Origin of the sequence: Kitasatospora sp. NPDC101155 (genome assembly GCF_044768305.1) — a bacterium.
Taxonomy (GTDB): domain Bacteria; phylum Actinomycetota; class Actinomycetes; order Streptomycetales; family Streptomycetaceae; genus Kitasatospora.
The window spans coordinates 166158-221162 of record NZ_JBIWPN010000005.1; the positions used below are offsets into that span (position 1 = coordinate 166158).

57 protein-coding genes (2 of these 57 running past the window's edge) are annotated in these 55005 nt (G+C 71.0%); 17 read left to right on the forward strand and 40 right to left on the reverse strand.

Annotation, left to right across the window (positions count from 1 at the left end; genetic code table 11):
- From ACIRYZ_RS09645 to ACIRYZ_RS09660, 4 genes are all read left to right on the forward strand, one after another.
- Nucleotides 1–5, forward strand: partial view of a PLD nuclease N-terminal domain-containing protein gene (locus ACIRYZ_RS09645; protein ID WP_402941734.1) — the end only. It extends 469 nt beyond the left edge of the window; the window shows 5 of its 474 coding nt (coding positions 470–474); its start codon lies off the left edge, out of view; it ends in the stop codon at nucleotides 3–5.
- A gap of 451 nt (nucleotides 6–456) precedes the next feature.
- Nucleotides 457–2058 carry an acyl-CoA carboxylase subunit beta gene (locus ACIRYZ_RS09650; protein ID WP_402941735.1) on the forward strand — a complete coding sequence of 534 codons (1602 nt, stop codon included), beginning with the start codon at nucleotides 457–459 and terminating at the stop codon, nucleotides 2056–2058.
- 90 nt (nucleotides 2059–2148) lie between these two features.
- Entirely contained in the window at nucleotides 2149–2358 is a 210-nt protein-coding gene (locus ACIRYZ_RS09655) for an acyl-CoA carboxylase subunit epsilon (protein ID WP_402941736.1), read from the forward strand.
- Between the two features lie 220 nt (nucleotides 2359–2578).
- Entirely contained in the window at nucleotides 2579–3190 is a 612-nt protein-coding gene (locus ACIRYZ_RS09660; RefSeq protein WP_393033052.1) for a ScbR family autoregulator-binding transcription factor, read from the forward strand.
- Between the two features lie 88 nt (nucleotides 3191–3278).
- Here the strand turns inward: ACIRYZ_RS09660 and ACIRYZ_RS09665 are convergent, their stop codons facing one another.
- Complete coding sequence (locus tag ACIRYZ_RS09665) at nucleotides 3279–3890, reverse strand: ScbR family autoregulator-binding transcription factor (protein ID WP_402941739.1); 612 nt, start codon at nucleotides 3888–3890, stop codon at nucleotides 3279–3281.
- Between the two features lie 350 nt (nucleotides 3891–4240).
- Between ACIRYZ_RS09665 and ACIRYZ_RS09670 the strand changes: the two genes are divergently transcribed.
- Entirely contained in the window at nucleotides 4241–5305 is a 1065-nt protein-coding gene (locus ACIRYZ_RS09670) for a ScbA/BarX family gamma-butyrolactone biosynthesis protein (protein WP_402941741.1), read from the forward strand.
- Nucleotides 5306–5368: 63 nt separating this feature from the next.
- Here the strand turns inward: ACIRYZ_RS09670 and ACIRYZ_RS09675 are convergent, their stop codons facing one another.
- From ACIRYZ_RS09675 to hemL, 7 genes are all read right to left on the reverse strand, one after another.
- Nucleotides 5369–5758, reverse strand: coding sequence for a hypothetical protein (locus tag ACIRYZ_RS09675; protein ID WP_400916670.1), 390 nt, complete (start codon nucleotides 5756–5758; stop codon nucleotides 5369–5371).
- A 139-nt stretch (nucleotides 5759–5897) separates the two neighbouring features.
- A complete protein-coding gene (gene ccsB, locus ACIRYZ_RS09680; protein ID WP_402941742.1) occupies nucleotides 5898–7028 on the reverse strand; it encodes a c-type cytochrome biogenesis protein CcsB in 1131 nt (376 codons plus the stop codon).
- 3 nt (nucleotides 7029–7031) lie between these two features.
- Nucleotides 7032–8819, reverse strand: coding sequence for a cytochrome c biogenesis protein ResB (locus tag ACIRYZ_RS09685; RefSeq protein ID WP_402942082.1), 1788 nt, complete (start codon nucleotides 8817–8819; stop codon nucleotides 7032–7034).
- Nucleotides 8816–9550 (reverse strand): cytochrome c biogenesis CcdA family protein, encoded by a 735-nt coding sequence (locus ACIRYZ_RS09690; protein ID WP_387626993.1) that lies wholly within the window; start codon nucleotides 9548–9550, stop codon nucleotides 8816–8818. Before ACIRYZ_RS09690 ends, ACIRYZ_RS09685 begins: the two co-directional genes overlap by 4 nt.
- A 35-nt stretch (nucleotides 9551–9585) precedes the next feature.
- Complete coding sequence (locus tag ACIRYZ_RS09695) at nucleotides 9586–10200, reverse strand: TlpA family protein disulfide reductase (protein WP_402941743.1); 615 nt, start codon at nucleotides 10198–10200, stop codon at nucleotides 9586–9588.
- Between the two features lie 175 nt (nucleotides 10201–10375).
- On the reverse strand, nucleotides 10376–11023 hold the full coding sequence (locus ACIRYZ_RS09700) for a histidine phosphatase family protein (protein ID WP_393033187.1): 648 nt from the start codon (nucleotides 11021–11023) through the stop codon (nucleotides 10376–10378).
- Between the two features lie 77 nt (nucleotides 11024–11100).
- Complete coding sequence (gene hemL, locus ACIRYZ_RS09705) at nucleotides 11101–12429, reverse strand: glutamate-1-semialdehyde 2,1-aminomutase (protein WP_402941745.1); 1329 nt, start codon at nucleotides 12427–12429, stop codon at nucleotides 11101–11103.
- A gap of 484 nt (nucleotides 12430–12913) precedes the next feature.
- On the opposite strand from hemL, the gene ACIRYZ_RS09710 reads away from it, so the two are divergent.
- Both ACIRYZ_RS09710 and sigJ read left to right on the forward strand, forming a co-directional pair.
- Nucleotides 12914–13396 carry a hypothetical protein gene (locus ACIRYZ_RS09710; protein ID WP_402941747.1) on the forward strand — a complete coding sequence of 161 codons (483 nt, stop codon included), beginning with the start codon at nucleotides 12914–12916 and terminating at the stop codon, nucleotides 13394–13396.
- Between the two features lie 137 nt (nucleotides 13397–13533).
- Nucleotides 13534–14451: an RNA polymerase sigma factor SigJ gene (sigJ, locus tag ACIRYZ_RS09715; RefSeq protein ID WP_402941748.1), complete on the forward strand. Its 918-nt coding sequence runs from the start codon at nucleotides 13534–13536 to the stop codon at nucleotides 14449–14451.
- A gap of 78 nt (nucleotides 14452–14529) precedes the next feature.
- On the opposite strand, the gene ACIRYZ_RS09720 is transcribed toward sigJ, so the two are convergent.
- The 20 genes from ACIRYZ_RS09720 to ACIRYZ_RS09815 form a co-directional block, all read right to left on the reverse strand.
- Nucleotides 14530–14898, reverse strand: coding sequence for an antibiotic biosynthesis monooxygenase family protein (locus tag ACIRYZ_RS09720; RefSeq protein ID WP_402941750.1), 369 nt, complete (start codon nucleotides 14896–14898; stop codon nucleotides 14530–14532).
- A 108-nt stretch (nucleotides 14899–15006) separates the two neighbouring features.
- Nucleotides 15007–15855, reverse strand: coding sequence for an NAD(P)H-binding protein (locus ACIRYZ_RS09725; RefSeq protein WP_402941752.1), 849 nt, complete (start codon nucleotides 15853–15855; stop codon nucleotides 15007–15009).
- A gap of 80 nt (nucleotides 15856–15935) precedes the next feature.
- The gene (locus tag ACIRYZ_RS09730) at nucleotides 15936–16514 is read right to left on the reverse strand and encodes a flavin reductase family protein (protein ID WP_402941754.1); all 579 of its coding nucleotides are present in this window, start codon (nucleotides 16512–16514) and stop codon (nucleotides 15936–15938) included.
- A gap of 30 nt (nucleotides 16515–16544) precedes the next feature.
- The gene (locus ACIRYZ_RS09735) at nucleotides 16545–17843 is read right to left on the reverse strand and encodes a cation:proton antiporter (protein WP_402941755.1); all 1299 of its coding nucleotides are present in this window, start codon (nucleotides 17841–17843) and stop codon (nucleotides 16545–16547) included.
- A 28-nt stretch (nucleotides 17844–17871) separates the two neighbouring features.
- A complete protein-coding gene (locus ACIRYZ_RS09740; RefSeq protein WP_402941757.1) occupies nucleotides 17872–18357 on the reverse strand; it encodes a nitroreductase family deazaflavin-dependent oxidoreductase in 486 nt (161 codons plus the stop codon).
- 4 nt (nucleotides 18358–18361) lie between these two features.
- The gene (locus ACIRYZ_RS09745; protein ID WP_402941758.1) at nucleotides 18362–18832 is read right to left on the reverse strand and encodes a cupin domain-containing protein; all 471 of its coding nucleotides are present in this window, start codon (nucleotides 18830–18832) and stop codon (nucleotides 18362–18364) included.
- Between the two features lie 46 nt (nucleotides 18833–18878).
- Nucleotides 18879–20387 (reverse strand): FAD-binding oxidoreductase, encoded by a 1509-nt coding sequence (locus ACIRYZ_RS09750; protein ID WP_402941760.1) that lies wholly within the window; start codon nucleotides 20385–20387, stop codon nucleotides 18879–18881.
- 61 nt (nucleotides 20388–20448) lie between these two features.
- Nucleotides 20449–22137 (reverse strand): NAD(P)/FAD-dependent oxidoreductase, encoded by a 1689-nt coding sequence (locus ACIRYZ_RS09755; protein WP_402941762.1) that lies wholly within the window; start codon nucleotides 22135–22137, stop codon nucleotides 20449–20451.
- A 36-nt stretch (nucleotides 22138–22173) separates the two neighbouring features.
- Nucleotides 22174–23646: an FAD-dependent monooxygenase gene (locus tag ACIRYZ_RS09760; RefSeq protein ID WP_402941763.1), complete on the reverse strand. Its 1473-nt coding sequence runs from the start codon at nucleotides 23644–23646 to the stop codon at nucleotides 22174–22176.
- Nucleotide 23647: 1 nt separating this feature from the next.
- Complete coding sequence (locus ACIRYZ_RS09765; RefSeq protein ID WP_402941765.1) at nucleotides 23648–24592, reverse strand: aromatase/cyclase; 945 nt, start codon at nucleotides 24590–24592, stop codon at nucleotides 23648–23650.
- 32 nt (nucleotides 24593–24624) lie between these two features.
- Nucleotides 24625–25410, reverse strand: a complete 786-nt coding sequence (fabG, locus tag ACIRYZ_RS09770) for a 3-oxoacyl-ACP reductase FabG (protein WP_402941767.1) — start codon at nucleotides 25408–25410, stop codon at nucleotides 24625–24627.
- A 71-nt stretch (nucleotides 25411–25481) separates the two neighbouring features.
- The gene (locus ACIRYZ_RS09775) at nucleotides 25482–25751 is read right to left on the reverse strand and encodes an acyl carrier protein (RefSeq protein ID WP_402941769.1); all 270 of its coding nucleotides are present in this window, start codon (nucleotides 25749–25751) and stop codon (nucleotides 25482–25484) included.
- 36 nt (nucleotides 25752–25787) lie between these two features.
- Nucleotides 25788–27005, reverse strand: a complete 1218-nt coding sequence (locus ACIRYZ_RS09780) for a ketosynthase chain-length factor (RefSeq protein ID WP_402941770.1) — start codon at nucleotides 27003–27005, stop codon at nucleotides 25788–25790.
- Nucleotides 27002–28261, reverse strand: coding sequence for a beta-ketoacyl-[acyl-carrier-protein] synthase family protein (locus ACIRYZ_RS09785; protein WP_402942084.1), 1260 nt, complete (start codon nucleotides 28259–28261; stop codon nucleotides 27002–27004). The genes ACIRYZ_RS09780 and ACIRYZ_RS09785 overlap by 4 nt, the downstream gene beginning before the upstream one ends.
- 26 nt (nucleotides 28262–28287) lie before the next feature.
- A complete protein-coding gene (locus tag ACIRYZ_RS09790; protein WP_402942086.1) occupies nucleotides 28288–28617 on the reverse strand; it encodes a TcmI family type II polyketide cyclase in 330 nt (109 codons plus the stop codon).
- A 40-nt stretch (nucleotides 28618–28657) separates the two neighbouring features.
- Nucleotides 28658–30124: an FAD-dependent monooxygenase gene (locus ACIRYZ_RS09795; protein ID WP_402941772.1), complete on the reverse strand. Its 1467-nt coding sequence runs from the start codon at nucleotides 30122–30124 to the stop codon at nucleotides 28658–28660.
- Nucleotides 30125–30595: 471 nt separating this feature from the next.
- Nucleotides 30596–32230, reverse strand: a complete 1635-nt coding sequence (locus ACIRYZ_RS09800) for an MFS transporter (RefSeq protein WP_402941774.1) — start codon at nucleotides 32228–32230, stop codon at nucleotides 30596–30598.
- A 259-nt stretch (nucleotides 32231–32489) separates the two neighbouring features.
- Complete coding sequence (locus tag ACIRYZ_RS09805) at nucleotides 32490–32708, reverse strand: hypothetical protein (RefSeq protein ID WP_402941775.1); 219 nt, start codon at nucleotides 32706–32708, stop codon at nucleotides 32490–32492.
- Nucleotides 32705–33235 carry a hypothetical protein gene (locus tag ACIRYZ_RS09810; RefSeq protein WP_402941777.1) on the reverse strand — a complete coding sequence of 177 codons (531 nt, stop codon included), beginning with the start codon at nucleotides 33233–33235 and terminating at the stop codon, nucleotides 32705–32707. The genes ACIRYZ_RS09805 and ACIRYZ_RS09810 overlap by 4 nt, the downstream gene beginning before the upstream one ends.
- Before the next feature lie 613 nt (nucleotides 33236–33848).
- Nucleotides 33849–34472: a hemerythrin domain-containing protein gene (locus tag ACIRYZ_RS09815; protein ID WP_402941779.1), complete on the reverse strand. Its 624-nt coding sequence runs from the start codon at nucleotides 34470–34472 to the stop codon at nucleotides 33849–33851.
- A 131-nt stretch (nucleotides 34473–34603) separates the two neighbouring features.
- On the opposite strand from ACIRYZ_RS09815, the gene ACIRYZ_RS09820 reads away from it, so the two are divergent.
- Nucleotides 34604–35032 (forward strand): MarR family transcriptional regulator, encoded by a 429-nt coding sequence (locus ACIRYZ_RS09820; RefSeq protein WP_402941781.1) that lies wholly within the window; start codon nucleotides 34604–34606, stop codon nucleotides 35030–35032.
- Between the two features lie 169 nt (nucleotides 35033–35201).
- Here ACIRYZ_RS09820 and ACIRYZ_RS09825 read toward each other — a convergent pair whose 3' ends face one another.
- The 4 genes from ACIRYZ_RS09825 to ACIRYZ_RS09840 all read right to left on the reverse strand — a co-directional run bounded on the left by ACIRYZ_RS09825 (nucleotide 35202) and on the right by ACIRYZ_RS09840 (nucleotide 39366).
- A complete protein-coding gene (locus ACIRYZ_RS09825; RefSeq protein ID WP_402941782.1) occupies nucleotides 35202–35690 on the reverse strand; it encodes a MarR family winged helix-turn-helix transcriptional regulator in 489 nt (162 codons plus the stop codon).
- A 63-nt stretch (nucleotides 35691–35753) separates the two neighbouring features.
- Nucleotides 35754–37034, reverse strand: coding sequence for a glycosyltransferase family 39 protein (locus ACIRYZ_RS09830; RefSeq protein WP_402941784.1), 1281 nt, complete (start codon nucleotides 37032–37034; stop codon nucleotides 35754–35756).
- Nucleotides 37035–37205: 171 nt separating this feature from the next.
- Nucleotides 37206–38882, reverse strand: a complete 1677-nt coding sequence (locus ACIRYZ_RS09835; RefSeq protein WP_402941786.1) for an RICIN domain-containing protein — start codon at nucleotides 38880–38882, stop codon at nucleotides 37206–37208.
- A 244-nt stretch (nucleotides 38883–39126) separates the two neighbouring features.
- The gene (locus ACIRYZ_RS09840; RefSeq protein ID WP_402941788.1) at nucleotides 39127–39366 is read right to left on the reverse strand and encodes a chaplin; all 240 of its coding nucleotides are present in this window, start codon (nucleotides 39364–39366) and stop codon (nucleotides 39127–39129) included.
- Nucleotides 39367–39934: 568 nt separating this feature from the next.
- Between ACIRYZ_RS09840 and ACIRYZ_RS09845 the strand changes: the two genes are divergently transcribed.
- The 3 genes from ACIRYZ_RS09845 (at nucleotide 39935) to ACIRYZ_RS09855 (ending at nucleotide 41053) form a co-directional block, all read left to right on the forward strand.
- Nucleotides 39935–40177: a chaplin gene (locus ACIRYZ_RS09845; RefSeq protein WP_402941789.1), complete on the forward strand. Its 243-nt coding sequence runs from the start codon at nucleotides 39935–39937 to the stop codon at nucleotides 40175–40177.
- A 109-nt stretch (nucleotides 40178–40286) separates the two neighbouring features.
- Nucleotides 40287–40556, forward strand: a complete 270-nt coding sequence (locus tag ACIRYZ_RS09850; RefSeq protein WP_402941791.1) for a chaplin — start codon at nucleotides 40287–40289, stop codon at nucleotides 40554–40556.
- A gap of 116 nt (nucleotides 40557–40672) precedes the next feature.
- Nucleotides 40673–41053, forward strand: coding sequence for a hypothetical protein (locus ACIRYZ_RS09855; protein WP_402941792.1), 381 nt, complete (start codon nucleotides 40673–40675; stop codon nucleotides 41051–41053).
- 74 nt (nucleotides 41054–41127) lie between these two features.
- Here the strand turns inward: ACIRYZ_RS09855 and ACIRYZ_RS09860 are convergent, their stop codons facing one another.
- On the reverse strand, nucleotides 41128–41835 hold the full coding sequence (locus ACIRYZ_RS09860; RefSeq protein WP_402941794.1) for a hypothetical protein: 708 nt from the start codon (nucleotides 41833–41835) through the stop codon (nucleotides 41128–41130).
- Nucleotides 41836–42148: 313 nt separating this feature from the next.
- Here ACIRYZ_RS09860 and ACIRYZ_RS09865 point away from each other — a divergent pair, with 313 nt between their 5' ends.
- From ACIRYZ_RS09865 to ACIRYZ_RS09875, 3 genes are all read left to right on the forward strand, one after another.
- Nucleotides 42149–42493, forward strand: a complete 345-nt coding sequence (locus ACIRYZ_RS09865) for a rodlet layer protein (RefSeq protein ID WP_402941796.1) — start codon at nucleotides 42149–42151, stop codon at nucleotides 42491–42493.
- Between the two features lie 90 nt (nucleotides 42494–42583).
- On the forward strand, nucleotides 42584–42928 hold the full coding sequence (locus ACIRYZ_RS09870; RefSeq protein ID WP_402941797.1) for a rodlet layer protein: 345 nt from the start codon (nucleotides 42584–42586) through the stop codon (nucleotides 42926–42928).
- A 226-nt stretch (nucleotides 42929–43154) separates the two neighbouring features.
- Entirely contained in the window at nucleotides 43155–43421 is a 267-nt protein-coding gene (locus tag ACIRYZ_RS09875) for a hypothetical protein (protein ID WP_402941799.1), read from the forward strand.
- A gap of 177 nt (nucleotides 43422–43598) precedes the next feature.
- Here ACIRYZ_RS09875 and hemB read toward each other — a convergent pair whose 3' ends face one another.
- The 7 genes from hemB to ACIRYZ_RS09910 form a co-directional block, all read right to left on the reverse strand.
- The gene (gene hemB / locus ACIRYZ_RS09880) at nucleotides 43599–44576 is read right to left on the reverse strand and encodes a porphobilinogen synthase (protein WP_402941801.1); all 978 of its coding nucleotides are present in this window, start codon (nucleotides 44574–44576) and stop codon (nucleotides 43599–43601) included.
- A gap of 73 nt (nucleotides 44577–44649) precedes the next feature.
- Nucleotides 44650–46296 (reverse strand): uroporphyrinogen-III synthase, encoded by a 1647-nt coding sequence (locus ACIRYZ_RS09885; protein WP_402941803.1) that lies wholly within the window; start codon nucleotides 46294–46296, stop codon nucleotides 44650–44652.
- Nucleotides 46293–47315 (reverse strand): hydroxymethylbilane synthase, encoded by a 1023-nt coding sequence (gene hemC / locus ACIRYZ_RS09890; protein WP_402941804.1) that lies wholly within the window; start codon nucleotides 47313–47315, stop codon nucleotides 46293–46295. The genes ACIRYZ_RS09885 and hemC overlap by 4 nt, the downstream gene beginning before the upstream one ends.
- Before the next feature lie 41 nt (nucleotides 47316–47356).
- Nucleotides 47357–48697, reverse strand: a complete 1341-nt coding sequence (locus ACIRYZ_RS09895) for a glutamyl-tRNA reductase (RefSeq protein ID WP_393031092.1) — start codon at nucleotides 48695–48697, stop codon at nucleotides 47357–47359.
- 25 nt (nucleotides 48698–48722) lie between these two features.
- Nucleotides 48723–49625, reverse strand: a complete 903-nt coding sequence (locus tag ACIRYZ_RS09900) for a redox-sensing transcriptional repressor Rex (protein ID WP_387618605.1) — start codon at nucleotides 49623–49625, stop codon at nucleotides 48723–48725.
- A 101-nt stretch (nucleotides 49626–49726) separates the two neighbouring features.
- Complete coding sequence (locus ACIRYZ_RS09905) at nucleotides 49727–50473, reverse strand: exonuclease domain-containing protein (protein ID WP_402941806.1); 747 nt, start codon at nucleotides 50471–50473, stop codon at nucleotides 49727–49729.
- 198 nt (nucleotides 50474–50671) lie between these two features.
- On the reverse strand, nucleotides 50672–50947 hold the full coding sequence (locus tag ACIRYZ_RS09910) for a glutaredoxin family protein (protein ID WP_402941807.1): 276 nt from the start codon (nucleotides 50945–50947) through the stop codon (nucleotides 50672–50674).
- 127 nt (nucleotides 50948–51074) lie between these two features.
- On the opposite strand from ACIRYZ_RS09910, the gene ACIRYZ_RS09915 reads away from it, so the two are divergent.
- The 3 genes from ACIRYZ_RS09915 to ACIRYZ_RS09925 form a co-directional block, all read left to right on the forward strand.
- Nucleotides 51075–52076, forward strand: coding sequence for an HAD family hydrolase (locus ACIRYZ_RS09915; protein ID WP_402941809.1), 1002 nt, complete (start codon nucleotides 51075–51077; stop codon nucleotides 52074–52076).
- Nucleotides 52077–52625: 549 nt separating this feature from the next.
- On the forward strand, nucleotides 52626–53477 hold the full coding sequence (locus tag ACIRYZ_RS09920; protein WP_402942088.1) for an ECF subfamily RNA polymerase sigma factor, BldN family: 852 nt from the start codon (nucleotides 52626–52628) through the stop codon (nucleotides 53475–53477).
- 270 nt (nucleotides 53478–53747) lie between these two features.
- Nucleotides 53748–55005 carry the 5' portion of a DUF5667 domain-containing protein gene (locus ACIRYZ_RS09925; RefSeq protein ID WP_402941811.1) on the forward strand. The gene runs 62 nt beyond the window's last position, so only the first 1258 of its 1320 coding nucleotides appear in the window; its start codon is at nucleotides 53748–53750; the stop codon falls past the right edge of the window.

The window sequence follows — 55005 nt, forward strand, 5'->3', positions numbered from 1 at the left end:
GCTGATCGGAGCGGTTGGACCATTCCCTCGGACAGCCCACCCGGGGCCTCTCGGGTGGGCTTCGACGTTTTTGGCGCTTCCCTACGACTGCGGGCCCTCTAGCACGAGTCGGCCCCACCGGGACGCCGGACTTGAGCGGCGCTTGACCGGTGCACGAGATACCGCCCCTACATTGGTGAGAGACGGCCCTGACCTGCACTTTTCTTCATGCTCAGATCATCGGACCATCATCCGCCCGACAACCCCCAGTATTCGAACGGATACCGAGCGCTGAGGCGTCGACCCGACCGCTTCTGTGCAGCCCTGACAGCTAAACGAACTCGACCTTGTACGGAATCGACGCCGAAACCAGCGCACGGCCCCTCGTACAGTCATAAGTGAAGAAAGTGATTCGCAGCTGGGGGCATAGCAGACGTCGGCTGTCGGACAGTTCCCTCACCCTTGGAGTGGTTCGAGATGACGGTTGTGCATGAGGCTCCGGTCGGTGACGAGGTCCCCGAGGTCCCGGCCGACGCCCGCGGGCGGGTCGCCGAGCTGCACGAGCTCCGCGAGAAGGTGCGGCGCGGCCCCAGCGAGAAGGCCACCGAGGCCCAGCACGCGAAGGGCAAGCTGACCGCCCGCGAGCGCATCGAGCTGCTGTTGGACGAGGGCTCCTTCCACGAGGTCGAGCCGCTGCGCCGGCACCGCGCCCAGGGCTTCGGCCTGGAGGCCAAGAAGCCGCACACCGACGGCGTGATCGTCGGCTGGGGCACCGTGCACGGGCGCACCGTGTTCACCTACGCGCACGACTTCCGGATCTTCGGCGGCGCGCTGGGCGAGGCCCACGCGCAGAAGATCCACAAGATCATGGACATGGCCATCGCGGCCGGTGCCCCGCTGGTGTCGCTGAACGACGGCGCCGGCGCCCGCATCCAGGAGGGCGTCACCGCCCTGGCCGGCTACGGCGGCATCTTCCAGCGCAACACCAGGGCCTCGGGCGTCATCCCGCAGATCTCGGTGATGCTGGGCCCGTGCGCCGGTGGCGCCGCGTACTCCCCGGCGCTGACCGACTTCGTCTTCATGGTCCGCGAGACCTCGCAGATGTTCATCACCGGCCCGGACGTGGTCCAGGCGGTGACCGGCGAGAAGATCAGCCAGAACGGCCTGGGCGGCGCGGACGTGCACGCCGGGGTCTCGGGCGTGTCGCACTTCGTCTACGACGACGAGCAGTCCTGCATCGAGGAGGTCCGCTACCTCCTGTCGCTGCTGCCGCAGAACAACCGCGAGATGCCGCCGTCCGTCGCGACCGAGGACCCGGTCGAGCGGCGCAACGACAGCCTGCTGGACCTGGTGCCCGCCGACGGCAACCGGCCGTACGACATGCGCAAGGTGATCGAGGAGATCGTCGATCACGGCGAGTACCTGGAGATCCACGAGCGCTGGGCGACCAACGTGCTGTGCGTGCTGGCCCGGGTCGACGGCCACGTGACCGGCATCATCGCCAACCAGCCGCAGTCGCTGGCCGGCGTGCTGGACATCAACGCCAGTGAGAAGGCCGCGCGCTTCGTCCAGATGTGCGACGCCTTCAACATCCCGCTGCTCACCCTGCTGGACGTGCCCGGCTTCCTGCCCGGTGTCGACCAGGAGCACGGCGGCATCATCCGGCACGGCGCCAAGCTGCTGTACGCGTACTGCAACGCCACCGTGCCGCGCATCTCGCTGATCCTGCGCAAGGCCTACGGCGGCGCCTACATCGTCATGGACTCCCGCTCCATCGGTGCGGACCTGTCCTACGCCTGGCCGACCAACGAGATCGCGGTGATGGGTGCCGAAGGCGCCGCCAACGTCATCTTCCGCCGCGAGATCAACGGCGCCGAGGACCCGGACGCCATGCGCGCCCAGAAGATCAAGGAATACAAGAACGAACTGATGCACCCGTACTACGCGGCCGAGCGCGGCCTCGTGGACGACGTCATCGACCCGGCCGAGACCCGCCAGGTGATCGCCGCCGCCCTCGCGATGCTCCGCACCAAGCACGCCGACCTGCCCAGCCGCAAGCACGGCAACCCGCCGATGTAGCACCTGCACGACGTACCACCCGTACGACGCAGCACGCAGCAGGCCTTCCGAGCGACACCACACCACTTTCACCGGGGGAGAAACCAGAACATGACCGCTTCCGCCGAACCCCTCGTCCGCATCGTCCGCGGCAGCCTCTCCGACGAGGAACTCGCCGCCCTCACCGCAGTGCTGATGGCCCGCGCGGCCGCCGCGCAGCAGGTCGCCGCCATCGCGCCGATCGAGCCGATCGCCAGCTGGCAGCGGCTGGAGCGCCGCCCGGCCTACTACTCGCCGGTCAGCTGGCAGCAGGCCGCCTGACGGTCCGGAGCCCTTCCGACGGCCGGTCACCCCACCCGGGTGACCGGCCGTCGGGGCATACCCGAGCCGTGCGCGAGGCCGTGCGCAAGCGGTGCCCGCCCGTCCGGTCGGGTGCGAAGCGGCTCGGTAGGATACCTACTGGACGGTATGCGCCCGTCGCCCCGTCGGCCCCCATAGGATCAGCCGCTGCCGAGGTAGAGAACTTTCCAGGGAGGCTGCGATGGCCAGGCAGGCCCGCGCGCTGGCGACCCGCCAGGCGGTACTCCTCGCGGCCGCCGAGGTGTTCGACGAACGGGGCTACGCCGCCGCCACGATGTCCGAGATCCTGGACCGGGCCGGCGTCACCAAGGGCGCGCTGTACTTCCACTTCCACTCCAAGGAGGAGCTGGCGCTCGCCGTGATCGAGGGCCAGGGCGCCTGGATCGCCTCCTGGGAGCCCTCCTCGGACAACCCGGTGCAGACCCTGATCGACCTCGGGTACGCCTTCGCGCACGCGCTCCAGGAGGATCCGCTGGTGCGCGGGAGCATCCGGCTGACGATCGAGCACGGCAGCTTCACCCAGCCGCAGATCGCCGCCTACCAGGGCTGGATGGACCTGGTCCGCGAGCTGCTGGAGCGCGCCCGGGACGCCGGGGACCTCCACCCGGGGGTCGACCTGGCGGCCGCCTCCGGGGTGATCACCGGGGCGGTCACCGGGATCCAGCTGAGCTCCCAGGTGCTGGCCGACCGACGGGACCTGATCCAGCGGATGGCCGACCTGTGGACGCTGCTGCTGCCGGGGCTGGTGCAGCCGCACGCGCTCGCCCGGCTGAGCGTGGCCGAGCGCGCCTGAGCGTCGCCGGGACCGGCCGAGTGGCCGAGCGCGCCCGGGCGTCGCCGGGACCGGCCCGGCAGGGCCGAGCGAGCCCGAGTCCGGCGGATCAGACCCGGTAGCCCGGGCAGCGCTCCGCCGCCACCAGGGCGGGCAGCGCGGCCGCCCAGAGCCGGCGGACGGCCTCCGGGGTGGGCCGGCCGAGCTCCTCGGCGGCCAGCAGCACCTGGCCCGCCACCACCGAGCTGAGCAGTTCGGCACAGGCCCGCCGGTCCACTCCCGGGCGCAGTTCGCCGGCCTCGGCGGCGCGGTCCAGCAGTCGGTGGACGACGGCGGTGAGGCTGCGCCAGGTGGCGCCGGCGGGCTGGGCGTCCGGGGCGCCGGCCGGGCGGCCGAGTCGGACGCCCGCCCGGACCACGACGTCCTCGCGCAGCAGTCGGGCCAGCTCGTGCGAGAGGTCGATCAGCCCCTGGACGGCCGGGCCCTCCGCGCGCAGGGCGCGCAGCGCGGCCGAGCCGATCTCCCGCCCGGCGGCGGCCCGTACGCCGTCGGCCAGGGCCTGCTTGGAGACGAAGTGGAAGTAGAGGGCGCCCTTGCTCACCCCGGCCCGGTGGCTGATGTCGACGAGGCTGGCGGCCTCGAAGCCGACTCGGGCGAAGGCGTCCGCCGCGGCGAGCAGGACGGCCTGCCTGGTCCGCCCCGCGCGTTCCTGCTTGACCACTGGCCCCTCCGGACTCGGCCGGACGCGCTCCCCCGCCCCGTCCGGCTGCTGTCGGCGCGCCCTCGGTGGGGGCGGCGCATCGCATGCGGACGACCTCGGCCGAAACCGCATGGTTGGTATCTAATCTAGCGCGCCTGTCGACCCCGCCGTCCAGCGGGGACCACACCCCGCCCAAGGTCTGCCCTCCCCGTTTCGGGCATTCCCGCAGCCCAGAGGCCGGGTAGCGTGATCGGGCCGGGCGTTGCGGCCGGGGCGACCCCGGCCGCAGAACACAAACCGGGTGGTATGTATGTTTTGCTGTGGGGCGTCCGTAGCGGCCGCTCGACCGACACCCTGGAGCGGGGCCAGTCATGCCATTGATCGTAGAGCCGGACGCCGACGGCCCGTACGCCCACCCCGGCTCCGCCGCCCTCCCCAACCCGGGTTACGACTTCCACGACCGGACCGTCTCCCGGCACCTGGTGCACCGCGCCTCGGTGTCCGAGGTCTTCCTCACCGGCTGGCAGGCCACCGGCCCGTACGACTTCCTCCTCGGCGCCCAGTGGCCCCGGCTGCACGGCTTCTACCGGCTACCCGGGGACCGCTACCACGACCCGGTGCTGGTGGCCGAGACCGTCCGGCAGGCCGGACTGCTGATCGGCCACGCCGGCTTCGGGGTGCCGCGCGGACACCACTTCGTCATGGAGGAGCTGGGCTACGCGCTCGACGAGGCGGGCCTGCCCGGCCTCGCGGTCACCGCCGGGCCGGCCTCGCTGATGCTGACCGTCGGCTGCGAGGACGTCCGGATGCGGCACGGCCGGCTGGCCTCGCTGCGGGTGCACGCCGAGATCACCCGGGACGGCCTGCGGATCGGCCACGGCTCCGGTCAGCTGCGGGTGATGACCCCTGCCTCGTACGAGCGGCTGCGCGGGCCCGGGCGGCAGGCCGTCATCCCGCCGCGGCCGCCGGAGCCCGCCGCGCCCGAACTCGTCGGCCGGGCCCACCCTGCGGACGTGGTGCTCAGCCCGACCCTGCGGCCGGACACCTGGCTGCTGCGGGCCGACGCCGGGCACCCGGTGCTGTTCGACCACGAGCTGGACCACGTCCCCGGGATGCTGGTGCTGGAGGCCGCCCGGCAGGCCGCCCAACGGCTGCACCATCCCGAGCCGGTGGTACCGGTCGAGCTGGTGACCTCCTTCGACCACTACATCGAGCTGGATCGGCCCTGCTTCGTCCGAGCGGTGCGCGAGCAGTCGCCGGACGGCCGGCGCACGCCCGTACTGGTCCGGCTGGTCCAGGACGGGCGGACGGCGGCCGAGTGCCGGCTGCTCACCGAACCGGTCGACGGCCCGCGGGTGCCGGTCCGGCGGGACGCCTTCGACGGCCGCCCCGCCGCCCCGGGCCTCGGCAGCACCCGGCTGCCGCTGGCGAGTTGACCAGGGCCTGCCCCTCGGGTCCTCGCCGGGCCCGCCGGAGCCCGACGGGCGGGCACTCCCCCGTTACGCCGCCACCAGCGCGGCCGGCCGCCGCCCGGCGTGCATCACGCTGAGGTTGGCCGCCAGCCGGACCGGGTCCTGGGCCAGCCAGAGCCGCAGCGCCGCGCCCAGTGCCGCGCTGGCCGACTCGATCCGGACGTCGGTGATCTGGGCGATCCGGGCCGCGCCGGGTACCAGCAGGTCGGCCAGGGCGGTCGGCAGCCAGACCGTCAGGGCGCACGGCGCGGGCGTGGCGATGGCGCTCAGCAGTCGGTAGGCGTCCCCCGGAGCGCTGAGCGTGGGGATGATGTCCAGCAGAGCATCGGCCACCACTTCGGAAACGTCGCTTCGGTGTCCCTGGGCGAGCCGGCGGAGCAGCAGTTGCTCGGCGGCGGTGATTCGGACGGTCAGCATGACCTCGTCGCACTCCATTGCGCGATTTCCTCCTCGTTCCTCCCCGTACCGGCACGGACGGCCGGCACGAACTACCCCTGTTGCACCTCGGCCCGGCTACCTCCTGCGGAAAGCCGGGCCGGTGGGTGGGTGCCCCCGGTCAGATCCCCGCGTAGGAGTGCTTGCCGGTGACGAAGATGTTCACGCCGTAGTAGTTGAAGAGCCAGCAGGCGAAGGCCGCCAGGGCCAGGTACGCGGCCTTGCGGCCCTTCCAGCCGGCCGTCGCACGGGCGTGCAGGTAGCAGGCGTAGGCGACCCAGGTGATGAACGACCAGGTCTCCTTCGGGTCCCACTCCCAGTACTTGCCCCAGGCCGCCTCGGCCCAGATCGCGCCCGCGATGATGGTGAACGTCCAGAGCGGGAAGACCAGGGCGTTGATCCGGTAGGACAGCTTGTCGAAGGTGGAGGCGGCGGGCAGCCGGCGCCAGATCGAGGCCGAGGTGCCCAGCGGGCCGGTGGTCAGGCCGGCTGCCATGCGCCGGTCGAAGGAGTCCTTGCCGAGGTACAGCAGCGTGGCGATGAAGGCCGCGTAGAAGGCGCCGCCGCAGATGATCGCGGTGGAGACGTGGATCGCCAGCCAGTACGAGTGCAGCGCCGGGACGAGCTGCTCGGAGTCGGTGTACAGCACCTGCGTCGCGATGCCGAGCGTCAGCAGCACCGCGACGGTGACCGGCAGGCCGAGCCAGCGGACGTTCTTCCTCGCGGCCAGCAGGACCAGGTACGCGGCCGTCATCGCGAAGGCGAAGGCGCAGGAGAACTCGTACATGTTGCCCCACGGCCAGCGGGACACCGACAGGCCGCGGGCGACGATGCCGCCGCCGTGCAGCAGCAGCGCCAGGACGGTCAGCGAGACCGCGATGCGGCCGGCCAGGTCGGCCTTCTCGCTGGTGCCGGCCGCGCCCGGACCGTCCACGTCCTCGTCGCCGCGACCGCCGGTGACGACGGTCGCGCCCTCGCCCGCCAGGACGGTGCGGGTGAGCGTGGTGGTGCCGCCCTTCGCCCCGGCCACGGTGACGGTCACCTGCTTGGCGGCCTTGGGCTCCGCGGCGGCGACGGTCTCGGCCAGGTTGCCCGACTGTTCCTTGGAGCGGACGGCGACCGCGCCCTTGCTACCGAACGTCCACTCGAACATGTGGGCGAACATGGCGATCGTGTAGACCGCCATCGCCGAATAGATCAGCTTGTTGGAGAGGTCGGCCAGCTGTGGGTCGACCCCCGAGGCGAGATGCACCGTCTACTCCTTGGAGTTCTGGTCGGCAGGGGCTGTGGGGTCTTCTGCTGCGTGATCTTCTGGTGCCCGGTCGTCTTCCCCGGGGGCGGATCCGTTCTCGTCCTCGGCCGCCGGGGTCTCCCCCTCGGCCACCGGGGCGTCGTCCTCGGATGCCGGGGCGTCGTCCTGGAGGTCGACCGCCAGTTCGGCCAGCTCCTCGGCGATCTTCGCCGACTCGCTGCGGCCCAGCCCGGCCAGCTCCACCTGGGTGCCGCCGCCCGGCAGGGCCACCGCCCGCACCCAGATCCGGCAGCGCTGGATGAACAGCGAGCCGATCAGGCCGAGGATCGCCAGGACGGCGCCGGTCAGCGCGATCGCGTTGCCCGGGCGGTGCGAGACGTTGAAGCTCGCCCACTGCTTGTAGCCCTCGAAGGTGACGCTGCCGTAGCCGTCCGGCAGGGTCCAGCCCTGACCGGGCTTGAGCCGGGCCTTGGCCGGCTGGTCGTCCACCTTCATCTGGGTGAGCTTGCGGGTGTTCAGCTGGTAGATGTTCTGCGGCAGGCCGGAGTCGGTGCCGAGGTCGCCGGAGAAGGCGTTCAGCACCAGCTCGGGCTCGGCGTCGCCGGGGAACAGCGAGACCGGGCCGGTCCCCGCGAAGCTCACCGGCGCCGTCGGCAGGAAGAAGCCGGAGAAGCCCAGCTGGGACTTGTTGCCGTCCGGGCCGATGCCGTAGTCGGAGACCTTCACGACACCGGTCGAGGTCAGGTTGGCGTCCTGCGGCAGGAACGGCACGACGTCGTGGTAGACCACGTCACCCTTGCCGTTGCGGACGGTGATGACCGGGGCGTAGCCGTGGCCGATCAGGTAGACCTTGCTGCCGCCGATCTCCAGCGGGTGGTTGACCTCGATCGTGCCCTTCTTGAGCTTCGACTCGTCGTTGCCCTGGTAGTACTCCACGTTCGCGGTGAACTGCCGGGCGGCGCCGATCTGGTCACCCTGGTTCTGGAACTTCGAGGTGAAGTCGTCGAGCTTCAGGTAGAAGGGGTCGAGGTCCTGGTTGTTGTAGAACCGCGTGCCGGTGAAGTCGTCGAGCTGGGTGATGGTGTTGGAGTAGCCCTGGCCCTCGACCATCAGCTTGCCGCCGGTACCGGAGGCCAGGCTCGCCCAGGCGAAGCCGCCGAGCAGCGCGAACAGCGACAGGTGGAACAGCAGGTTGCCGACCTCGCGCAGGTAGCCCTTCTCGGCCGCCACCGCGCCGCCGGACAGGTTGGCCCGGAAGCCACGCTTGCGCAGCAGCCGGTGGGCGGCGGCGTTCACCTTCTCGGCGTCCGCCTCGGTGCGCCAGGCCGCGTGGACCGGCATCCGGGTCAGGTTGCGCGGCGCGGCCGGCGGCTGGGACCGCAGCACGCCGACGAACTGCCAGGTGCGCGGGACGATGCAGCCGGCCAGCGAGATGAACAGCAGGATGTAGATCGCGGAGAACCAGACCGAGCTGTAGACGTCGAACAGCTGGAGCTTCTCGTAGATCGGCGCGACCGTGGTGTGCTGCGCCTTCCAGGTCTGCACCTTGAACTGGTTCTGGCCGTTCTGCGGGATCAGCGAGCCCGGGATCGCGGCCAGTGACAGCAGGAACAGCAGGATCAGGGCGACCCGCATCGAGGTCAGCTGGCGCCACATCCAGCGCGCCCAGCCGAACACCCCTATGCCGGTGGGCCCTTCGGACTCGACCGGCGCGGTGCTGAGCCGCTCGGCGGCGGTGTCGTCCGGCGCCGGGGGCAGCTCGGTCTCGGTCGTGGTCTTGCTCACGGTCAGATTCCGATCCGGAAGTCGGAGGTCCAGGACTGCAGTTCGCTCATCATCGAGTCCCAGATCCCGGTGACGAGCAGCACACCGACCGCGACGAGCATGCCGCCGCCGATCCGCATGACGAGCGGGTAGTGCCGCTTGACCCACCCGAAGGCACCCAGTGCCCGGCGGAACGCGATCGCGGCCAGGATGAACGGTACGCCGAGGCCCAGGCAGTAGAAGGTCGTCAGCAGCGCGCCGCGCTGGGCGTCGGCCTGGTTGAGGGCCAGGTTCTGCACCGCGGTCAGGGTCGGGCCCATGCAGGGGGTCCAGCCGACGCCGAAGACCACGCCCAGCATCGGGGCGCCGAGCAGGCCGACGGCGGGGCGGCGGTGCGAGCGCACCTCCAGCATGTTCAGGCCGGGGATCAGGCCCATGAAGGCCAGGCCCATCACGACGGTGAGCGAGCCCAGCACGATGCTGATCGGCCGCTTGTAGTCCTGCAGCTCCTGGCCGAAGAAGCCGAACAGCGCGCCGGTGGAGACGAAGACCGCGGTGAAGCCGAGGATGAACAGCACCACGCCGAGCAGCATCCGGCCGCGCTTCGAGCCGCGGGCGTCCGCGAGGTCGGCGGCGGAGAAGCCGGTCACGTACGACAGGTAGCCGGGCACCAGCGGCAGCACGCAGGGCGAGAAGAACGACAGCAGCCCGGCCGCGAGCGCGATCGGCGCCGCGACCAGCAGCGCCCCGCTCTGCATGGTCGTGGTGGTGTCGGCGAGCCGCAGTGCCCCAGTCACTGCTTCTGCTCCGCGACCACCGGCTGGAGGATCGACTCCAGCGCCTCCTCGGTCGTACCGCCGACGGCGCGGGCGGCCAGCTTGCCGTCGCGGTCGACGATCAGGGTGGTCGGGATGGACTGCGGGTTGAGGCTGCCCTTGGGGAACTTGAGCAGCTGGGTCCCGGCCGGGTCGAAGATGCTCGGGAAGGTGACGCCCTGCTCCTGCTCGAAGCGGACGGCGTTGGTCCTGTCGGTGTCCCGGGTGTTGATGCCGAGGAACTGGACGCCCTGGTCCTTGTACTTCTCCGAGACGGTCTGCAGGTCCTTCGCCTCGCCGCGACACGGCCCGCACCAGGAGCCCCAGACGTTCAGCACCACGACCTTGCCGCGGTAGTCGGAGAGCTTGGCCTGGCTGCCGTCCAGGGTCTCCCCGGTGATGTCCGGCGCGTCCCCGCGCTTGCCGGCGTCCGCCTTCGACAGGTTGGTGCCCTTGACGGTGACGAAGCCCACCTGGCCTTCGCCGCTGCTCGACGAGCCCGAGGAGGAACAGCCGGTGAGGACGAGCGCAGCGGCGGCCACGGTGGCAGCGGCTGCGGCGACACGGGGACGGGGGCGCGCCATGGCAGACATGTGAAAAGTTTCGCATGGAGTTCCGGGCAGGTTCGCCGGGGTCCTGCCTTGCGCGCCGCACCCCATCTGACCTGCAACGGAACCGGGCCACCCGGCGGTTGCCGGGTGGCCCGAAGTCATACTTACCCAGGGCTTACGCGCGCCGGCGGATGCTCGTACGCGCGGTGCCGCGGGCTCAGGCTCCGAAGCTCTTGCCCACCGGCTTGCCCTTGCCGCCCTTGCCGACCAGATGCGCCGGCAGCAGGTCACGGGCCGGCTCGCGGTAGCCGACCGAGACGATCCGGTCGCCCTCGAAGGTGAAGCTGGTCAGCGAGGCCAGCGAGCACTGCCGACGGCGCGGGTCGTGCCAGAGTCGGCGGCGCTCCACGAAGGAGCGGACGATCCAGACCGGCAGCTGGTGGCTGACGCAGACCGCCTCGTGCCCGCGGGCGGCGTCCCGGGCCGCGCCGAGCGCGCCCATCATCCGCACCACCTGGTCGAGGTAGGGCTCGCCCCAGGAGGGCTTGAACGGGTTGGTGAGGTACTTCCAGTAACCGGGGTTGCGCAGCGAGCCGTCGCCGACGCCGAAGGTCTTGCCCTCGAAGACGTTCTCCGCCTCGATCAGCCGCTCGTCCACCGCGACGTCCAGACCGTGCGACTTGGCGATCGGCGCGGCGGTCTCCTGGGCGCGCTCCAGCGGGGAGGCCACCACGTGGGTGATGTCCCGGCCGGCCAGGTCCTCGGCGACCCGCTCGGCCATCTCCCGGCCCAGCTCGGACAGGTGGTAGCCGGGCAGCCGCCCGTACAGGACGCCCTCCGGGTTGTGCACCTCGCCGTGGCGCATCAGGTGGACGACGGTGATCTCTTTGGCGCTCACTTCTCAACTGCTCCTGGGGCTCGGGGTGGGCTGGGCCGTGGCGGCTAGACCGCGGCGGCGGCAGCGGCGCGCGCGGCGGCCGGCAGGGCGGCGGCGATCCGCTCGATCGCCCGCGCGTCGTGGGTCGCCGAGACGAACCAGGACTCGAAGGCGGACGGCGGCAGGTAGACGCCCTCGGCCAGCATCGCGTGGAAGAAGGCGGTGAAACGGTACGCCTCCTGGGTCCGGGCCTCGTCGTAGTTGGTGACCGGGGCCTCGGTGAAGAACACCGAGAACATGTTCCCGGCGGTCTGCAGACGGTGCGCCACGCCCTCCTTGGTGAGCGCCTCGGAGACCAGGCCGGAGACCTCGGCGGCGACCTTGTCCACCGTCGCGTACACCTCGTCGGTGCAGCCGCGCAGCTGGGCCAGGCCCGCCGCGGTGGCGACCGGGTTCCCGGACAGGGTGCCCGCCTGGTAGACCGGGCCGGCCGGGGCCAGGTGCGCCATCACGTCGGCGCGACCGCCGAAGGCCGCGGCCGGGAAGCCGCCGCCCATGACCTTGCCGAAGGTCAGCAGGTCCGGCGCCCAGCCCTCGTTCGCCGCCTCCAGGCCGTACCAGCCGGCCTTGGAGACGCGGAAGCCGGTCATCACCTCGTCGGAGACGAACAGCGCGCCGTTGTCCCGGCAGAGCCGGGCCAGGCCCGCGTTGAAGCCGGGCAGCGGCGGGACGACGCCCATGTTGCCGGGCGAGGCCTCGGTGATCACACAGGCGATCTCGCCCGGGTGGGCGGCGAAGGCCTGCTCGACGGCGGCCAGGTCGTTGTACGGCAGCACGATGGTGTCGCCGGCCTGGGCACCGGTGACACCCGGGGTGTCCGGCAGGCCGAAGGTGGCCACACCGGAACCGGCGGCGGCCAGCAGCGCGTCCACGTGACCGTGGTAGCAGCCGGCGAACTTGACCACCTTCGCCCGGCCGGTGAAGCCGCGGGCGAGCCGGATCGCGGACATGGTGGCCTCGGTGCCGGAGGAGACCAGCCGGACCTGCTCGACCGGGGAGACGCGGGAGACGATCTCCTCGGCCAGCTCCACCTCGCCCTGGCCGGGCGTGCCGAAGGAGGTGCCGTTGGCGACCGCCCGCTGGACGGCGTCGATCACGGCGGGGTTCGCGTGGCCGAGGATCATCGGCCCCCACGAGCACACCAGGTCGACGTACTCACGGCCGTCGGCGTCGGTGAGGTAGGGGCCGGTGCCGGACACCATGAAGCGCGGCGTGCCGCCGACCGCGCGGAAGGCGCGCACCGGGGAGTTGACGCCGCCGGGCGTGACCACGGAGGCGCGATCGAAGAGCGACTGGGACTGGGGGGCTTCGTAGGGGTAGCTCACGGGAGACATGGTCTCAAATCGTGTCCTTGAGCTCTGCATGTCCGGCCCGATCATCTGGAACGATGATCCGGGCACTGTTGTCTGTACGGTTGTCCGTGACGGGTTGTCCGTGACGGATTGTCCGTACGGACGGGGTCGCTGGCTGCCCCGGAGCACGGACCAGTCAGACTGTGCACACAGAGTGCGCGAGCGCTCCGGTTGTGTGCAGGGGTGTGGAGAGGACTGCTGTCTGCCGCGAGTGGGTAGGGCCCGCGAGTGGGTACGGCGGCGCATGACGGGTAAGGAGCACGTCCGGAGGGACGCCGGGCGTGCGGGGGTCTGTCGATTCCGGCGAATTCCGGTGAGGATGGTCCGAGTGTCCGAGGCGCAGGACGGCTACGACGAGGCCGCGGGGGGCTCCCGCAGGCCCGCCGAAGCCGCACGCGGGGGTACGGGAGCGGGTACGGGTCGTGGTCGCCGCGGCGGCGAGAGGCGGGGTGAGGGACGCGTGGGGGTGACGTACAAGTACTTCGGCGCACCGGACCGCGCCACCGCCGCCAGAGTCCCCACCGCCCTCGGCCCGGGCGGCCTCGGCCTGGACGCCGGCGAGCTCGGCGCGCTGGGGCGGCTCGGCGACCTGATGGAGACCAGCGGCTCCCCCACCGGCCACCTCTCCACCAAGATCAAGCCGGAGACCATGAGCGCCATGGTCCTCACCGGCATCCAGGGCGTCCCGCTGCATCAGGTCCCGCCGCTGGAACTCGTCGTGCTCCACCCCGACTACGCCGTCGTCCAGCTCCCGCACAGCGTGGTCGAACCGCTCCGCAAGGCCGACGTCACCGAGCTCGGCGCGGCCGCCTTCATCTGGTCCACCGTCCCGGACCGGCGCGGGCCGCGCGACGCCTTCGTGATCTACAGCATGCTGCACGAGTGGCAGGACTTCGCCAACCGGCTGCACGACGCCGGGCACCAGCTGTACTGCCTGGTCTGGCCGTAGACCGCCGGGGCCGAGGCGGCTTCATCAGCACGCGTCAGCCCAGGCCGGCCGGTGAACAGCGAACGCCTTCCAGTCCGATGTCACACTCGCCGCCGGCCGGGACTCTTAGGAGGGACAACCCCGCAGGAGGACCCAGCATGCCGATCCAGCCGTCGAGCGATTCGCCGACCGCCGCCTTCGCCGAGCACCGCGAACTGCTCTTCTCGGTCGTCTACAACCTGCTCGGCAGCGTTGCGGACACCGAGGACGTCCTGCAGGAGACCTGGATGTCCTGGACGAAGCGGCACGAGCAGGCGGAGACCGCAGAGATCGAGAATCCACGCGCCTACCTGGTCCGCATCGCCGTCAACCGGGCGCTCGCCCGGCAGGCGACCATGACCCGGCGCCGCGAGGTGTACGTCGGCCCCTGGCTGCCCGAGCCGGTCGTCAGCAGGTCCGTCGACACCCCGCCGGTGACGGACGCAGCCGCCCCGGCCCTGCAGGCCGAGACCATCTCGATGGCGATGCTGGTGGTGCTGGAGACCCTGACCCCGCTGGAGCGGGCGGTGTTCGTCCTGCACGAGGTCTTCGACTACGCCCACACCGAGATCGCGGTCATCCTCGGCCGCAGCCCCGCGGCGGTCCGTCAACTGTCCCACCGGGCCCGCGAGCACGTGCACGCCCGGCGTCCCCGCTTCCAGGCGGACCCCCGGGTGCGCCGGCAGGTGACCGAGCAGTTCCTCGCGGCCGCGCTCGGCGGCGACCTCACGGCCCTGCTGCAGTTGCTCGCGCCTGACGTGACGCTGTGGACCGACGGCGGCGGCAAGGCGCGGGCGGCCGGGCTTCGCCCGATCCTGGGACGCGACAAGGTCGCCCGACTGCTCACCTCGGTGGCCACCCGCCCCCCGAAGGGGCTGGACATCCACTATCGGCACGTCAACGGCGACCCGTCCGCGCTGCTCTTCTCGGAGGGCTCCCCGTACGCCGTGCTCGTCGTCGATCTGAACCCGGCCGGGGACCAGGTTCTCGGGATTTATGCCGTAACCAATCCGGACAAGCTCAGCCATGTGAGCTGAGCGTCCCCAGAAATACAGAAATGGCCGGGAGGAACAGGGGCCACCTGTTCCTCCCGGCCATTTTCGACGTACTGCTCGTCAGGCGACGCAGACCCCGTCGATGGAAATCTTCTCCAGCACGTGCGGGTACGCGACCATGCCGTCAGGATAAGCCGACGCCGCCTTCTTGAAATCGGGGTTGTTGAACGCCTGGAGAAGCGCCTCGGTGGACTGCCAGGTCGCGATGTTCACCAGCGTGTTGCTCGCGCCCGTACCACGGTGCAACTGCGTCGAGATGAATCCCGGGCAGCTCTTCATGAACTTGGCGTCGCCTTCCCAGATGGCCAGCACCTCATCCATCTTGCCCTCGGGCACGATGAACGTGTTGATCAGCACGATGGGGCCGGTCTTCTCCTGGAGCTGCGACATGAAGTCCGTCGACTTGTCCAGCTGATCGATCCTGATCATCGGTTATCCGCCTTCCAGTGGGAGAACAGCAGTGTGTGGAACCGTGCAGAAAACACCTCGCCCGTGGCCCCTGACAGAGGCTGCGGGCGAGGCGGATGGATCAGAGGATCAGGCGAAGGCGCCGGCGTGGTCGGCGACCCACTCGGCGAACGGGCGAGCCGGCTGTCCGGTGATCGCCTCGACTCCGGTGCCCACGTGCGCGGGGCGGCCCACCGACTCGGCCTGCAGGGCCAGGATCGAGTCGGCGATGGGCTTCGGGGTGCCCTGCGCGAGGATGGCCTGGAGCGCCTGCTCGGGAACGAGCTCCTCGAAGCGCACCGGGCGGTCCAGCACCTGGGCGATGATCTCCACCATCTCGATCCTGGTCAGCGACTTCGGGCCGGTCAGCGAGTAGGTCTCGCCCAGGTGATCGTCGGTCAGCAGGGCGCGCACGGCCGTGGCCGCGATGTCCCGCTCGTGGATCGGCGCCGTGGTGCCCTGCCCGTACGGGGCCCGGACCACACCGGTCGCCCGGATCTGCGGAGCCCACAGCCCGAGCAGGTTGGTGGCGAACTCGCCGGCGCGCAGGATCGTCCACTCCAGCCCGGAGGCCGCGACAGTCTCCTCGATCTGCTTGTGCCAGGCGGCGATCGAGTCGCTCTGCTCGGCGGCGTCGTCGACGACGGTGTCGGAGGAGAGCATCACCACGCGCTTGACCCCGCGCTCACGCGCGAGCTCCAGCAGCTTGGCGGTCGAACCGCCCACCGCAGCCGGGTTGAGGAAAAGTGCGGAGACCGCGGAGAGCGCCTCGGAAAGGGATTCCGGGGAGCTCGGGTCGCCGCTGACGACCTCGGCATTCGCCGGGAGCTTCGACGACTCCGGATTACGCGTGACCGCACGGACCGGAACACCCGCCTCAAGCAGATGGTCGACCAGCACCCGGCCGACGTTTCCGGTTGCACCGGTGATCAGGAACATGGCAGTTCTCCTTGACTGTGAATCAAACTCGCACTGCTTGACGGGAGTTCACTCATACAGATGCTACAGCCCGGATCGACTCAACCGTCCATGATTGGATGGAAAGCCTTGGGCTCATCCTCCAGCGCCCCCATCGAACCCCGGAAAAAAATCAGGGGATCATGGTTCCGACGGGGCTCCCCGAGGTCCACCACTTCGCCCAGGAAGATGGTGTGGTCACCGCCGTCGAATTCATTGACTAGCCGACATGAGAGATAGGCGAGCGCCTCACTGAGAACCGGCATGCCGCGTTCCGAATGATGATGTGCCACACCTTCGAAGGATGCCGTCCGACGGCCCGCGAACGCCCAGGCCAGACTCTCCTGGCGGCCGGTGAGGAAGTTCACGACGAACCCGTTCGACTCCCGCACCACCTCGCGGATGCGCGAGTCCCGGTGCAGGCAGAACAGCACCATCGGCGGGTCGAGCGAGACCGACGTGAAGGAGTTGACGGTGGCGCCGACCACCCCCTCCCCGTCACCACTGGTGATCACCGTCACGCCGGTGACGAAGAGCCCGCAGACGTCGCGCAACGCCCTGGGCTCGATCGCCCGGTCCTGAGCCTCCTGCTGTTGCGATGGAACCACGAGAAGCCCCTTTTCCTGGCGTAGACCTGTCATCAGGTCACCGTGCCGAGAGGAGAGTTGATGCTAGACATGGGTTTCGGTGAGATCGCGCGACCGGCTTCCGACCGGGCTGCGCTCGGGGGCGGACCGGCCGACCGGCAACAGCGGGCCGGCCAGGGCGGTCGTGACCAGCGCCATGATCACCATCATGGTGAACATCTGACCGTCCAGCACGCCCAGGCTCTTCGCGGCGTTGAGGATGATCAGTTCGGTCAGCCCCCTGGTGTTCATGAGCAGGCCGAGCGTTCGCGACTCCGCCCAGGAGAGGCCGAAGAACTTGGCCGGCACCACCGCGCCCAGGAGCTTCCCCGCGCAGGCCACCGAGACGATCAGGGCCAGTTCGAGGTACTGGGCCGCGCCCAGACCACCGACATCGACCCCGAGACCGGTGACGACGAAGAAGACCGGCATCAGCAGCATGCTGATGTGCTCCAGCGGAGGGTGGAGCCGCTCCTTCAGCGCACGTGCGGGCTCCCTCGGCATCACGAAACCGAAGAGGAAGGCGCCGAAGATCGCGTGGATCCCGATCCAGGTGGTGAGCCAGGACGAGAGGAACACCCCCGCACAGAGCACCAGCAGGAGCGCCTGCCACTGGCCCCGGTCCACCAGCAGCCCCACCAGAGCGGCCAGCAGTGGCCGGACCACCAGGAACATCGCCGCCACGTACGCCGCGCTGAGCGCCGCGACCTGGAACAGCCGGCCGCCGCCGCCCGCAGTCGCCAGCGCCGACACGTACGCGAGCAGGCACCAGGCGAGCAGGTCGTCGACGGCGGCACTGGCCAGGGCCAGCACACCCACCCTCGTGTCGGTCAGCCGGTTGTCCCGCAGGATCCTGGCCAGGACCGGGAACGCCGTCACCGACATCGCCGCGCCCATGAACATGGCGAAGGCGGTGAACGAGATGTGGTGCCCGGCCACCTCGTGGTGGTTGCGGTAGAGCACGGAGGCAATCCCCGCCCCGCAGGCGAAGGCGAATCCGACGGAGGTCAGCGACACCATCGTCGCCGTCCCCTTGTGCGGGCTGAGCAGGCGTTTGTCGAACTCCCAGCCCACCATGAACATGAAGAGCATCAGGCCCACTTGCGACACCGCGTTGAGCAGCGGCCGGACCTCCGCGGGAAACAGCCGGTGCGGCAGGTCGCCCGGCAGGTGGCCCAGCAGACTGGGCCCGAGGGCGATGCCGGCGACGATCTCGCCGATCACCGCCGGCTGCCGGAACCGGGTGGCCAGTCTGCCGAGCACCAGGCCGGTCAGCAGGACCGCCGCGATTCCGGCCAGCATGGTTGCCATGTGCAGGTCGTCCGCTGTCGCTGGACTCTTCATCGTTGTCCCCCCTCCGTCACCGGCCCGATCAATCGACGGGGGTCAGCACAACGATCGGGAAGAGGCGACCGGTCTTGGTCTCGAACTTGCCGTAGAGCGGGAAGATGTCGACCATCCGCTGCCACAGCCGGTCGCGCTCGGCGCCCGCCGGCAACTCCCTCGCCGTCACCTTGAAGCGTTGCCGCCCCACCTCCACCACCGCGCCGGGAATGGCCCGGAGGTTCAGCGCCCAGGCCGGGTGCACCGGTTCCCCGCCGTAGGCACCGCAGATCACGTAGCGGTCGCCGTCGGGGATGTAGCCCAGGGCACTGGTGCGGGCGATGCCGGTCTTGCGGCCCCGCGTGGTGAGCAGCAGAACGGGCAGCTCCCCGAAGCGGCCGGCGATCTTTCCGCCACTGGCCCGGTAGACGGCCACGTTGGCGCGGACGATGGCCCGGTTGACCAGCCGCTGCGCCTTGGACGGCGGCTTCTTCCGGTCGTTGGGCCCGGTCAGCTTCTTCTCCGTGTCCTGCACGACCTCAGTTCCTCTCCTGACCGGGGAAGGCCACGATGTGGTGACTGGCCGCGAGTTCCTGCAGTTGCGACCAGTGCGGCGGCGGGTCCTGCTTCATCAGCCCGCTGAGTTCCTCGAAGAACCGCTCGATCCCGCCCGGGGTGGTGACGCAGAGCATCCTGCTGGGCGTGTCGAGGGTGTTGCGGAAGGCATGGACCACCCCGCGCGGGCCGTAGACCACGGTGCCGACGGGCGCCCGGTGGACCACGTCGCCCAGGTGGATCTCGAACTCGCCCTCGACGGTGTAGAACGCCTCGTCCATGTGCTCGTGGACGTGGAAGTGCGAGCCCTCGCCCGCGGGAACGGTCACCTCGTAGAACGAGTACTGCCCGCCGGTGTCCTCACTGCGGAGCAGGAAACGGCCGGCCTCCTCGCCGGACCAGGTGATCGGCTCGACCTCGTCCAGGTGGACGACCCGGCCGGGGGTCGTGGTCATCGCTTGTTCCTCTCCATGGTTGTCCGGATCTCGCTGCCGGGCACCGTCAGCCGATGCTCTGGGCGAAGGAGAAGGCGCCGTACGGGTCGTACTTGGCCTTGATCACGGCGAGCCTCGGGTAGTTCTCGGCGTAGTAGGCGTACTGCCAGTTGGTGAGCGCCGCGTCGATGAAGTTCTGGTACGACTCGCCGTTCGAGTACGGGCTGATGACGTTGAACCCGGTGGTCGCCCACTGCCGGGCGGCGGCCGCCACCGAGTCGGGGACCGGCGCAGTGGCCGCCGATCCGACGTAGTTGACCAGGTACTGGCTGTCGCGGTGCACGAAGGCGGTCTGGGTGCGGCTCGGGTCGTTGGCCGCCCCGCCCAGGGCGATGACCTGGAGCCGGTAGGTCGGTCCGGCTTGCCGTCCGGTGTTGAAGACGTTGACGGCCTGCTGCCAGAAGCAGCGGCTCACCGGCCCGGAGAACAGGCGGTTGCGCTCGACGCCGAACGGGTGCCGTTGGAGAACCCCCTGGGAGTTCGGCCCGATCCGGTGGCACTGGGCCACGGTGTCCGTGGCGCAGCCGTAGAAGCCCATCATCAGGGCCTGGTACGGCACCACGGCGGTCTGCTGCCCGGTCGGCGCGGCGGTCATCGAAATCAGCCGGGCGACCTCGGAGTTGAGCTCGGTCGTGGAGCCTGTCGACACCAGCAGGACCGCGACGGTCGGGGTGTTCCCCGGGGCGGCGTCGTCCAGGGTGATGCTGACCGCCCCGCTGATGGTCCGTGGCGCGCTCACCAGCCAGCGGGTGAAGCCGTCCAGCGCGTCCACCGCGTGGTCATAGGTCCAGGTCAGGTTGGCTATGGCCAGTTGGGTCAGGGGAGTCGGCGTCACGGTGTACGAGGTGACGATGCCGAAGTTGCCGCCGCCACCGCCCTTCAGCGCCCACAGGAGGTCGCTGTTCTGGGTGGCGGAGGCGGTGACCTGACTGCCGTCCGCCAGCACGACCTGGGCCGAGGTGATGCTGTCGCAGGCGATGCCCAGCGAGCGGGTCAGCATCCCGATGCCACCGCCCTGGAGGAAACCTCCGGCCGCGACCGTGGGGCACATCCCGCCTGCGATCGCCAGCCCGGCCGGGGCCAGTCCGTTGGTGATGTCCACCATTTGCGCGCCCGGGCCGATCACCGCGCTCCCCCCGGTCACGGAGACCGAGTTGAGCCCGGAGACGTCGATGACCAGCCCGGGAGTGGTCGAGTAGCCGCCCAGGCTGTGCCCACCGCTGCGGACGGCGAACGGCACCACGTTGTCCTGGGCGAACTTGAGGCAGGTCGCCGCGTCGGCGGGGCTCGCGCAGTAGGCGATGGCCTGCGGGTTGACGGTGTCGAACTGCATCAGGTCCAGCTGCTTGGCCGTCGCGTAGTCCGTACTGGACGGCATCACCAGACGCCCCTGGAGGCTCTGCCCGAGTTGGCTCCACCCGGAGGCGGTGGTGTCGGCGAACACCCCCTTCGGGTCCAGGGCCGTCAGGGCGATGGCGGCGGCCGTGACTTCCAGGATGCTTCTCCGTCTGATCATGTCGGTCCCCCGTGCATAGTCGATTGGGAAAGTTCAACCAGCGCTTGGTGGCGCTTCCGGGTCAGAGCAGCTTCTTGCCCCGGGCAGCGGCCCTGAGCATGCCTCGCAGGTTGTCGTCGCCCAGTTCGCGCATCTCCGGCGGGCCCTGGCGGGTCGCCCAATGCATGAACTTGATCATGTCCACGGTGCTCGGGGCGATGAACCGCTTGCGCGGGTCCTTCCAGCCGAAGGTCGGGTTGACGATGTCCGAGTCCTGCAAGAGGCGGAAGATGACGTTCGCCGCCTCGTCGCCGTCCAGCTCGCCGACCTCGTACTTCTCACAGGTCTCCGCAGTGGCCTCCAGCAACGCCTTGAGCTTGTCGCTCTCGGGCCACCAGAGCCCGGTGTGCGGGGCCTTCTCCAGGTCGATGAAGTGCTGCGGGTTCCGGTTGTCGAGCTGGAACCGAATCCGCGCCCGGGTCAGCCGCATCACGCCGGGGGTGATCAGCGCGCCCCAGACCCGGAACACCGCGTTCCACAGCTTGAAGTGCGAGAACGAGATGAACGAGCTGTTGACCAGCAGGTCGTTGAAGTGCAGGAGGCCGCGCTCCAGCTCGTCGACGTACTCGAACCGCTCGACCGCGAAGTCGTCGTCCTTGAGCGCGTCCAGGATGCGGTAGCTGAGCGCGTTGACGACCTCGAAGGTGTTGGACAGCCCGCGCGAGTAGAGCGGGTCGATAAAGCCGGCCGCGTGCGACATCAGGCACCAGCGGTGGCCTATCGAGTGCTTCGAGGAGTACTGGAGACGATCGGTGGAGACCCACTCACGCACCCGGTGGGCTCCCGCGAACTGGCGCTTCACGGCCGGGAACATGTCCAGGTAGCGGTTGAACTCCTGCTCCGGCGTGAGGTCGGCCGCCTTCGGGTAGAGGCGCTCGTCGAAGGTGAGGCCCACGCTGCAGAGCGGGTTGCGGGAGTCCTTGTAGTTGTCGAACGGGATGATCCAGAACCAGCCCCGGTCGATCAGGTGGTGCATGGTGCCGTTGTGCCACGGCACCGGCGGACGCAGCTCGGCCGGGTGCCGGCTCACGTCGTCGAACGGCTTGATGCCGACATAGTGCGTGAACAGCGACCGCGAGTGGTGGTTGAACCTGGCCGGCGTCTCGCGCAGCTGGAACTTCTCGGCGAGCAGCGACCGAAACCCGCTCGCGTCGATCAGGAACTTCGCCCGGAACGCCTCGCCGTTCTGCCCGGTGACGGTCACCCCGTCGTCGTCGAAGGCCAGGTCGGCGGCGCGCCAGTTCTGCCGGGTGATGCTGCCGTACCGGGCGGCAACGTGGAACATGAAGGAGTCGCTGTCCTGGCGGAACAGGTGCGCGGCCTGGGTCAGCAGCTTCGGGATGACCAGCTGGGTGGCCTCGGTGGGGTCGGGCTCCTCGTCCGGACGGTGCAGCATGAAGCCGAAGTGCTGCTTGGTGCCGAAGTGCGGTCCGATGTCCCGGGTGGCGGCCTGCACACTGAGCAGGCTCTTGATCTCCGGGACGTCGTAGCGGTCGGCCAGGATGTGCAGCCATTCGACGAGCTGGGGGGTCATCGACTCGCCGACCGCGAAGCGCGGATGCGCGGCGGCGTCTGCCAGGACGACCTTGGCGCCGTGGCGGGCCAGGATCGCCGCGCTGACGGAGCCCGCGAGACCCGAGCCCAGGACGAAAACATCGCAGTGCTGGACCTTGCCGGAGTCCCGAGGTGCTGCCGGAACCTTGCTGGGCATGATCGGATCTCTCCTTCGGATGGCTTGTTCGTTGTCTCAGTGCGCGGGTTGGCTGCCCGGGGTGCCGAACCAGCGGTGCAGCGCCGGTACCGGGTCGGCGGTCGTGTCACCGGCCCAGGCCACGTAGCCGTCCGGGCGCAGCAGCAGCGTCGCCGCCGGAACGGGCGAGCCCGGGGCGGCCGTGGCTGATATCAGGCGAATGCGGTCCTGCAGGCCGGCGGCCTTCTGCTCCAGTCGGGTCCGCCGCCGCGGATCGGCCGACAGGTCCACCAGCACGCCCCGGGCCGGGCGCAACAGCTCGGTCGTGCTGGTCGGACCGTCCGGGGTGACCAGGTCGAGGTGCGGCATGCGCGCGCCCTCGAGGGGCTGCTCGCTGCCGCCGTAACGAATGTCGAGACCGCTGATCACACTGCCCAGGCGTGCCCGGACCCGGTCGTGGGCGAGCAGCTCGGCGGTCACCGAGCGGACCGCGTCAACCTCCGGGCCACCGAGCAGGAGCTGCGCCTGGGCCTCGATGGCGGTCAGCACCCTGCGCCCGACCGGGTGCCGTTCGCCGTGGTAGGTGTCGAGCAGTCCTTCGGGTGCCGTGCCGCCGACCTCGGCCGCGAGCTTCCACCCGAGGTTCATCGCGTCCTGCAGACCCACGTTGAGGGCCTGCCCGCCCACCGGCATCTGGCGGTGCGCCGCGTCTCCGGCCAGCAGGACCCGGCCACGGCGGTACTCGGTCGCCAGGCGCGCGGCGTTGCCGAAGGCGTTCAGCCACAACGGCTCGCCGCCGCTGAGGTCCTCCCCGGTCACCGTGGCCCAGCTCTCGGCCAGTTCCTGGAACGAGGGTTCCACCGTGCGCCGGACGGCCGGACGCCCGAACTCGTGGACCATGATCCGGGTGACGCCGTCCGGGCGGCGGGCCGCGATGGCGAGCCCCTTGGACGTCCGCTCGAAGCGCCGGTTCGGCACCTCGATGCCGGCCACGTCCGCCCGCAGCAGCTCCCGCGTGGAGTCCGTGCCGGGGAACTCGAACCCAGCCAGGGCCCGCACCGTGCTGTGTTCCCCGTCGCAACCGACCAGGAAGTCGCCGGTGAGCGTCCCCGGCCCCGCCGCGGTGGTGTACTCGACCACCACCCCGGCGTCCGTCTCCCGGACGGCACGCACCTCATGACCACGCCTGAGGTCCACGCCGAGCCCCAGCGCCCAGGACGCCAGCAGTTCCTCCAGCCGGGTCTGCGGGACCTTCCACTGACCCCGGTAGCGGGTCGGCGGGCCGCTCAGCTCCATCGGCAGGCCACCGAAGTGACTCAGCACGTCGCACGCCGGATCGTCGAGCGGCTCCACCAGCCCACGCTGGTCCAGGAGTTCCATGGTGCGGGCGTGCAGGGTGGAGGCCCGGGACTCCGTGGTCGGCGCGGTCAGCCGCTCCAGCACGACGACGTCGGCACCGCCGAGCCGGAGCTCTCCAGCCAGCAGGAGGCCGACCGGCCCGGCACCGACCACGATGACCTGGGTGTCCACGTCAGCGCAGACCTTCGGCGTGGTCCTTGGCGAGGCCGAGGGTGGCCCTGCTGTTGGCACCGAGGGCGTTGCGGACGAACTCCCGGGCACGGGCCAGATCCGCCTCGGCGCCGAGGACTTCGGTGATCCTGTCCGGGTTGATCACCACGGTGTGCTGGGAGGTGACGGTCACACCGTCGCCGTCCTCCACCAGCTCCCAGCGGCCGGTGTGCAGGGTCATCAGCGCCGGCAGGGTGATCTGCTTGTAGACGATCCGCTCGTCGGGGAAGCAGACCCGCACGGACTTGGTGGTGTGGGTCGAACCGTCCTTCGTCCGGGTGTCCATCTCCAGGAGCTGCAGACCGGGCGAGGTCTCCTGGAAGTCGACCCGTGCCACGTGCGGCAGGCGCTCCTGCCAGTGCTGGGCCTCGTTGAGGAAGTCGTAGACGTCCTTGGCCGAACCCTCGACCCGCACCGAGTCCTCGAAGGAGAGGAGCAGATCCGCCCCGGCGGCCGCGAGCTCGACGTTCATCTTGAGCGCGGCGAGCTCGGAGCGGGAGTTGCGGTCCACCGCCTCATCGATCCAGGCCAGGCCGGCCTGGTCGTCGTCCACCGCACGGTAGTCGTGCAGCAGACGAATCCGGCATTCGCCGGCCGAGAGCGGCTCGATGATCCAGGTGCCGCCCATCGCGGCGACCGGAGGCGTGGAGACCTCCTGCCGGAACTCGATCCGCAGGGCCTCGCGGTCCAGGGTGCGGCGCGAGACCCAGTTCTTGGCCTCACCGTTGGCGGTGGCCCAGATCCGGATGCGTTCCTCGGTCGCGCTCTGTTCCAGGTGTTCGACGTGGACGGTCGGCGGGAAGATCCGCGGCCAGTTCGCCACGCCCGCGATGAACTCGTAGACGTCGGCAGCGCAGGCGCGCACGGTGATCTCGTGCGCCACTTCTCGGGTGCCGGACTGCGGCATGGTGTTCTCCTCGTTCCGATGGTTGCCGCTGGTCAGAAGTTGCCGAGCCCGCCACAGACGTTGATCGCCTGGGCGGTGATCGAGGCGGCGGTGTCGGTCGCGAGGTACCCCACGAGTCCGGCCACCTCGTCCGGCGTGGAGTACCGGCCGAGCGGGATCTTCGCCTGGAACCGCTCCAAGATCGCTTCCTGCGTGGTCTCGTAGGCCGCCGCGTACCCCTCGCGGACGCGCTGGGCCATCGGGGTCTCCACGTAGCCGGGGCAGACCGCGTTCACGGTGACACCGGTCGGGGCCAGCTCGTTGCCGACCGACTTGGTGAACCCCACGACACCGTGTTTGGAGGCCGAGTAGGGGGCGCCCAGCACCACGCCTTGCTTGCCGGCGGTGGAGGCGATGTTGATGATCCGCCCGTGGCCCCGCTCCAGCATGCCTCCGGCGTTCAGCACCTCCCGCGTCATCAGGAAGACACTGGTCAGGTTGGTCTGCAGGACGTCGAACCAGAGGTCGTCGTCGAGCTTCGCCGTGGGACCGCCCCCGCTGCGCCCGGCGTTGTTGACGAGCACGTCGACCCGGCCGAAACGGTCGACGACATCACCGACGAGGGCCTTGACCTGCGCGGCATCGCGGACGTCGCACACCGCTCCGTCGACTTCGAGGCCTTCCCGCGACAGCTCCTTGAGCGTGTCCCGGACGGCATCGGCCGAGCGCGCGCAGATGTACACGCGGTGTCCCTGCCGGCCCAGTTGCCTGGCTGACGCGAGGCCGATTCCGCTGGTCCCACCGGTGACCAGGGCCACCCGCCGTTCCTCCAACGCCATGTCCTCTCCTCGAACTTCCTGTTCCTGAGCGCGGATCCGAACAGATCCGCCAAGGGCGAGCCGGGCGTCGTTCACGCCGTACGAGCCGCGGCCAGCTGCTCATTGACAGCCGCGATGAGAGCCCGGGGCCCCGGCGAGTCACTCAGCGTGTCGTCGTCGAGGCGGATGCCGTACGCCTGCTCGATGCGGCTCGCGGTCTCCAGCAGGGCGAGCGAGTCGTAGCCGAGCTCCCCGAAGTCCCGGTCGAGGATGTCGCCGTCGAGGTCGACGCCCTCCTGCTGGCCGGCCGCCTCTCGCAGAATGCCGCGGAGGTGTTCAAGGGTGAATTCCTGCACTGCCATCTCTCCGTTCCTTCGTGATGTAGGGCGGTGAAACTGTCAGTCGGCGACGCGGCGGACCACCATGGCGGAGTTGAAACCCCCCTGGCCGCGGGCCACCACGAGCGCGGCGTTCACCGGCATGGCCCGAGGCGCGTCCAGGACCAGGTCCAGTGCGTAGTCGGCGGCCGGGGAGACGTTCGTGGTGGGAGGGACCAGACCGTCCCGGATGGACAACAGCGCGGCGGCCAGGTCCAGCGACGCCGCGCCGGAGTGCAGCCGGCCGGTCATCGTCTTCGGCGCCGTGACCGGAACCCCCCGCCGGCCGAAGACCGTGCTCAGGGCCTCGGCCTCGATCCGGTCGAGCTCCGGCACGGCCGCCGCGTCCGCGAACACCACGTCGATGTCGGCGGGTGTCGTCCCGGCTTCGGCCAGCGCGCGCTCGATGGCCCGCTGCAACCCGGGCGGACGGCCGCTGTTCGGCTTCGGGTCGAAGGTCGACCCGAAGCCGGCGATCGCCCCGTAGATCTGCGCGCCCCGTGCACGGGCGCTCTCCGCGTCTTCCAGGACGAGCATCGCCCCGCCCTCACCGGCGACGTGACCGGCGGCTTCGGCGTCGAACGGACGGTAGGCCCGCTCCGGGTCCTCGCTGAGGCTCAGCCGGCCGCCGGCCAGTTGGGCGACCCAGCCCCACGGGCAGAGCGAGCCGTCCACTCCGCCGGTCAGGATCAGCCGGGTACCACCGCGGATCAGGCGGCAGGCCTGGGCCACCGCGTCCAGGCCGCCGGCCTGGTCGGACACCAGGACACTGCTGGGCCCACGCATCCCGTTGCGGATCGAGATCTGGCCGGTGTTCACCGCGTAGAACCAGGCGAAGGACTGGTACGCGCTGACGTACTGGCCGCCCTTGCTCCACAGGTTCTTCAGCTCGCCCTGGCCGAACTCGAACCCGCCGGCGGAGCTGGCGGTCACCACGCCCATGTCGAAGTGGTCCCACTCCGCGGGCCGCACCTCGGCGTCCGCCAGGGCCCAGTCCGCCGCGACCAGCGCGAGCTGGGTCATTCGGTCGGTCTGCGGAATCAGCCGGCTCGGCAGGTAGTCCTCCGGGACGAACCCGGACACCTCACCGGCCAGCCGGGCCGGGTAGCCCGCCGCGTCGAACCTCGTGATGGCTCCGACGCCACTGATCCCCTGCCGTGTCGCGGCCCAGTACTCCTCGGCACCCAGGCCGTTGGGTGCGGTGATGCCCAGTCCCGTCACCACGGCCGTCGCGTTCACTCCGCACTCCTCAGCACCATCGCGCTCTGGAACCCGCCGAAGCCGCTGCCGACCGTCAGCACATCGTCGGTGCGCTGCTCCCGGGCGTGCAGCGGGACGTAGTCCAGGTCGCACTCGGGGTCGGCGGTGTGCAGGTTCGCCGTGGGCGGCACGACGTTGTTCTCGATGGCGAGCGCACAGGCGGCGATCTCGATGGCTCCGATGGCTCCGAGCGAGTGTCCGATCATCGACTTGATCGAGCTCACCGGGACCCGGTAGGCGTGGTCACCCAGGCTGTGCTTGAACGCGGCCGTCTCGTGCCGGTCGTTCTGCTTGGTCCCGGAACCGTGCGCGTTGACGTAGTCGATCTGCTCCGGGTTCACACGGGCCTGGTCCATGGCCACCCGGATCGCCTCGGCCATCTCCCGGCCGTCCGGTCGCAGGCCGGTCATGTGGAAGGCGTTGCATCGGGTGGCGAAGCCCGAAACCTCGGCGTAGATGTGCGCCCCGCGCCGCCGCGCGTGCTCGTACTCCTCCAGGACGAACATGGCCGAACCCTCGCCGAGCACGAAGCCGTTGCGGCTCCGGTCGAACGGGCGGGAGGCGTGCTCCGGATCGTCGTTGCGCGGCGTGGTCGCCTTGATCGCGTCGAAGCAGGCCACGGTGATCGGGGAGATCGGGGCGTCCGAGGCGCCGGCGATCATGATGTCGGTGGTGCCCTCGCGGATCAGTTCCGTCGCGTAGCCGACCGTGTCCAGACCCGAGGTGCAGCCGGTGGAGACCACCGTCGCCGGGCCCTCCGCGCCCACCGCCCAGGCCACCTCCCGGGCGAAGGAGCTCGGTACCAGGTAGTCGTAGAGGTGCGGAACCGCGTAGGTGTGATCGACCAGGTCCAGTCGGCCGCTGTCGCTGACCACCCGGTACTCCTGGTCCAGCCCGGTGGTCGCGCCGACGGCGCTCCCCACGCTGACCCCCATCCGGTAGGGGTCCAGCTCCGGCGGTTCGAGCCCGCTGTCGGCCAGCGCCTCGTTGGCGGTGACCACCGCGAACTGCGCGGCGCGGTCCATCCGGCGGATGTCCTGCGCTCCGAGATCATGCGCCTCGGGGTCGAAGTCGATCTCGCCCGCCACCCGGGAGCGGAACGGCGACGGGTCGAAGAGCGTGATGCCCCGCGTGGCGGTCCGGCCCTCGCTCAGCAGACTCCAGAAATTCTTGGCTCCGACGCCACCCGGCGCCAGAACTCCGATCCCGGTTATCACTACTCGCCGCCTCATCAGGGCAGCCCCCCTCGGAATAGCGTCCGTCAGGAATTCTTGGACCAGTGGTAGAAGCGAGTCGCCATGGCGTCGGCCGGCGAGCGCCAGGTCTCCGGGTCGTAGGCCCCGATGTGCGGCTTGAGATCCTCGCTGACCTTCACGAAGAGCGGGTCGTTCTTGGCCGCCTCGATCGCCGATCCACCATTCTCCGAATCGAAGTCCTGCAGGTGGAAGTAAAGGCCGCGGTAGAAGAAGAGCTGGCGTCGCCGGGTACCCATCAGATCCGGCATCTCGGTCCGGTCGAACTCCCGGAAGATCTCCGCCACGTCGCCACTCGCGGACGGATTCATCCGGGCCACGATCAGTGTGCTGTGCATGACCAGCCTCCCTCGTCAATGTGGTTTCGGTTCGCCCTGCTCAGGCGGCAGCGCCGAACCAGCGGTTCAGCGCGTCGTGCAGTTCGCCGCCGTCCGGCGCCGCCCAGACGACGTATCCGTCGGGACGGACGAGCAGGGCCGTCGTGCCGCAGAGCGGGTCGTCGGCGGACAGCTCGGTCTGTGCGCAGTCGACGATGTCGATGCGGTCGGCCCAGAGCCTCGCGGCCGCCTGCAGGCCGGCGCTGCCGCCGAGGCGGATGAGGACCCCGCGCCCTGCGTGCAGCAGGTCCATCGTGCTGGTGCCGCCCTGCGGGCCCGTCAGCTTCTGGGGCGGAACCCGTCGGCCCAGCAACGGGTGGGCGCCGTCGCCCACCGGGTACCCGAGGTCCAGCCCGCTGACCATGCCGGCCAGGTGACGGCCGACCTCCGGGAACTCCATCAACTCGGTGAAGACTTCCCGCAGTGGATCGACCTCGGCGCCGCTCAGGTAGAGCAGCCCCTGTGCCCGGGTGTTCATCAGTAGTCTGGCGCCGGCCGGATGGCGCTCGGAGTGGTAGGTGTCCAGCAGCCCTTCCGGTGCCCAGCCGCGCACGTCGGCGGCGAGCTTCCAGCCGAGGTTCATGGCATCCTGCACGCTGACGCTGAGCCCCTGGCCCCCGGCGGGCAGATGGGTGTGCGCGGCATCGCCGACCAGCAGCACCGCGCCCTTGCGGTACTGGGTGACCTGCCGGGTTGCGTCGCCGAACGAGCTGACCCACAGCGCGTCGCCGTCGTGGATGGAGTCGCCGGTCAGCCGCTGCCAGGCGTCCGCCACCTCGTCGAAGGTGGGCGGTTCGGTCCGCCGCCTCGGCGGTGTTCCCCGCTCGCAGACGATGATGCGGTCGACGCCCTCCCGCAGCGGCGCCGACATCACCATGCCGCCGGCCACCCGCTCGCCGATCTGCCGCGCCTTGAGATCGCAGCCGGCCACGTCGGCGAGGAACATCTCGATGGTCGCGTCCGTCCCCGGGAAGTCGAAACCCGCGAGCTGACGCACGGTGCTGCGCCCACCGTCGCAGCCGACCAGGTAGCGACCGCGCAGGGTCCGGACGCCGTCGGGCGTCTCGGCGGTGACGGTCACCCCGTCGCCGTCATCGGTCAGCCCGACCAGCGTCCAGCCCCGGCGGACCTCTACTCCGACCCGTGCCGCCCACGCGCCCAGGACCTCCTCGGTCCGGGTCTGCGGGATTCCGCGGGCGCCGAAGTGGGCGCCCGGCAGGATGCTGTAATCCAGCGGAATGCCGCCGAAATGCCCCGCCGCACTGGTCGTGATGTCGCCGAACTCCGGCAGCAGACCGCGCTGGTCGAACAGTTCCATTGTACGGGCGGTGAAACCCAGCCCGCGGGATTCACCGGAAGGCTTCTCCAATCGTTCCAGGACCACGACGTCGATTCCGCCGAGCCTCAGCTCGGCGGCCAGCGTCAGACCGGACGGACCAGCGCCCACGATAATGACAGAGGAATCCACGCTCGCCCCCTTGAGGTGACAGGGAAGGTGGCACAAAAAGAGCCCGGGAGCCGATCCGAAAGGAGTGTTCGGGAATCTCTCCGGGCTAATACGGTCGCATTTCTGGATTCGGGCACAGTTCGACCGCCGGAAAAGCGTGACACTTCTCCGGGGGGCCTGTCAACAGCAGGCCTTCGCCGAACGGCCGCACGGCTGGAATGCAAAACGGCAGCGCGCCTGTTGCGCACTGCCGTGATCCGCACCGGGGCCTCAGGACCCGTGCCGCCGGGACCTACCGGCCCCGACCCGCCACCGCCAACTTCCCTGATTTCGGGCACAGTTGTAGCGGCCGAACTAGCGTGACACCCCGCCGGTCAGGTGTCAACAACAAAGCCGCAGCGGTGGACCCCGCCCGCCGGGAAGACCGGACAGCCCGAGGCCGCACCGGAGATGACCGATGCGGCCTCGGGCAAGGAACGTCGCGAGGACGCGTCAGTGTTCGGCTGCGCTCGCAGACTTCGCCGCCGTTCGAGAGTCGGCCGACGGCAGCGGCCGTGAGGCCGGCAGGCCCTTGACGACGAGGCAGACCGCGGCCCCCGCCAGCACGATGGCCAGCGGCAACGCCATGGTCGGCTTCATCGCGTCCACGAAGCCGTACCGGAACACCTCCGAGGCCAGCTCCTGCACTCGGTGGGCCAGGTCAGGCGGGAGGTTCCCGACGTCCGGAGCACCACCGGCCTGGCCGGCACCGACGTCCAGACCGCTCTTGCCCGCCTCGGTGAAGCTCTGCACGAACCCGGCCCGGACCTGCTCAGGAAGCTCGGCGGCCCGCTGCTTCGCCTGGTCGCCCAACGCGGAGACCAGCCGGCTCTGCAGCACCTCGCCCACCGCTGCCGTCGCCAGCACCGAACCGACCTGCCGGAGCGTGTTGTTCACCCCGGACGCGGCACCCGAGAGCTGTGGCGGCACGTTGCGCATCGCCTCCGTCGCCATCGGGGTGAACGTCGCGCCGAATCCCATCCCGGCCACGATGAAACCTGGCAGGAAGGTCGTCCAGCTGCTCCCGACCTCCGCCACCAGCAACAGCCACAGAGTCCCGGCGGAGAACAGGACCAGCCCGCCCAGCAGGATGTACTTCCCGCCGAACCTGTCCGACAGCTTCCCCGCCGGGCCGGCCACGAGCATGGCCATCACCGAGGTGGGTGCCATCACCAGCCCTGCTTTGAGGGCGCTGAAGCCCAGTGCCGACTGCAAGTAGATGGTCATCGGCAGGAAGAGCGCGATCACGCCGAATGAGACCGTGATCGCCACCACGTTCATCGCCGTGAAGTTGCGGTCCCGGAAAAGTACGAACGGCACCAGCGGCTCGCTGTCCTGACGGGCACGCTGGTGGACGAGGAACACCACCAGGAGCACGGCCGCGAGTCCGATCAGTGCCCAGATCCAGGCGTTCCACTCGTACCGCTGCCCCTCGGTCAGCGCGAAGGCCAGGCAGAACAGAGCCGCCGACGCGATCAGCACCGCCACGGCGTCAAGCCGCTGCCGGCCCCGTTCCACGCGCTGGTGGGTCGGCAGGATCGGCACGGCGAGCAGCAGGACGAGGATACCGATCGGCAGGTTCACGAAGAAGATCCACCGCCAGTCGAACTTGGTGACCAGCAGTCCTCCCAGGGTGGGCCCGGCCACGGTAGAGACGCCCGCCACCGAACCCCAAATCCCCAGGGCCACCCCGCGTCGCTCGGCCGGGAAGGTCTCGACGATGATCGACATCGTCTGCGGCAGGAGGAAGGCCGCGCCCAACCCCTGAACCGCCCGGGCGGCGATCAGCTCCGCCGCTCCCTGGGACACTCCGCACAGCAGGCTCGCGAGCGTGAACAGGGCCACGCCGGCGATGAAGAGCTGCTTCTTGCCACGCAGATCACCCAGCCGACCGGCAGTGATCAGTGCCACCGCCAGCACCAGGACATAGGCGTTGCTGATCCAGAGGACCTGGTCCAGCGACGCCGACAGCTTGGTGACCATGTCCGGAATCGCGATGTTCACGATGGTCAGGTCCAGCAGGGTCATGAAAAACCCGAGCGCCAATACCAGCAGAACCGCCCACGGGTTACCGCGCCATCTACTCATTCGACCTCCCTGGTCCGACAGCGCCCGTTCGGACGCTTCCGCCGAAATCCGGATGCCCACCCGGTCGCGGCCTCGACGACTCCAAGAGTCCCCACACCCGGCCGAACGTGACATCGTGCCCGGCCCGGGTGACGCAGACCATAAATTTCCCCGAAGGTGTCACACTCGCAGGCCGCCGCAGCTCTTATTGGTGAGGTGTCGGAAGTCCGTTCACGGCGAGCCCCCGCAGCCGGCCGTGGCAATCGGACGAGTCCACGAATCATCCACCGTTCTCCGTGGAGTTCCGACGATACGGTTGATCGAATTGCTTGTTGACGATCTCGTCGAGGTCGTACTGCGCACGCGCCGGACTGCCGTAACGGGTGAGTCTCCCCCGACTCGCCCACTTTCTGACGGTGGCCTCGGAGACTCCGGCGGCCAGTGCCGCCAGCTCGGTCGGAACCAGTCGACGCCCCGCGTGACCGTGACGGCTGTTCATGCGGCCCCCTCCCTCTGGAACATCTCGTCGGCCGTGCAGGTCTGCCGCTTGCGCTGGATCTGCCGGGCCAACTGGAGCCACTGGTGGGCCTGCCAGACGTGGCCGGCAGCGCAGCGCACCTCGCGCCCCCGCCGCTCCGCCCCGCCCGCGGGAGCGGTCGTCATGTCCTCCTGGCAATCGGGGTGCACACATCGCCCCAGGTCGATGCGCAGAGCCGGCTGGACGTGGGCCGACCGGCGCGCGCGAGCCGCCACGGCGGACACCTCGGCCGAGAAGTCCGCGCAGGCGGAATGGCGGACCAGCCAGTCCAGGTGATCCACCAGGAAGGCCGCCAGGTCAGCCGGCTGCCGTCTGGCCGGCCGTGCCACCCCGAGCTCGTCGGTTACCAGCTCCGTCCAGGAGGCGAGACAGCCGAGGATGGCGGACCGGCTCTCCACCACCTCGTCGTCCACCCGCAGTCCGCCGGACCCCCGGGATCCGCTGACCCTCGGCCGACCGGCGGCGCGAGCGGGCAGGAGGGAGTTCACGCAGTCGTCGTACATCTCGGGCAGTTCGAGCAGTTCCGCCTTGAGTTCGTGGAAGCAGGTGCCACAAACCCGCGGACCACCGGCTGCGCGGGCCGCGGGTCCGGGGGGCGTGGTCGGGTTACTGCAATGAGGCCTCACACACATTGAGATGTTCATTTCACTCCATGGCCGTGACGGAAACGAAACAGGCATGACTGGGTGCGAAATTCACACATTCAGATGGAGGTCCCTATACAGGGAAATCGCGACACAATGGGACATCGATGCCGACCGCAAAGAAATAGCCCTGGGCGGCCCCGCCACACGGGCCGAAATCCCCGACTATCTGGAACCCCCCGTTCCAAATGCTGCGGCCCTGCCGAACACGGGCAGGTCCGGATCGAACGATAACCCGCCCAACTCGACCATGTCCAACAGCAAAAGCTTCACCAAGAAATGCCGTGGAAAACCTCGTGACGTGCAAGGATCCTGAAGATCGGGAGACAGAACGGACCAAAAGCCCGACCACCCCACAATGTCGCCACAGCGCCGTAGAACGCCCACGGAGGCCCGGCGCGGCCAGGGCTCCAGGGGTGCCGACCACCCGCCCCGGCCGCGCCGCCGCCGCGCCGGATCACCCCCAGAGCTGCCGCTTCCGATAGCCCCCCTCCCAGAAGAGCCGGTTGAGCACCCGGACCGGGGCGGGCATCGCCGACAGGAAGGTGGCTCGATCGGTGTCCGGTCGGCCATCGAGAACCCACGGAACGTACACAGAAGCCCCCTTGACGCCCTGTCGGCGCCGCATCCCGTCCGTGAAGCCCCGCCAGTCGGCCACGGTCAGCATGGACTGGATGAGCGGAAGAGCTGTGTCCTCTTCGTGCGTGAGGTGGTCGTCGAGCGTGGCGACGAGCTTCTCCACCTGGTCCGCCAGCGTCCCCGCCCGGCCGGCCAGCGCCGCGTCGACCGAGGCGAGCAGCGGGTCCAGATCGGCGTGCTCGGCCTCCATCGCATCGGTGAGCGCCAGCTCGCGCGGCTTGCCCTCCACCGCGCGGCGCAGCCGCGGCCAGAGCTCGGCGTCCTCGACGCTGTGGTGGATGAGTAGTTGGGTCTTGAAGTTCTCCCAGCCGGCCTTGACCGAGGGCTCACCGGCCCGGCCGGACGCCGCAGCGGAGCGGAGCCGTTCGAGATCCCGACGGAAGGCGTTGTGGGTCGCGTACATGACCGTGAAGTCGATGGTGCCCTGCTCGGAGGCGCTCATGATGTACCTTATCTTCCGAAACCCATACGATACTGGGAAGATACCATATGAGTTCCGTAGTAAACGAAGACCCGGATGAGCTCCGGCACCGTCGACGGCTGACCACGACGATCAAGAGTTCCCTGCGGCGGATGAGCAACCAGCTCTCGCTGCTGAACAACCACGTCGTCGCCCAGCTCGACCTCAAGAACGTCGACCTGGACTGCCTCGACCTGATCAACAGCCAGGGGCCGATCAGCCCCGGCAACCTGGCCCGGCGAGCCGGCCTGCACCCCGCCACGGTGACCGGCATCCTCGACCGGCTCCAGCGCGGGGGATGGGTGACGCGCGAGCGGGATCCCGTCGACCGCCGCGCGGTCGTCGTCCGCGCCCTGCGGGACCGCAACCCGGAGCTGCTGCACCTCTACTCCGGGATGAATGCATCCCTGGACGAGATCTGCGCCAGCTATGAGCCCGCGCAGCTGGAGGTCGTCGCCGACTTCCTCAGCCGCACCGCGGAGGCGGGCATGACCGCCTCCGCGGAGATGGACCGAAAGGAGACGGACCGCAAGGAGAGCTGAGTGGCACGTCCTACCGACGCCACACCAGCCGCAGCAACGGGCAGCAGCTGCGGCGCGCCCGGCAGCTCCGAACGCGCCGCCGACCTACCGGGCGATCGACGGAAAGGAGGCGGTGCCGGCGCCCGCCGGTTCGAACCGTCCGCCTCCGGAGCGGAGTCGGAGGTCCGGCTCAGCCCCGGGGGCGGCGGGCGCGGCGGACGGTGCGGTCGCTCTCGACCGGCTCCGCGAGGTGCCCGTCCACCAGGCGGGTGAGGGCGGAGACGAAGGCGTCCTGTTCGGGCTGCGGCAGCGACTCCAGGAGTTCGCGGTGCTCCCGGTCGGCGATCGCGGTGCCCTTCACCACGGCGCGGGCACCCTCCTCGGTGACCGAGATGATCCGGGCCCGGCGGTCGGTGGCGGACGGGCGGCGCTCGGCCAGGCCCGCCTTCTCCAGCTCGTCGACGGTGACCACCATGGTGGTCTTGTCCAGGTCCGCCAGCTCGGCCAGCTGGATCTGGGTGCGCTCGGCCTCCTGCGCGTGGAACAGCACGCAGTACGCGCGGGGCGTGATGCCGAGCTCGGTGAAGGCGGCCGCCATCCGGGTCGCCAGCACGTGGCTCGCGTGGTCCATCAAGCCGGAGATGTCGCGAATCTGGCGCACGGGCGGGGTCGTCGTCATACGTCCGAGATTAGCAACGGCCCGTCCGCTGCCGGATGATCCCGTTGCCAACCAACACCGGGTTTACGGGATACCCAACTCGAACAGCGCATACCCCGCGTACCAGCCCGCCGCGATGGCCGGCATCGCGAACAGGCCGATCAACGAGGGGGTCCGCACCCGGCGCAGCGCCACCGCCAGGCCGATGAACAGCGGGAAGGCGGGCAGCAGGTAGCGGGAGATGTTGCCGAAGATCTGGTTGCTGCTCAGCGCGGTGAAGATGGTCATCGCGGTGTACACCCACAGGACCAGCGGCGGGCGGACCCGCCAGAGCAGCACCAGCAGACCGGGCAGGGCGATCAGCAGGGCGATCGCGATCAGGTCCGGGACGGGGTTGGACTGCCAGAAGTCCCAGTGCCCGGTGATCACGTCCATGATCGTGCGGAGGGTGGAGGCGCCGAAGTCGAAGTAGCGGTTCCAGGCGCCGCGCTGGAGCTTGAAGTAGCCGCCCCAGTCGCCCATCCGCCAGCCGACCCAGGCCACGTAGCCGATCAGGCCCCACGGGGTGATCAGCATCGCGGTCAGTGGGCGGGCCACCCCGTCGGTACGGCGGATCAGCGCGACCAGCGCGGCGATCGACACGGCCGCTATCAGCGCCGCGGCGGTCGGCCGGTTCAGGCCCGCCACCAGTGCGAGCAGGCCGGCGGCCAGCCAGCGGCGGGTCATCACGCAGTAGCAGGCCCAGGCGGACAGCGCCACGAACAGCGAGTCCGAGTAGATCGCCCACTCCACGCCCGAGCCCGGGAACAGGCCCCAGATCACCGCGGCGATGACACCCGCCCGGAAACCGCCGAGCCGCTCGGCGATCGCGAAGATCCCGGCCGCGGCGACCAGCGAGGCGACCACCGAGACCACGATCCCGGAGCCGTACGGGCCGAGCCCGGTGACCGCGCCCACCAGCCGCATCAGCCAGGGGTAGAGCGGGAAGAAGGCGGCCGAGTTCTCGTAGTAGGTGGCCAGTGGCCAGCCGTGCAGCGGGATCAGCTGCGGGTCGTAGCCGTTCTCGGCGATCCGCTGGTACCAGACGCCGTCCCAGGTGCCCAGCACGTCCCACGCGTGGGCGCCGCCGCCGCGGCCGACCTGCTTCTTCAGGTAGTCCCCGGTGTGCTCCAGCAGCACCAGGAAGACGGTCAGGCCGATCGCCTTGACCACCGCGTACGCGCCCAGCGCGGGTGCGAAGCGGTCCACCAGCGCCCCGAACCGACCGGGCACCCGGCCCGCCCGCTCCTCGGTCCGCTCCTCGGCCGGCGCCACCGGCGACTCCGGCTCGGTACTGGACGACTCGGTGCTCGATGCCGTGCTCATCTGCTCTGGGTACTCCCCGCCCCGCTCAAGGTGCGCGCGGCTCCGGCGCAACGATTTTCCCGTGAGCCTACGGCACGCCCCGCCGGGCCCGGCGCACCCGTAGCTCCCTTACCGGAGACCTGATCCGCCGCCGCCCTGGCGGGGCGGCGGCGGATCAGGTCCATGTCCTCGTCAGCTGTGGACGTAGACGATGCCGAGCTTGGTGAGTTGCCAGAGCTGGGCCGGGGCGCCGGTCTCCTGGGCGAGTTCGACGTAGGGGTTGCCCTTGGCGTCGAGGTTGGCGCCGGCGGCGAGGACCTTGGTGGGGTCGGCGGAGTCGGCGATCTCGTAGGTGCCGTTGCCGGCCGGCTTGAAGATCCAGTGCTGGTTGGCGCCGCCGTTGCAGCCCCACTGCTGGATCCGGGTGCCGACGGCGGTGGAGGCTGCGTTGGCGTCCAGGCACATGTCGCGGTTGCCGCTGAAGTCCAGTTCGTAGCTGCCGCCGGCCTTGGCCTCCAGGACGAAGGACTGGTTCAGCCCGCCGCCGGCCGGGTAGCTGATGGCGGCCCGGCCGTTGGTGGAGTCGCCGTAGGTGCCGCCGCCGGTGAGGTCGAGGGCGTTGCCGGTGGCCGCGTTGGTGAGCTGGTACCAGGAGCCGTCCTCGGGGACGTCGCCGAAGGGCTTGCCGGGGGTGAGCGGCTGGATCGAGGTGGTGTTCTGCTGGTTGAGGGTGCAGTACGCCTCCGCCTGGTCGGGCTTGGCGAAGAACTGGCCGAGGCAGACGCCCTCACCGCGGTAGCCGGCCACCCGCAGGTGGTACGACTGGCGGACCATGTTCATGCACAGCCCGGGGATGCCGATCTGCGAGTCGCAGCCGTTGCGCGCCCACTCGGAGAGGTTGATGACGTCCCCGTTGCTGTACTCGTACGGCGAGCTGGTCCACTCCGCGCACACCTCGTGTCCGAAGGCGACCCGTCGCTGGTCCAAGTACCGTACGCCGGGCACCTGTTCGGCCGCCCCGCGGAGCGCGTCGCTGAACGTCGGCACCACCCAGTTGTGGCCCCAGGCGAGGTCCTCCGGGAAGGCCGGGCAGCCGTCGGCGATCTTGCCCAGGTAGTCGTTGCGCCGGATGTCCGGGGTGATCGGGTTGAAGTACGACTGGTAGACCAGTTGGTACGAGGAGTCGGCGTACCCGGCCCTGCGCATGGTCTGCCGGATGTTCTGCAGCGCGGCCACGACCTTGGGCTGCACCCGCTCGGCGCGCTGGCGGATCTCGTCGCTGCCGATGGTGTCCCGGCAGCCCTGGTTCTTGGGGATCGGGAAGTACTGCGCGAGGCAGTGCATCATGATGCCGCTGAAGTCGAAGTCGTCGTTGGCGCCGATCGTGACGACGACCAGCTTGACGTCGTACTTGCCCGCCACGTCGGCGAGTTTGACGTCCTGCTTGGGCTCGCCGTAGTCACCGCTGCCCGATCCGGTGATCTTGGCCAGCTCCGGGTCGCTCACCAGGTCGCCGGTCTGGGCGCCGGAGCAGGCGAGGTCGATCGGGGTGACCCCGGGGATGTCGGTGGTGAAGATCTCCGACTTGGGATGGCGGTGGCAGTAGTTGGTGGGGCTGTCGGTCTCCGGGAAGTAGCCGTCGTTGGTGTCGGTACCGGCGCCCTCCCCGGAGATGGCGCTGTCGCCGAGGGCGACGATCGCGGCCGGGCGGACGGCGTCGGGCGCCGGGGTCGGGGTGGTGTCGGCAAGGGCGGCGGGGGCGCCGGCCAGGCCGAGGGCGGCGACGAGAACGCCCGTGGCGAGCAGCGCCGCGGACCGGGATGCGCCCGTTCGCGTTCGCCGCGCCGCTGGGATGCGGAACCTGATCACACGCGACTCCTTGCGGGGGTGGGGGGACCGCCCGGCCGGGGCGCCGAGCGGCGCGGAGCAAGAGAGGAGCAGGAAAGGTGAGCAGGTCTCACATTCTAGGTACTGACAAGTAGTGCAACAAGGCTTGTGACACCACCGCTCATTGACGCGACGACAGCGGTGGGGGCACGAAAAGAGCCGCCGTTCCGCGCCCCAGGAGGGAAGCGCGGAACGGCGGCTCTCACCGGCCGAACCGGGGGTGGAATCAGCCCACGTTGGCGCAGTGGTTGCCGAACGCCGGGTTCAGCGCACCGACGACGCCGACGGTGTTGCCGCACAGGTTGACCGGAATGTGGATCGGGACCTGGATCTGGTTGCCCGAGATGACACCGGGGGAGCCGGCGGCGACACCCTCGGCGCCGGAGCTGGCCATGGCGGTGCCGGCGCCGGCGGCCACGATGCCCACCACGGCCGCGCCGACGGCGGCGGTCTTCTTGATGCTCATGCGAGCCTCCTGACTGTTCAACAGAGATGCACGGGGAGTGCGACATCTAGAACGAGACCTGTCCGGGGCGGTTGCGACGGTGCGCGCACTGTCACCCGTCCGGAGCAATGGATCCACTGAGCGGCATTCGGGTGATCGACGGGCCGGACCGTTTCCCCCCGCGCACCGCCTCGTTCTCCCTCACGGAAGACGATCCACCCGGCCCTACTCAACGAATCGAGTAACGCCCATGCGCAGCTCGCCCGCGGCCTCGTCGGCACCGAGGCCACCGGCAAGTCGGTCGACGTGGCGGGCCCCCGAGAGCCCGGCGTTCGGCGACACCGCCTGAACGCCTGACCGGGAATTCCTGGTCGCGCCCTTGCCCGAACAGTTCCCGGCCGTGCGGGAACTGTTCGTGGGCGCCGGAACAACGCGGCGGCTGCGTCGACGCCCAAGCCATGGGCGGAACACGCCGGTGTGCGCCGCCGGAGTGACAATCACGGCAATCCCTGAAGCCATCGGGCCGGCATTCCTGCTCGCCCGGCTCCCGACATTTCCGTTCCGTCGGGCAGAAACTCGGAGGAAAATCATGCGCAACCTCAAGAAGGGCGCCGCCCTCTCGCTGGTCGCCACCGGCCTGGTGCTCGGTGTCGCCGGTAGCGCGTTCGCCAGCTCGGGCGCCCAGGGCGTGGCCGCCGGCTCCCCCGGCGTGCTCTCCGGCAACCAGATCCAGATCCCGGTGCACATCCCGATCAACCTGTGCGGCAACACCATCGACGCCGGCGGCCTGCTGAACCCGGCCTTCGGCAACCACTGCGCCAACATCGGCTGAGGCGGTGGTCGCCGCACCGGCGACAGCTGATTCACCGAACCCATGCCGCGCCCCACAGTGCCGGGGCCCGGCACGCTCCACCCGTGTGTGATCGAGGAGATCAACCCCCATGCAGAACGTGAAGAAGGTCGCCGTCCTCTCCGCCGCCGCTGCCGGCCTGGTGCTGGGCGCGGCGGGCTCCGCCGCCGCCAGTTCGGGCGCCGAGGGCGTGGCCGCCGGCTCCCCCGGTGTCGTCTCCGGCAACCAGATCCAGATCCCGGTGCACATCCCGATCAACCTGTGCGGCAACAGCATCGCTGCCGCCGGCCTGCTGAACCCGGCCTTCGGCAACAGCTGCGCCAACGTGGAGGTACACCCGAAGCCCAAGGACGACTGCTGATCCCCGATCGGCACGTGTTCCGGCCGAACTGCCCCCCGACCAGCCGGCCGGGGGGCAGTTCGGCATCCCCGGGCGGGCCGTTCCGGGGAACCCCGATCCACCGAAGGGTGAACCGCATGGTTTCGATGAAGAGCGGGGCGGGCCTGGCCGCCGCCGTGGGTGCCGCGGTGCTGCTCGGCGCCGGTTCGGCGCAGGCCGCCACCACCGCGGGCCAGGCGCCCGCGGCGGGCCCGGCCACGCTGGCCAAGACCGACGTCGGGCAGGCGCTGGGCGGGACGACGACCGGCCTCGGCTACGGCGTCGCGCCGATCAAGGGCCTGCGCCTGGACCCGTGGGCCAACTCCTCGGCCGACGTGCTCAACAACGGCGCGACCGTCCAGCCGGACCAGGGCCTGGCCCCGGTGGGTACCGGCACGCTGACCGGTCCGCTGAGCGGGGGCGGCGGCGTCAAGGACCTCCCGCTGCTCGGCGGGCTGACCGGCGTCCTGCCGGGCTGAGCCCGGACGCGGCGGAGCCCGGCACCCCCTCGGGTCAGGGGCGCCGGGCTCCGCCGTGTCCGGGGCGGCTCGGCTCAGAGCTTGGTCAGGCCGGCCAGCCCGCTCTGCTGCGCGAGGCCGGTGGCGGTCCCGGTGGCGGTGTCCGTCGCGTCGGTCTGCCGCAGGACGCCGGTGGCCGTCGCGGTGGTGGTGTCGGCCAGGTCGTTGACCTCATCGGTGACGGAGAGCCGGCTCTTGTCGCCGCCGAGGCTGGCGGTCGCCCCGGGCACGGTCTGCACGGCGCCGGGCACCAGGCGCGGGTCCACCTCGTCGACCTTGAGCCGGCCGTCGGCGAGCTGACCGGTGCCGTCGTGGACCAGCGCCAGCGGCTTGCCGACGTCCAGGCCGGGGGTCCTGGCGTTCAGCGGCGTGGCCGGGGCCTCCAGCAGCACCTCGCCGAGGTCGGCCCCCTGGTCGACCAGCGGCAGCGGCAGCTGGGCCTTGGCGCTCGGGCCGACCTTGCCGGTGGCCAGCTGGGGCACCAGGTGGTCCGGGAGCAGCCCGTTGTCGGTGGCCCGGCCGGGCACCGGCGGCATGAGCAGCGAGTTCGGGACGTCGGAGTGGAGGTGGCTGCCCAGCGGGGCGAGCGGCACGTCCGCCGGGACCTGCTGGGTGGCCAGCTTGTCCTCCAGGGCTCCGACCTGGTCGGGGCCTACCGGGGCGGCGCAGGCCCCTCCCTGGGAGGCGAGCACGCCCGCACCGACCGCCAGCAGCATCGCGCCGGCCCGCTTGGAGAACTTCATGCTTTTCACCGTTCTGCCTGTCCGTACTGGAGGCGTACGGGAGATCTATGGGGGAGGGCTGCGGGGCCGCAGCCGGAAAGCAATCTGCCTCAACGAATGACCGCGAGTTCGGATTGCGGGCATTAACCGGTTCGGCCTAATAATCCGACCGTAAACCGCCCCCGGACGCGCCTCTCGGATTCTTTTCAAAAAACCCCGTAACCTTCCGTGCCGTCATTCTTTGATCTGGACGTCAGTGACTGCAGACCGGGTCTGAGCGTTCTACGCGTTGCTACGCACGGAAACCGAAAGCATTTCAGAGAGGGATCTCCCCATGATCCAGAAGTCCTTCGCCGCCGCCGGCCTGGCCGTCGCCGCGCTGGCCGGTGCCGCCGCGCCCGCCTCGGCCATCGGTGACGCGGACGGCGCTGCCGCCTCGATCGAAGGCAACGGCGGCACCAACTTCACCGGGACGGTCGGGAACAACAGCCCGAACTTCCACTTCCTGGACAACGCGAACGTCTGCCTCCCCGAGATCCACAACATCGCCGTGAGCGGGCTCGGTCTGGCGATCCCGGTCGAGGTCCCGATCGCCAACAGCGGTGGCAGGCAGTACTGCACCCAGGGCCAGGGCACCCAGAGCCACGGCGACGCGGGCGTGTCCCACCTGGTCGGCTGACGCCCCCCAGAGCCGCACTTCCCCGCAGGCTCCTCCTGAACCACCCTTCGAATCGTTCCCCGATTCACCCCTCGAGAGGAAAAACCGGAAATGATCAAGAAGTCCCTCGCCGCCGCCGGCCTGGCCGCCGCTGCCATCGCGATGTCCGCCGGCTCGGCTTCCGCCATCGCCGACTCGGACGGCGCCGCCACCACGGTCCAGGGCAACGGCGGCACCAACCAGACCGGCACCCACGGCAACGGCAGCCCGAACTTCCACACCCTGGACAACCCGAACATCTGCCTGCCGGAGATCCACAACATCGCCGTCGCCGCCGCCGGCGCCGCGGTTCCGATCGAGGTGCCCATCCTGAACAGCACCCCGAAGCAGATCTGCAACGTCGGCCAGAACACCCAGTCCTCGGGCGACGCGGGTGTCTCGCACCTGATCGGCTGATCAAGGGGCACGGCACGGACGGAGGGCCCGGGGAGGAAGGTCTCCCCGGGCCCTCCGGGCTTCTGCGGGACGAGGAATCCGACCGGGCCGACGGCTCGGCCGGATGAGCGTCCGTCCGGCCCGGTGCGTGGGGCGCCGGGCCGGACGGGCGGGATGTGATCACGAGTCAGAGCACGAGTCAGACGCAGAGCGCCCGCGGGGGCGCTCCCACAGAGAGGGCAGATCCATGAAGAGCAAGCTGGCCAAGGCCGCCCTGACCGCCACCGCCGCACTGGCGCTCGCCGGTGCCGCCACCCCGGCGTTCGCGCACGTCGGCCTTGAGGGCGGCGGCGGCATCATCGCCACGGCCGACGAGCCGTTCGTGGCGGGCAAGGCCTTCGGCGTCGCCCACACCTCCGACGTGATCGCCGGCGGCATGGGCGGCGGCGCGGCCACCGCCACCGACCTGATCGGCGGCGCCGAGGGCTTCGCGCACATCAACGGCTGGAAGTAGTAAGCCGGAAGGCCGGGCTGCTCCCCTGGGGGGCGGCCCGGCCTTCCGTCTGCTGTGCCCCGCCCCGAGCCGAAGGGGCGCGCCGGTGCCGAAAGGGAGAAGCGACAAGCGAGGCACGAGCGCCGGAGCGCCGACCGTCGGCACCGGGTCAGAGCGCCCCGGAGGCGAGCGGGCGAGTCACAGCATCTGTGCGGCCTCGACTGCCCAGTACGTGAGGATCTGCTCGGCGCCGGCCCGGCGGATCGAGGTGAGCGTCTCCAGGATGGTGCGCTCCCGCTCGATCCAGCCGTTGGCGGCGGCGGCCTCGACCATCGAGTACTCGCCGGAGATCTGGTACGCGGCCACCGGCACCGGCGAGACGTCGGCGACCTGCCGCAGGACGTCCAGGTACAGCATGGCCGGCTTGACCATCACCAGGTCCGCACCCTCGGCGAGGTCCAGCTCCAGCTCGCGCAGGGCCTCGCGGGCGTTGGCCGGGTCCTGCTGGTAGGTCTTGCGGTCGCCCTTGAGCGAGGAGTTGACGGCCTCGCGGAACGGGCCGTACAGCGCGGAGGCGTACTTGGCGGTGTAGGCGAGGACGCTGACGTCCTGGTGACCGGCCTCGTCCAACGCCCGCCGAATGACGGCGATCTGACCGTCCATCATGCCGGACGGGCCGACCATGTGGACACCGGCCTCGGCCTGGACCACGGCCATCTCGGCGTAGCGCGCCAGGGTCGCGTCGTTGTCCACGCTGCCGTCCTCGGCCAGCACGCCGCAGTGGCCGTGGTCGGTGAACTCGTCCAGGCAGAGGTCCGACATGACCACCAGCTGGTCGCCGACCTCCGCGACCACGTCGCGGATGGCCTGCTGCAGGATCCCGTCCGGATTGGTCCCCTCGGAACCGACGGCGTCCTTCACCTCGGGCAGGCCGAACAGCATGATGCCGCCCACGCCGGCCTCGGCGGCCTCCACCGCGGCCTTCCGCAGGGAGTCCCGGGTGTGCTGGACCACGCCGGGCATCGAGGTGATCGGCTTCGGCTCGGTGATGCCCTCGCTGACGAAGGCGGGCAGGATCAGCTCCGCCGGGTGCAGCCGGGTCTCGGCGACCAGGCGGCGCATCGCCGGGCTCTGGCGCAGCCGGCGGGGGCGAACGTACGGGAATTCAGCGGACACGGCTTCTCTCTCCGAACGGTTGTGCCGCGCCGGGGGCGGTGAACCGCCGCCCCCGACACACTGATGGGGACCCTCAGCGGGCCTTGCGGCGCGAGCCCGGACGGCGCTCGCTGGGCCGGTAGACCGGCTCGCCCGCGGCCGTCGCGGTGTCGCGGCGCTTGGCCCCGAAGTCTGCCAGCGCCTGGGCCAGCGCCCCCGCCGACGGCGCCGGAGCCATCACGTCGACCCGCAGGCCGTGCTCCTCGGCGGTCTTGGCGGTGGCCGGGCCGATGCAGGCGATGACCGTGACGTTGTGCGGCTTGCCGGCGATGCCGACCAGGTTCCGGACGGTCGAGGACGAGGTGAACAGCACCGCGTCGAAGCCGCCGCCCTTGATCGCCTCACGGGTCTCGGCCGGCGGCGGCGAGGCGCGCACCGTCCGGTACGCCGTCACGTCGTCGACCTCCCAGCCGAGCTCGACCAGGCCGGCCACCAGGGTCTCGGTGGCGATGTCGGCGCGCGGCAGCAGCACCCGGTCGATCGGGTCGAAGACCGGGTCGTACGGCGGCCAGTCCTCCAGCAGCCCGGCCGCGGACTGCTCGCCGGAGGGCACCAGGTCCGGCTTCACGCCGAAGTCCACCAGGGCCTGCGCGGTGGTCTCGCCGACCGCCGCGACCTTGATGCCGGCGAACGCGCGGGCGTCCAGGCCGTACTCCTCGAACTTCTCCCGGACGGCGCGGACGGCGTTCACCGAGGTGAAGGCGATCCACTCGTAGCGGCCGGTGACCAGGCCCTTGATGGCCCGCTCCATCTGCTGCGGGGTGCGCGGCGGCTCGACCGCGATGGTCGGCACCTCCTGCGGCACCGCGCCGTACGAGCGCAGCTGCTCGGACAGGCCGTGGGCCTGCTCCTTGGTGCGCGGCACGAGGACGTTCCAGCCGAACAGCGGCTTGGTCTCGAACCACGAGTGCGAGGCGCGGTGGGCGACCTGCTCGCCCACCACGGCTATCACCGAGGTCGCCGGGTCCACCGGGGCGGAGACCGGCGAGGGCAGCACCCGGGCGGCCTTCAGGTCGGCCGCGATGGCGGACAGCGTGGAGGTGAAGGTCCGCTGGCGGGTGGTGGTGCCGGAGAGGGTGGCGCTCAGCGCCGAATCCGGCTTGCGGCCGTTGGAGACCAGCGCGTTGGCGGTGGCCGGCAGCTGGCCCAGGGTGGTGCGGACCACCAGGGTGGTCTCCGGCGCGCCCAGGTCGACCGGGCCGCCGGACAGCAGCTGGGCGCCGTCCACGAAGCGGACGTCGGCGCCGGCCGCGCCGCGCAGCGGGACGCCCGCGTAGGCCGGGACGCCGACCGACTGGGCGACACCCGGGATCACCTCGAAGGGGATCCCGTCGCCCGCACAGCTGAGCATCTCCTCGGCGGCGCAGCCGTCCAGACCCGGGTCGCCGTCGACGGTACGGACCACGTGCTTGCCGGAGCGGACGGCCTCGGCGACCAGCTTGGCCAGGTCGAAGTCGGTGCCCTCGGCGGACGGGGTGTGCACCTGCACACCGGCCGGACAGTGGGTGCGCACGGCCGCTGCGGTCAGCGGGTCGGCCACCAGGATGTCGGCCGAGGACAGCACCTCGACCGCACGCAGGGTCAGCAGACCCGGGTCCCCGGGGCCCGCGCCCAGGAAGGTGCACCGTCCGGTCGGCTGGCCGGCCGGGAACAGGGCGTCGGTGGCGGCGGTGGGGCTCATCGGGCTCGCTCCCCCATCAGGGCGGCCGCGCCCCCGTCGAGCAGCCGGGCGGCCAGGGCGTGGCCGAGGGCCCGCGCCTGCTGCTCGGCGGTCTCGTCGAGGACGATCGGACCGTTGGCGGACATCTTCAGCAGGGCGGTGCCGTCGGGGTTGCCGACCACACCGTCCAGCCGCAGTTCGTTCTCCTGGCCCCAGGTGGCCAGCGCGGCCACCGGGGCCGAGCAGCCGGCCTCCAGGGTGGCCAGCAGGTCGCGCTCGGCGGCCACGGCGACCCTGGTGGGGGCGTGGTCCAGCAGGGCGAGCGCGGCGGCCAGCGAGCCCCCGTCAGGAAGCACAGCGGCGGCGGTGCACTCGATCGCGAGCGCGCCCTGACCGGGGGCCGGGATCATCAGCTCGGGGTCGAGGTGCTGGGAGATCTCGGCGCTGCGGCCGAGCCGGTTGAGGCCGGCCGTGGCCAGCACGACCGCGTCCAGCTCACCGCCGGTCACGTAGCCGATCCGGGTGTCCACGTTGCCGCGGATCGCGACGGTCTCCAGCTGGGCGCCGCGGGCGATCGCCCAGGCGTTCAGCTGGGCCATCCGGCGCGGCGAGCCGGTGCCGATCCGGGCCGGGCGGCCGGCGCCGGCGAGCTTCTCCACCAGCTCGTCCAGGTTCAGGCCCTCGGCCGCGACCAGGGCGTCCCGGACGTCCTCGCGCTCGGGGACGGCGGCCAGTACCAGGCCCTCGGGGGCGGCGGTGGGCAGGTCCTTGAGCGAGTGCACGGCGAAGTCGATCCGGCCCTCCAGCAACGCGTCCCGCAGCGCGGAGACGAACACGCCGGTGCCGCCGATCTGCGCGAGCGCCTCCCGGGAGGTGTCGCCGTAGGTGGTGATCTCGACCAGCTCGACGGGGCGCCCGGTGAGCCTGGTCACCTCGCGGGCGACCATGCCCGACTGGGCCATGGCGAGCGCGCTGCGCCGGGTGCCGAGCCGCAGGGCGGGGGCTCCTGGGGCCTGCTCGGTGAGCGGTTGACCATTCATGACGTGATCGTCCCGGTGGTACTCGTGGGATGGCTGACGGTTCATCTGGCGCCCCCGCCCGAGGGCTGGGGCCGGCCGCCGACGGGCGTGCCCGACACGGCGTGCACGGCCGCCGGGTCGAGGTCGAACAGCTCGCGAAGGGCGTCCGCGTAGGAGGCACCGCCGGGCTCGGCGGCCAGCTGCTTCACCCGGACGGTCGGGGCGTGCAGCAGCTTGTCGACGACGCGACGGACGGTCTGGGTGATCTCGGCGCGGGAGCGCTCGTCCAGGTCGGGCAGCCGGGAGTCCAGCCGGCCCAGCTCGGCGGCGACCACGTCGGAGGCCATCGCCCGCAGCGCGACCACGGTCGGCGCGATCCGGGCGGCCCGCTGGGCGGCGCCGAAGGCGGTCACCTCGTCGGCGACGATCCGGGTGACCTGGTCGACGTCGCCGGCGCCGGGGCTGGCGGCGTGCGCATGGGAGAGGCTCTCCAGGTCGACCAGCAGGGCGCCGTCCAGCTCGTGCACCGCGTGGTCGACGTCGCGCGGCATGGCGAGGTCGAGCAGGGCGAGCGGCTCCGGCGCGCTGCGGAGGGCGACGGCGGCGGCCACGTCCTCGGCCTTGATCACCACGCCGGCCGCGCCGGTGCAGGAGATCACCAGGTCGACGTCGGCCAGTGCCTGCGGCACCTTGGCGAGGTCGAGGGTGCGGGCCACGTCCGGGCCGAGGATCTCGACCAGGCGCTCGGCGCGGGCCGGGGTCCGGTTGGCGATCAGCAGGTCGGTGACGCCGGAGCGGACCAGGGTGGCGGCGGCCAGCGAGCTCATCGAGCCGGCGCCGACCACCAGCGCGCGCTTGCCGGCGATCTCGCCCGCGCCCGCCGCGACCTGCTCCAGGCCGAAGGTGACCAGCGACTGGCCGGCCTTGTCGATGCCGGTCTCGCTGTGCGCCCGCTTGCCGACCCGCAGGGCCTGCTGGAACAGCTCGTTCAGGCCGCGCCCGGCGGTGTGCTCGTCCTGGGCCTTGGCCAGCGCGTCGCGCAGCTGGCCGAGAATCTGGCCCTCGCCGACCACCATCGAGTCCAGGCCGCAGGCCACCGAGAACAGGTGGTGGACGGCGCGGTCCTCGTAGTGGACGTACAGGTGGGAGGTCAGCTCCTCCAGGTCCACCCCGCTGTGGTGGGCCAGCAGCAGCGACAGCTCGGCGACGCCGGCGTGGAACTTGTCCACGTCCGCGTACAGCTCGATCCGGTTGCAGGTGTTGAGCAGCGCGGCCTCGGCGACGGTCGAGGTGGCGGCCGCGTCGTGCAGCAGCCGGGTCGGGACCTCACCGGTCAGCGCGGCGCGCTCCAGCACGCCGACCGGTGCCGTCCGGTGGCTCAGTCCGACGACGAGAAGACTCATGCCCGCCCCCCACAGCTCTCGGTGTTCATGCGGGCATCACCGCGGACAGCTCGCCCTCGCCGCCCTTGGCGGACTTGCCCTTGGCCGACTGCTCGGCCTGGTCCTTGGCCGCCGGCTCGCCGGCGCGGCCCTTGCCGTTGCCGCCGCCGGCCGCGCGGCGCAGCTTGGCGGCCGCGGCCCGGACCGGACCGGGGGCGCGGTCCAGCACCGACTCGGTGCGGTCCGGCTCCTCACCGGCCTTGCGCTGCTCGTGGAAGGCGAGGATCTGCAGCTCGATGGAGAGGTCCACCTTGCGCACGTCCACGCCGTCCGGGACGGTCAGCACGGTCGGGGCGAAGTTGAGGATGCTGGTGACGCCGGCCTCGACCAGCCGGTCGCAGACCTGCTGGGCGGCACCGGGCGGGGTGGTGATCACGCCGATGGAGACGTGCTGGCTCTCGACGATCGACTCCAGCTCGTCCATGTGGCGCACCGGGAGTCCTGCCGCGGTGGAACCGACCACGTTGGGGTCGGCGTCCAACAGGGCGGCGACCCGGAATCCGCGGGAGGCGAAGCCGCCGTAGTTGGCGAGGGCGTGCCCGAGGTTCCCGATGCCGACGATGACGACCGGCCAGTCCTGGGTCAGGCCGAGCTCGCGGGAGATCTGGTAGACGAGGTACTCGACGTCGTAGCCGACGCCGCGGGTGCCGTAGGAGCCGAGGTAGGAGAAGTCCTTGCGCAGCTTGGCCGAGTTCACGCCGGCCGCGGCGGCCAGTTCCTCGGAGGAGACGGTCGGCACCGAGCGCTCGGAGAGCGCGGTGAGGGCCCGCAGGTAGAGGGGCAGGCGGGCGACGGTCGCCTCCGGGATGCCCCGGGCACGCGAGGGTCGGCGCGCGGCGCCCTGGTCGGGCGTCTGCGAACTGCTCTGTGGTGATCGGCCGATTGCCACGGTGCTCCTGTGGGTGAAGCTGGGCTTTGACAGCCAGGCTATGCGTTTGTGAACGTGTGCACAAAGATGGTGTCCGTTTTGTCCACACACAGTGACACGCATCACGCCGTCGAGCTCATAGCACCGGCCTTGGTCAGGACCACTTCCGGGGCCTGGGGACCGGGCAGCCAGGGGCCGTACGACGTCTCCCGGCGCAGCAGCGGGACGGCCGTCCCGGACGGGCGGGAGCGCGCCCGGCCCAGCCGGGGCCAGGGCACCCGGGCGGCCTCGCGCAGCGGGCCGGCCCAGTCGTCCGGCGGGCAGGACGGGGCGCCCAGGCAGTGCAGCAACAGCTCGGCGGTCACCCGGGCGTCGCCCAGCGCGGTGTGCGCCGGGTACCAGCCGAGGCCGGCCGCCTCCACGCAGGCCGCCAGGCCGTGGCCGCGGGCCTGCGGCAGGTGCTCCCGGGCCAGCCGCATGGTGCACAGCAGCGGGACGGGCGGCAGCGGCACCCCGATCCGGGCGAACTCGCGGTCCAGGAAGGCGTGGTCGCAGCTGACGTGATGGCCGACCAGCACCCGGCCGGCCAGCAGCTCCAGCAGCCTCGGGGCGATCTCCCTGAAGCGCGGGGCGCCCTCGACGTCGGCCTGGCGTATCCGGTGCACATGGGTCGGGCCGACCGGGCCCAGCGGGTCCAGCAGGGTGGCGAACTCGCCCTCGGGGCGGAGCCGCTCGTCCAGCAGCACCACCGCGATCTCGACCACCCGGTGCCGCCACGGGCTGCGGCCGGTCGCCTCCACGTCCACCACGGCGAAGCCCCGGTCGCCCTGCGGGGCTGCGGGCATCCCAGGGGTCGGGCGGGGAAGCATGGCGGCACTCCTCGTGTGCTCAGCCCCCCATGGGCGCAAACGCGTTCGATCGTAAGCCGACCGCGGCGCCCCGCCCCAAGGCGAAACGGAGTGTCTTCGACAACGATTCGGCGAACCACCCCCGCCGGTCGGCGGGGGCGGTGGTGTACGGACGGACGTGGGCCCGTCCGGCGAGGATCCGCCGGACGGGCCCACACCTCAGGCGCCGAGGGCGGTGCGCAGGCGGCGTTCGTCGACCCGCCAGAAGTCGTGCTGGCGGCCGTCGATCAGGGTGACCGGGATCTGCTCCCAGTAGCGGCGGTACAGCTCCTCGTCCTGGGTGATGTCCTTCTCCTCGAAGGCCGCGCCCAGCTCCGCCGCCACCCGGACGATCACCTCCCGGGCCTCGTCGCACAGGTGGCAGCCGGGCTTGCCGACCAGGGTCACGGTACGGTCGGCCGGCTGGGGGCTCTTACGTCGCAGCAGTGGGCTCACCGGGCCATTGTCCGCCACCCGTCCGCCCGCCTCCGGAGCACCCGGGGCGGGGGTCGCGGCAGCTGTTCACCGGGTGGGCACGGCTCCGTCACGGCCACTCCCCGCCCGGCTGGCTATGCTCGGTGACATGGCCGTGCTCCGAAGGCTCACCCAGGCGAAGCGCTCCACCACCGCGCGGAGCGCCCCGGCGGCCGAGGCCGTGACAGAGGCCGGCGAGGCCGCCGCCGAGGCGGCCGAGGCCGCGCTGCGCACCGAGCCCCGGCCCGTTCCCGCCCGCGCCGACGCCCCGGCGGCGGGCCGGCCCGGGAAGGCGCCCAAGGCCCCGGTCGAGAACCACACCCCCGACCCGGACGACCCCCGCGCCGCCGCCTTCTTCGACTGCGACAACACCATCCTGCGCGGCGCCGCGATCTTCTACCTCGGGGTCGGCCTCTACCGCCGCGGCTTCCTCACCCGCCGCGACATCGCCCGTTTCGCCTGGCAGCAGGCACTGTTCCGGCTGCACGGCACGGAGGACCCGGACCACATCTCGGACGCCCGGAACACCGCCCTCGGGATCGTCGCCGGCAAGCCCACCGCCGATCTGGAGGCGATCTGCGAGGAGATCTTCGAGCAGGTCGTGGCCGACAAGATCTGGCCCGGCACCCGCGCCCTGGTCCAGATGCACCTGGACGCCGGCCAGCGGGTCTGGCTGGTCACCGCCGCCCCGCTGGAGGTGGCCCGGATCATCGCCCGGCGGCTCGGCATGACCGGCGCGCTCGGCACCGTCGCCGAGGCCCGGGACGGCGCCTACACCGGCCGGCTGGTCGGCGACCTGCTGCACGGCCCGGCCAAGGCCGCCGCGGTGCGCGCGCTGGCCCGGCGCGAGCGGCTCGACCTCGACCGCTGCGCCGCGTACAGCGACTCGGCCAACGACATCCCGATGCTCTCGCTGGTCGGCCACCCGTACGTGGTGAACCCGGACGGCGCGCTGCGGCGGCACGCCCGGGCACAGGGCTGGCGGGTGCGGGACTTCCGGACCGGGCGCAAGGCGGCCCGGGTGGGGCTGCCGGCGGCGGCCGCGGTCGGGGTGCTGGGCGGTGCGACGGCGGCCGGGGTGGCGTTGCGACGCCGTCGCCGGCGCGGCTGAACTCCCCTCCGCACCGCCGCGGACACCCCTGCGCGGGCCTTCCCCCGGGCGGGTGATCAGACGTCAACCAGGCCTCTGACCTGGCCCCTCGTACGAGCGAACTCCCCTTCCCCGCAGGGCCGTCCGGGGCCGCCGCACGAACCTGCCAGCCGGTGACCGGTTCTGATCGTTCGCCAGGCCGGGAAAGTCAGGGGTTGCCGGGCCCCAAGGCTGGGAAACCGCCCGCAGAACCACCGAATTGGTCACCCTGGGCACCCGAACGGTCACGTTGAGCCGGATGAACGATGACATCTCCGGTCAGTGTCAGCCGAATATGCACAACAAATGGATCTCAAACGACCACTTCGACCACACGGTGTAGCTGTCATTGCACAAAGCGTTATTCTCTCCTGGATGCACGTCACCCACGTGTCCCGCTCGAACGGACGCCAGGGGGCGTGCTCTCCGCGCAGGCGGAGGTGATCCGTCCACAGTTCTGCCTCTGGGAGTCCCGTGTACCCACCCGTCCGGAACGACGCGCCTGCACCCTCCCGCCCGTCGTCCGCGCCCCTGCGCCCCCGCACCGGCCTGCACGGCCGGCCGACCGCCGAGCGGCAGATCTCCACCGGCCTGGACCTGCTGCGCAACCTGCTCCGCAGCCAGCTCGCTCCTTTCCCCCAACTCGTGCCCGCTGGGGGCACCTCCCAGCCGCCAGGCTGGGGGCGCGTGCCGTTCGGCCACCAGCACGGCCCCGGGGTGGCGCCGCGCACCACCGCCGCCGGCTCGGCCGGCACCGGCTCGCGCAGCCGCACCGGCAGCACCGGCGTCGGCCGCAGCCGCACCCGCACGGCGCCCAGCCCCGGTTACGAGACCGAGCACAACCCGATCATGGAGCTGGTCGAGCGGGCCCAGGCCGGCGAGAGCGAGGCCTTCGGCCGGCTCTACGACCACTACTCGGACACCGTCTACCGGTACATCTACTACCGGGTCGGCAGCCGGGCCACCGCCGAGGACCTCACCAGCGAGACGTTCCTGCGCGCGCTGCGCCGGATCGGCACCTTCACCTGGCAGGGCCGGGACTTCGGCGCCTGGCTGGTCACCATCGCCCGCAACCTGGTCGCCGACCACTTCAAGTCCAGCCGGTTCCGGCTGGAGGTCACCACCGGCGAGATGCTCGACTCCAACGAGTGCGAGCGCAGCCCGGAGGAGTCGGTGCTGGAGTCGCTCTCCAACGCCGCCCTGCTGGACGCGGTGCGCCGGCTCAACCCGCAGCAGCAGGAGTGCGTGACGCTGCGTTTCCTGCAGGGCCTCTCGGTGGCCGAGACGGCGCGGATCATGGGCAAGAACGAGGGCGCGATCAAGACCCTCCAGTACCGCGCCGTCCGCACCCTGGCCCGGCTCCTCCCGCCCGACGCGCGGTGAGGCGGCGGTGACCGACGGGGCGATAGCCCGGCGATCGCTCGACCGGTCGTCACCACGGGTCCCCGATCGACACGTCCGGGTGAACGGTCGATCCGATGATCGGCGTTGCGTAACCGACCGCCCACACCGCTCGTTGGCCAGCATGCAAGCCCCCACCAGGCGCACGGTCAAGCCGAACTGCGACCTATCACCCGATGGAGTGGCTTTGGCCCGCCGAGGCAACCGTCCGGCTGGCCGGGGTGTCGACAACGACGAAGGGAGGTGTGGCCCGTGACGGCAAACGTGCTTGAGCACCGGCGGGCGAAGGCCTTCGCCGAGGCGCTGGAGGCCCACCAGGCGGAGCAACGCCGCGCGGCCAACGCCGAATCGGCCAACACCGCTGGCACCGAAGCCGGTTCGGTCGCGATGGCGGAACTGGTCGGCTTGGCCGACGCACTGGGAGCGGTGGCCCGGCCGACGCTGGACCAGGAGGTCCGGACGGTCCAACGCACCCAACTGATGGCCGCGTTCGAGCAGGCCTTCGCGGGCGGACCGGGCGCCACGGTGCCCCGGCAGCACCGGCGCCGGGCGGCTCGGACGGCGCCGCGCGGCCGGTGGAGCCGTCGCTTCGCGATCGGCGGGCTCGTCGCCGGACTCGCCGTCGGCAGCCTGGCCGGTGCCGCCGCCGCGAGCTCCGACGCCCTCCCCGGGGACACGCTGTACGGCATGAAGCGCGGCCTCGAAGGACTGCGGCTCGACCTGGCCGGCTCCGACTCCGAGCGTGGCGAGCTGCTGCTGGACAACGCCGCCACCCGGCTCGGCGAGGCCAACGCCATGGTCGGCCACGGCGATCCGGCGGGCGCGCTCAGCCCGTCCACCGTCGACCGGGTCCGCCGGGCGCTGGACGACATGCACGCCGACGCACTCAAGGGTCGTGAGCTGCTGCGTTCGGTCTACCGCAGCAACGGCTCGCTCGACCCGATGCGCGCGCTGGCCGGCTTCGCCCACGACGAGGACGGCCGCTGGAGCGAGCTGCAGGGTCGGCTGCCGGTCCAACTCACCGAGCAGGCGCACCTGGTGAACCAGCTCTTCGACGACATGAGCGAGGACGTCGCGCCCCTGCGCCTGGTCCAGCCGCCCGCCAAGAGCGGTGGCCCGGCCGGCAACGGAGCGGGCGACGACTCGTCCTCCTCGACCGGCGGCTCCCCGGCGGGCTCCCCCGCCAACGGCGTCGGCGCCGCGCCGGGCTCCGACCAGTCCCAGGGCGGCACCGACACGGGCAACGGCGCCAACCGCCCCGGCAGCACCACGCACGCCCCGGGCAACCCCGGCGCCGGCTCCACCGCCGGCGGCGGTGCCAAGGGCGGCGGCCTGTCGGGCACCCTGCCCACCAGCGCCCCGGACGCGGTCAACGGGCTGGTCGGCGGCCTCACCAACGGGCTCACCGGCGGTGCCGGCAAGCCCTCGCCGAGCGCCGACGCGGCCCCGCCGCAGGCGCCGCAGCCGTCCGGCACGCCCAGCACCGTGCCCGGCGCGACGCCCCAGGGCG

Excerpts from the sequence above, each read along its gene's own strand:
- ACIRYZ_RS09650 (WP_402941735.1), top strand. The coding sequence starts at position 457 with ATGACGGTTGTGCATGAGGCTCCGGTCGGTGACGAGGTCCCCGAGGTC.
- ACIRYZ_RS09655 (WP_402941736.1), top strand. The coding sequence starts at position 2,149 with ATGACCGCTTCCGCCGAACCCCTCGTCCGCATCGTCCGCGGCAGCCTC.
- ACIRYZ_RS09660 (WP_393033052.1), top strand. The coding sequence starts at position 2,579 with ATGGCCAGGCAGGCCCGCGCGCTGGCGACCCGCCAGGCGGTACTCCTC.
- ACIRYZ_RS09670 (WP_402941741.1), top strand. The coding sequence starts at position 4,241 with ATGCCATTGATCGTAGAGCCGGACGCCGACGGCCCGTACGCCCACCCC.
- ACIRYZ_RS09675 (WP_400916670.1), bottom strand. The coding sequence starts at position 5,758 with ATGCTGACCGTCCGAATCACCGCCGCCGAGCAACTGCTGCTCCGCCGG.
- ACIRYZ_RS09690 (WP_387626993.1), bottom strand. The coding sequence starts at position 9,550 with ATGCAGAGCGGGGCGCTGCTGGTCGCGGCGCCGATCGCGCTCGCGGCC.
- ACIRYZ_RS09695 (WP_402941743.1), bottom strand. The coding sequence starts at position 10,200 with ATGTCTGCCATGGCGCGCCCCCGTCCCCGTGTCGCCGCAGCCGCTGCC.
- ACIRYZ_RS09700 (WP_393033187.1), bottom strand. The coding sequence starts at position 11,023 with ATGCGCCACGGCGAGGTGCACAACCCGGAGGGCGTCCTGTACGGGCGG.
- hemL (WP_402941745.1), bottom strand. The coding sequence starts at position 12,429 with ATGTCTCCCGTGAGCTACCCCTACGAAGCCCCCCAGTCCCAGTCGCTC.
- sigJ (WP_402941748.1), top strand. The coding sequence starts at position 13,534 with ATGCCGATCCAGCCGTCGAGCGATTCGCCGACCGCCGCCTTCGCCGAG.
- ACIRYZ_RS09720 (WP_402941750.1), bottom strand. The coding sequence starts at position 14,898 with ATGATCAGGATCGATCAGCTGGACAAGTCGACGGACTTCATGTCGCAG.
- ACIRYZ_RS09725 (WP_402941752.1), bottom strand. The coding sequence starts at position 15,855 with ATGTTCCTGATCACCGGTGCAACCGGAAACGTCGGCCGGGTGCTGGTC.
- ACIRYZ_RS09730 (WP_402941754.1), bottom strand. The coding sequence starts at position 16,514 with ATGACAGGTCTACGCCAGGAAAAGGGGCTTCTCGTGGTTCCATCGCAA.
- ACIRYZ_RS09735 (WP_402941755.1), bottom strand. The coding sequence starts at position 17,843 with ATGAAGAGTCCAGCGACAGCGGACGACCTGCACATGGCAACCATGCTG.
- ACIRYZ_RS09745 (WP_402941758.1), bottom strand. The coding sequence starts at position 18,832 with ATGACCACGACCCCCGGCCGGGTCGTCCACCTGGACGAGGTCGAGCCG.
- ACIRYZ_RS09750 (WP_402941760.1), bottom strand. The coding sequence starts at position 20,387 with ATGATCAGACGGAGAAGCATCCTGGAAGTCACGGCCGCCGCCATCGCC.
- ACIRYZ_RS09755 (WP_402941762.1), bottom strand. The coding sequence starts at position 22,137 with ATGCCCAGCAAGGTTCCGGCAGCACCTCGGGACTCCGGCAAGGTCCAG.
- ACIRYZ_RS09765 (WP_402941765.1), bottom strand. The coding sequence starts at position 24,592 with ATGCCGCAGTCCGGCACCCGAGAAGTGGCGCACGAGATCACCGTGCGC.
- fabG (WP_402941767.1), bottom strand. The coding sequence starts at position 25,410 with ATGGCGTTGGAGGAACGGCGGGTGGCCCTGGTCACCGGTGGGACCAGC.
- ACIRYZ_RS09775 (WP_402941769.1), bottom strand. The coding sequence starts at position 25,751 with ATGGCAGTGCAGGAATTCACCCTTGAACACCTCCGCGGCATTCTGCGA.
- ACIRYZ_RS09790 (WP_402942086.1), bottom strand. The coding sequence starts at position 28,617 with ATGCACAGCACACTGATCGTGGCCCGGATGAATCCGTCCGCGAGTGGC.
- ACIRYZ_RS09800 (WP_402941774.1), bottom strand. The coding sequence starts at position 32,230 with ATGAGTAGATGGCGCGGTAACCCGTGGGCGGTTCTGCTGGTATTGGCG.
- ACIRYZ_RS09805 (WP_402941775.1), bottom strand. The coding sequence starts at position 32,708 with ATGAACAGCCGTCACGGTCACGCGGGGCGTCGACTGGTTCCGACCGAG.
- ACIRYZ_RS09815 (WP_402941779.1), bottom strand. The coding sequence starts at position 34,472 with ATGAGCGCCTCCGAGCAGGGCACCATCGACTTCACGGTCATGTACGCG.
- ACIRYZ_RS09820 (WP_402941781.1), top strand. The coding sequence starts at position 34,604 with ATGAGCAACCAGCTCTCGCTGCTGAACAACCACGTCGTCGCCCAGCTC.
- ACIRYZ_RS09825 (WP_402941782.1), bottom strand. The coding sequence starts at position 35,690 with ATGACGACGACCCCGCCCGTGCGCCAGATTCGCGACATCTCCGGCTTG.
- ACIRYZ_RS09830 (WP_402941784.1), bottom strand. The coding sequence starts at position 37,034 with ATGAGCACGGCATCGAGCACCGAGTCGTCCAGTACCGAGCCGGAGTCG.
- ACIRYZ_RS09840 (WP_402941788.1), bottom strand. The coding sequence starts at position 39,366 with ATGAGCATCAAGAAGACCGCCGCCGTCGGCGCGGCCGTGGTGGGCATC.
- ACIRYZ_RS09845 (WP_402941789.1), top strand. The coding sequence starts at position 39,935 with ATGCGCAACCTCAAGAAGGGCGCCGCCCTCTCGCTGGTCGCCACCGGC.
- ACIRYZ_RS09850 (WP_402941791.1), top strand. The coding sequence starts at position 40,287 with ATGCAGAACGTGAAGAAGGTCGCCGTCCTCTCCGCCGCCGCTGCCGGC.
- ACIRYZ_RS09855 (WP_402941792.1), top strand. The coding sequence starts at position 40,673 with ATGGTTTCGATGAAGAGCGGGGCGGGCCTGGCCGCCGCCGTGGGTGCC.
- ACIRYZ_RS09860 (WP_402941794.1), bottom strand. The coding sequence starts at position 41,835 with ATGAAGTTCTCCAAGCGGGCCGGCGCGATGCTGCTGGCGGTCGGTGCG.
- ACIRYZ_RS09865 (WP_402941796.1), top strand. The coding sequence starts at position 42,149 with ATGATCCAGAAGTCCTTCGCCGCCGCCGGCCTGGCCGTCGCCGCGCTG.
- ACIRYZ_RS09870 (WP_402941797.1), top strand. The coding sequence starts at position 42,584 with ATGATCAAGAAGTCCCTCGCCGCCGCCGGCCTGGCCGCCGCTGCCATC.
- ACIRYZ_RS09875 (WP_402941799.1), top strand. The coding sequence starts at position 43,155 with ATGAAGAGCAAGCTGGCCAAGGCCGCCCTGACCGCCACCGCCGCACTG.
- ACIRYZ_RS09885 (WP_402941803.1), bottom strand. The coding sequence starts at position 46,296 with ATGAGCCCCACCGCCGCCACCGACGCCCTGTTCCCGGCCGGCCAGCCG.
- hemC (WP_402941804.1), bottom strand. The coding sequence starts at position 47,315 with ATGAATGGTCAACCGCTCACCGAGCAGGCCCCAGGAGCCCCCGCCCTG.
- ACIRYZ_RS09895 (WP_393031092.1), bottom strand. The coding sequence starts at position 48,697 with ATGAGTCTTCTCGTCGTCGGACTGAGCCACCGGACGGCACCGGTCGGC.
- ACIRYZ_RS09905 (WP_402941806.1), bottom strand. The coding sequence starts at position 50,473 with ATGCTTCCCCGCCCGACCCCTGGGATGCCCGCAGCCCCGCAGGGCGAC.
- ACIRYZ_RS09915 (WP_402941809.1), top strand. The coding sequence starts at position 51,075 with ATGGCCGTGCTCCGAAGGCTCACCCAGGCGAAGCGCTCCACCACCGCG.